The sequence below is a fragment of the Pseudomonas sp. P135 genome (assembly GCF_020312125.1).
Classification (GTDB): Bacteria; Pseudomonadota; Gammaproteobacteria; order Pseudomonadales; family Pseudomonadaceae; genus Aquipseudomonas; species Aquipseudomonas fragariae.
Genome location: NZ_JAGPYR010000004.1, coordinates 56,858 through 114,528 on the forward strand (window position 1 = coordinate 56,858; position 57,671 = coordinate 114,528).

42 protein-coding genes, 2 tRNA genes and 3 pseudogenes (2 of these 47 running past the window's edge) are annotated in these 57,671 nt (G+C 56.1%); 21 read left to right on the forward strand and 26 right to left on the reverse strand.

Going from position 1 to position 57,671, the window contains the following annotated elements; genetic code table 11:
- The 3 genes from KBY08_RS07210 to KBY08_RS07220 all read left to right on the forward strand — a co-directional run.
- Positions 1 to 244: the 3' end of a glycosyltransferase gene (locus KBY08_RS07210; protein ID WP_225651097.1), read on the forward strand. The gene continues 1,613 nt to the left of window position 1, outside the view; only the last 244 of its 1,857 coding nucleotides appear in the window; the start codon falls outside the window, past its left edge; it ends in the stop codon at positions 242 to 244.
- 337 nt (positions 245 to 581) lie between these two features.
- The gene (locus tag KBY08_RS07215; RefSeq protein ID WP_111522451.1) at positions 582 to 2,618 is read left to right on the forward strand and encodes a glycosyltransferase family 4 protein; all 2,037 of its coding nucleotides are present in this window, start codon (positions 582 to 584) and stop codon (positions 2,616 to 2,618) included.
- Positions 2,619 to 2,808: 190 nt separating this feature from the next.
- A complete protein-coding gene (locus KBY08_RS07220) occupies positions 2,809 to 3,588 on the forward strand; it encodes a sulfotransferase family 2 domain-containing protein (RefSeq protein ID WP_111522452.1) in 780 nt (259 codons plus the stop codon).
- Positions 3,589 to 3,814: 226 nt separating this feature from the next.
- Here KBY08_RS07220 and cysQ read toward each other — a convergent pair whose 3' ends face one another.
- Positions 3,815 to 5,254, reverse strand: a complete 1,440-nt coding sequence (cysQ, locus tag KBY08_RS07225) for a 3'(2'),5'-bisphosphate nucleotidase CysQ (RefSeq protein ID WP_111522453.1) — start codon at positions 5,252 to 5,254, stop codon at positions 3,815 to 3,817.
- A gap of 331 nt (positions 5,255 to 5,585) precedes the next feature.
- On the opposite strand from cysQ, the pseudogene KBY08_RS26695 reads away from it, so the two are divergent.
- Positions 5,586 to 5,713 (forward strand): annotated as a pseudogene (locus tag KBY08_RS26695) (IS91 family transposase); the annotation flags it as partial.
- Between the two features lie 123 nt (positions 5,714 to 5,836).
- On the opposite strand, the gene KBY08_RS26700 reads toward KBY08_RS26695, so the two are convergent.
- Both KBY08_RS26700 and KBY08_RS26705 read right to left on the reverse strand, forming a co-directional pair.
- Positions 5,837 to 6,700, reverse strand: coding sequence for a methyl-accepting chemotaxis protein (locus KBY08_RS26700; protein ID WP_374935936.1), 864 nt, complete (start codon positions 6,698 to 6,700; stop codon positions 5,837 to 5,839).
- A 39-nt stretch (positions 6,701 to 6,739) separates the two neighbouring features.
- Positions 6,740 to 7,921, reverse strand: a pseudogene (locus KBY08_RS26705) (methyl-accepting chemotaxis protein); the annotation flags it as partial.
- Positions 7,922 to 8,136: 215 nt separating this feature from the next.
- Here KBY08_RS26705 and KBY08_RS07235 point away from each other — a divergent pair.
- On the forward strand, positions 8,137 to 10,017 hold the full coding sequence (locus KBY08_RS07235; RefSeq protein WP_103359605.1) for a methyl-accepting chemotaxis protein: 1,881 nt from the start codon (positions 8,137 to 8,139) through the stop codon (positions 10,015 to 10,017).
- A gap of 157 nt (positions 10,018 to 10,174) precedes the next feature.
- Here KBY08_RS07235 and KBY08_RS07240 read toward each other — a convergent pair whose 3' ends face one another.
- Together KBY08_RS07240 and lldD are read right to left on the reverse strand one after the other, a co-directional pair.
- Positions 10,175 to 10,438, reverse strand: coding sequence for a hypothetical protein (locus KBY08_RS07240; protein WP_024640176.1), 264 nt, complete (start codon positions 10,436 to 10,438; stop codon positions 10,175 to 10,177).
- Between the two features lie 131 nt (positions 10,439 to 10,569).
- On the reverse strand, positions 10,570 to 11,712 hold the full coding sequence (gene lldD, locus KBY08_RS07245; protein WP_103359606.1) for an FMN-dependent L-lactate dehydrogenase LldD: 1,143 nt from the start codon (positions 11,710 to 11,712) through the stop codon (positions 10,570 to 10,572).
- A gap of 130 nt (positions 11,713 to 11,842) precedes the next feature.
- Between lldD and KBY08_RS07250 the strand changes: the two genes are divergently transcribed.
- Positions 11,843 to 12,739 carry a LysR family transcriptional regulator gene (locus KBY08_RS07250; protein WP_103359607.1) on the forward strand — a complete coding sequence of 299 codons (897 nt, stop codon included), beginning with the start codon at positions 11,843 to 11,845 and terminating at the stop codon, positions 12,737 to 12,739.
- 150 nt (positions 12,740 to 12,889) lie between these two features.
- Here the strand turns inward: KBY08_RS07250 and KBY08_RS07255 are convergent.
- A tRNA-Met gene (locus KBY08_RS07255) sits at positions 12,890 to 12,966 on the reverse strand.
- Positions 12,967 to 13,081: 115 nt separating this feature from the next.
- Complete coding sequence (locus tag KBY08_RS07260; protein WP_024641307.1) at positions 13,082 to 14,203, reverse strand: J domain-containing protein; 1,122 nt, start codon at positions 14,201 to 14,203, stop codon at positions 13,082 to 13,084.
- A 1,371-nt stretch (positions 14,204 to 15,574) separates the two neighbouring features.
- On the opposite strand from KBY08_RS07260, the gene KBY08_RS26710 reads away from it, so the two are divergent.
- On the forward strand, positions 15,575 to 16,600 hold the full coding sequence (locus KBY08_RS26710; RefSeq protein ID WP_373686960.1) for a methyl-accepting chemotaxis protein: 1,026 nt from the start codon (positions 15,575 to 15,577) through the stop codon (positions 16,598 to 16,600).
- 64 nt (positions 16,601 to 16,664) lie between these two features.
- On the opposite strand, the gene KBY08_RS07270 is transcribed toward KBY08_RS26710, so the two are convergent.
- The 3 genes from KBY08_RS07270 to gmd form a co-directional block, all read right to left on the reverse strand.
- Positions 16,665 to 17,777: a glycosyltransferase family 4 protein gene (locus tag KBY08_RS07270; RefSeq protein ID WP_011266713.1), complete on the reverse strand. Its 1,113-nt coding sequence runs from the start codon at positions 17,775 to 17,777 to the stop codon at positions 16,665 to 16,667.
- A 115-nt stretch (positions 17,778 to 17,892) separates the two neighbouring features.
- Positions 17,893 to 18,789 (reverse strand): GDP-mannose 4,6-dehydratase, encoded by an 897-nt coding sequence (locus KBY08_RS07275; protein WP_011266714.1) that lies wholly within the window; start codon positions 18,787 to 18,789, stop codon positions 17,893 to 17,895.
- Positions 18,789 to 19,820: a GDP-mannose 4,6-dehydratase gene (gene gmd / locus KBY08_RS07280; RefSeq protein WP_032613409.1), complete on the reverse strand. Its 1,032-nt coding sequence runs from the start codon at positions 19,818 to 19,820 to the stop codon at positions 18,789 to 18,791. The genes KBY08_RS07275 and gmd overlap by 1 nt, the downstream gene beginning before the upstream one ends.
- Before the next feature lie 511 nt (positions 19,821 to 20,331).
- Between gmd and KBY08_RS07285 the strand changes: the two genes are divergently transcribed.
- The 7 genes from KBY08_RS07285 (at position 20,332) to KBY08_RS07315 (ending at position 29,605) form a co-directional block, all read left to right on the forward strand.
- A complete protein-coding gene (locus KBY08_RS07285) occupies positions 20,332 to 21,126 on the forward strand; it encodes an ABC transporter permease (RefSeq protein ID WP_004419153.1) in 795 nt (264 codons plus the stop codon).
- Entirely contained in the window at positions 21,123 to 22,340 is a 1,218-nt protein-coding gene (locus KBY08_RS07290; protein ID WP_103359608.1) for an ABC transporter ATP-binding protein, read from the forward strand. The genes KBY08_RS07285 and KBY08_RS07290 overlap by 4 nt, the downstream gene beginning before the upstream one ends.
- Positions 22,337 to 24,007 carry a class I SAM-dependent methyltransferase gene (locus KBY08_RS07295; protein ID WP_103359609.1) on the forward strand — a complete coding sequence of 557 codons (1,671 nt, stop codon included), beginning with the start codon at positions 22,337 to 22,339 and terminating at the stop codon, positions 24,005 to 24,007. Before KBY08_RS07290 ends, KBY08_RS07295 begins: the two co-directional genes overlap by 4 nt.
- Positions 24,007 to 26,532 (forward strand): glycosyltransferase family 4 protein, encoded by a 2,526-nt coding sequence (locus tag KBY08_RS07300; RefSeq protein WP_111522454.1) that lies wholly within the window; start codon positions 24,007 to 24,009, stop codon positions 26,530 to 26,532. The genes KBY08_RS07295 and KBY08_RS07300 overlap by 1 nt, the downstream gene beginning before the upstream one ends.
- A gap of 272 nt (positions 26,533 to 26,804) precedes the next feature.
- Positions 26,805 to 27,278, forward strand: a complete 474-nt coding sequence (locus tag KBY08_RS07305; protein ID WP_225651098.1) for a GtrA family protein — start codon at positions 26,805 to 26,807, stop codon at positions 27,276 to 27,278.
- A gap of 9 nt (positions 27,279 to 27,287) precedes the next feature.
- Positions 27,288 to 28,142, forward strand: coding sequence for a polyprenol monophosphomannose synthase (locus KBY08_RS07310; protein WP_111522455.1), 855 nt, complete (start codon positions 27,288 to 27,290; stop codon positions 28,140 to 28,142).
- Positions 28,139 to 29,605: a hypothetical protein gene (locus tag KBY08_RS07315; protein ID WP_111522456.1), complete on the forward strand. Its 1,467-nt coding sequence runs from the start codon at positions 28,139 to 28,141 to the stop codon at positions 29,603 to 29,605. Before KBY08_RS07310 ends, KBY08_RS07315 begins: the two co-directional genes overlap by 4 nt.
- A gap of 110 nt (positions 29,606 to 29,715) precedes the next feature.
- Here KBY08_RS07315 and rfbA read toward each other — a convergent pair whose 3' ends face one another.
- The 7 genes and pseudogenes from rfbA to KBY08_RS07350 form a co-directional block, all read right to left on the reverse strand.
- The gene (gene rfbA / locus KBY08_RS07320) at positions 29,716 to 30,597 is read right to left on the reverse strand and encodes a glucose-1-phosphate thymidylyltransferase RfbA (protein WP_111522457.1); all 882 of its coding nucleotides are present in this window, start codon (positions 30,595 to 30,597) and stop codon (positions 29,716 to 29,718) included.
- An 8-nt stretch (positions 30,598 to 30,605) separates the two neighbouring features.
- On the reverse strand, positions 30,606 to 31,511 hold the full coding sequence (gene rfbD, locus KBY08_RS07325; protein ID WP_111522458.1) for a dTDP-4-dehydrorhamnose reductase: 906 nt from the start codon (positions 31,509 to 31,511) through the stop codon (positions 30,606 to 30,608).
- Positions 31,508 to 31,979: pseudogene (locus tag KBY08_RS07330) on the reverse strand (GDP-mannose 4,6-dehydratase); the annotation flags it as partial. The pseudogene KBY08_RS07330 and the gene rfbD, both read right to left, overlap by 4 nt.
- A 47-nt stretch (positions 31,980 to 32,026) precedes the next feature.
- Positions 32,027 to 34,417: a glycosyltransferase family 2 protein gene (locus tag KBY08_RS07335; protein WP_111522459.1), complete on the reverse strand. Its 2,391-nt coding sequence runs from the start codon at positions 34,415 to 34,417 to the stop codon at positions 32,027 to 32,029.
- The gene (locus tag KBY08_RS07340; RefSeq protein ID WP_225651099.1) at positions 34,414 to 36,861 is read right to left on the reverse strand and encodes a glycosyltransferase family 2 protein; all 2,448 of its coding nucleotides are present in this window, start codon (positions 36,859 to 36,861) and stop codon (positions 34,414 to 34,416) included. The genes KBY08_RS07335 and KBY08_RS07340 overlap by 4 nt, the downstream gene beginning before the upstream one ends.
- Positions 36,862 to 37,007: 146 nt before the next feature.
- Positions 37,008 to 38,468 carry a DUF4214 domain-containing protein gene (locus tag KBY08_RS07345; protein ID WP_103359616.1) on the reverse strand — a complete coding sequence of 487 codons (1,461 nt, stop codon included), beginning with the start codon at positions 38,466 to 38,468 and terminating at the stop codon, positions 37,008 to 37,010.
- Between the two features lie 17 nt (positions 38,469 to 38,485).
- The gene (locus KBY08_RS07350; protein ID WP_162885025.1) at positions 38,486 to 39,304 is read right to left on the reverse strand and encodes a hypothetical protein; all 819 of its coding nucleotides are present in this window, start codon (positions 39,302 to 39,304) and stop codon (positions 38,486 to 38,488) included.
- Positions 39,305 to 40,095: 791 nt separating this feature from the next.
- On the opposite strand from KBY08_RS07350, the gene KBY08_RS07355 reads away from it, so the two are divergent.
- From KBY08_RS07355 to KBY08_RS07365, 3 genes are read left to right on the forward strand one after another with little or no spacing between them, the layout of a single operon-like run.
- Entirely contained in the window at positions 40,096 to 41,850 is a 1,755-nt protein-coding gene (locus KBY08_RS07355) for a type I secretion system permease/ATPase (protein ID WP_111522462.1), read from the forward strand.
- 13 nt (positions 41,851 to 41,863) lie between these two features.
- Positions 41,864 to 43,186 (forward strand): HlyD family type I secretion periplasmic adaptor subunit, encoded by a 1,323-nt coding sequence (locus tag KBY08_RS07360; protein ID WP_011266724.1) that lies wholly within the window; start codon positions 41,864 to 41,866, stop codon positions 43,184 to 43,186.
- Positions 43,183 to 44,592, forward strand: coding sequence for a TolC family outer membrane protein (locus KBY08_RS07365; protein WP_011266725.1), 1,410 nt, complete (start codon positions 43,183 to 43,185; stop codon positions 44,590 to 44,592). Before KBY08_RS07360 ends, KBY08_RS07365 begins: the two co-directional genes overlap by 4 nt.
- Before the next feature lie 39 nt (positions 44,593 to 44,631).
- Here KBY08_RS07365 and KBY08_RS07370 read toward each other — a convergent pair whose 3' ends face one another.
- Complete coding sequence (locus KBY08_RS07370) at positions 44,632 to 45,780, reverse strand: glycosyltransferase family 4 protein (protein WP_111522463.1); 1,149 nt, start codon at positions 45,778 to 45,780, stop codon at positions 44,632 to 44,634.
- Positions 45,781 to 46,056: 276 nt separating this feature from the next.
- On the opposite strand from KBY08_RS07370, the gene KBY08_RS07375 reads away from it, so the two are divergent.
- Positions 46,057 to 47,475: a mannose-1-phosphate guanylyltransferase/mannose-6-phosphate isomerase gene (locus tag KBY08_RS07375; protein ID WP_225651100.1), complete on the forward strand. Its 1,419-nt coding sequence runs from the start codon at positions 46,057 to 46,059 to the stop codon at positions 47,473 to 47,475.
- A gap of 404 nt (positions 47,476 to 47,879) precedes the next feature.
- On the opposite strand, the gene ychF is transcribed toward KBY08_RS07375, so the two are convergent.
- The 8 genes from ychF to KBY08_RS07420 form a co-directional block, all read right to left on the reverse strand.
- On the reverse strand, positions 47,880 to 48,980 hold the full coding sequence (gene ychF / locus KBY08_RS07385; RefSeq protein WP_003404927.1) for a redox-regulated ATPase YchF: 1,101 nt from the start codon (positions 48,978 to 48,980) through the stop codon (positions 47,880 to 47,882).
- 21 nt (positions 48,981 to 49,001) lie between these two features.
- Positions 49,002 to 49,586: an aminoacyl-tRNA hydrolase gene (gene pth, locus KBY08_RS07390; RefSeq protein WP_003317127.1), complete on the reverse strand. Its 585-nt coding sequence runs from the start codon at positions 49,584 to 49,586 to the stop codon at positions 49,002 to 49,004.
- A 164-nt stretch (positions 49,587 to 49,750) separates the two neighbouring features.
- A complete protein-coding gene (locus KBY08_RS07395; RefSeq protein WP_003317126.1) occupies positions 49,751 to 50,365 on the reverse strand; it encodes a 50S ribosomal protein L25/general stress protein Ctc in 615 nt (204 codons plus the stop codon).
- A gap of 124 nt (positions 50,366 to 50,489) precedes the next feature.
- Positions 50,490 to 51,431 carry a ribose-phosphate pyrophosphokinase gene (locus KBY08_RS07400; RefSeq protein WP_003317125.1) on the reverse strand — a complete coding sequence of 314 codons (942 nt, stop codon included), beginning with the start codon at positions 51,429 to 51,431 and terminating at the stop codon, positions 50,490 to 50,492.
- A gap of 45 nt (positions 51,432 to 51,476) precedes the next feature.
- Positions 51,477 to 51,551, reverse strand: a tRNA-Gln gene (locus KBY08_RS07405).
- A 37-nt stretch (positions 51,552 to 51,588) separates the two neighbouring features.
- Complete coding sequence (gene ispE / locus KBY08_RS07410; protein WP_111522465.1) at positions 51,589 to 52,437, reverse strand: 4-(cytidine 5'-diphospho)-2-C-methyl-D-erythritol kinase; 849 nt, start codon at positions 52,435 to 52,437, stop codon at positions 51,589 to 51,591.
- Positions 52,438 to 52,439: 2 nt separating this feature from the next.
- The gene (gene lolB / locus KBY08_RS07415) at positions 52,440 to 53,057 is read right to left on the reverse strand and encodes a lipoprotein insertase outer membrane protein LolB (protein ID WP_003365627.1); all 618 of its coding nucleotides are present in this window, start codon (positions 53,055 to 53,057) and stop codon (positions 52,440 to 52,442) included.
- A 4-nt stretch (positions 53,058 to 53,061) separates the two neighbouring features.
- Positions 53,062 to 54,789 (reverse strand): tetratricopeptide repeat protein, encoded by a 1,728-nt coding sequence (locus KBY08_RS07420; RefSeq protein WP_111522466.1) that lies wholly within the window; start codon positions 54,787 to 54,789, stop codon positions 53,062 to 53,064.
- A 226-nt stretch (positions 54,790 to 55,015) separates the two neighbouring features.
- On the opposite strand from KBY08_RS07420, the gene hemA reads away from it, so the two are divergent.
- The 3 genes in view from hemA to prmC are tightly spaced (each overlapping or abutting the next) and all read left to right on the forward strand, a layout consistent with a single transcriptional unit that may run on beyond the window.
- Positions 55,016 to 56,293, forward strand: a complete 1,278-nt coding sequence (gene hemA / locus KBY08_RS07425; RefSeq protein WP_003404937.1) for a glutamyl-tRNA reductase — start codon at positions 55,016 to 55,018, stop codon at positions 56,291 to 56,293.
- Complete coding sequence (gene prfA, locus KBY08_RS07430; RefSeq protein ID WP_003404940.1) at positions 56,290 to 57,372, forward strand: peptide chain release factor 1; 1,083 nt, start codon at positions 56,290 to 56,292, stop codon at positions 57,370 to 57,372. Before hemA ends, prfA begins: the two co-directional genes overlap by 4 nt.
- Positions 57,373 to 57,671: the 5' end (the start) of a peptide chain release factor N(5)-glutamine methyltransferase gene (gene prmC, locus KBY08_RS07435; RefSeq protein WP_096134981.1), read on the forward strand. The gene runs 535 nt beyond the window's last position; only the first 299 of its 834 coding nucleotides appear in the window; the start codon lies at positions 57,373 to 57,375; its stop codon lies off the right edge, out of view.

Below are 57,671 nucleotides of genomic sequence, written 5' to 3' on the forward strand. Positions count from 1 at the left end.
TTTCCGCTTGCAAGCTCTAGAGCCGGATGAATATATCGAGGCGGTGGGTCAATTCTGGGCAGAGCCGGATATCGGCGCAGCAGCGCAGGCGATGATTGACGTCGCCAATCGGCTATTCAGTGAAATTGAATGTTCACCTTTGATACATGGGCAGCGCTTTAACGAAATTTTCTCTACTGCTTCCATTGGGGCGGTTTACCGCCGCCGAATAGCCGACTTGATCGAACTCAAGCGGCAACCATAGTGAACAAACATCATGATGCGTTTCATCCGGGAATGCTGTGCGTCGGCAATGGCATCCTTCTCTGGCCGATAGCACCCATCATGAGGGGCGAGCCTGCAAAGGCTGCACAGGTCATGCGAGGGGGCAAGCCACAAGACGTAACGATGATCGGTACTGCTAAGGTAACAGAGGGCGAAAAGCAACGCTGCTTACTTAAAGAAATTTAAAGGTCTCTGGAAAATATTCAGAGATGAGAAAACCCAAAATAATCAGGTTGCACATAAATTGAGGTCCAGTCCGGAACCTACCTGGATGAAGACGGAAGCGCTAGTGTTTGTAACACTTACGGAAGAAAAAAATGACGGAAAGTATTAAGTACTCGATAGATAAGTTTACGAAAAGAACTCTAGATGGCTGGATATTTTCGCCTGACACTCCAGGTAAACATAGGGAGATAGGAATAACGACCAGCAACAGAAAGATGAAAGTGACGGCGAACAAATATCGGGCCGACCTTGAGCAATCAAAAATAGGGAGTGGTGACCACTCGTTTAACATCGTTTTTCACCCTGAGCTCTCGGAGGACGAGTACCTGTCTGCAGAGATTATGGAAATCAGCACAGGAGCGAGTCTCCAAAGCGCTGATCAGATATCAGCACAGAGATTGGCCACAAAAAAAACGGTCTATTTAGAAGTTTCAGACCTGATTAACTTTCTGCGCCACGAAAAAAGAGTGACCGGGATACAGCGTCTTGTTTCTCAGTTGTGCCAGTCGATAATTGAAGAAGATCGCAAAAATAACTACAAATTCTGCACGCTTTTGTCAGAGGCAGATAATAACCTCTACGAAATAGAGCGAGATGCGTTTAAGGGGCTCATTGGCGCGGTATTAGGTGACATCAAAGGCGATGGATTAACGCCGTTAATAAATCTGGCTACAAGTAATACTACTCCGGTCAATATAGCCGATGGGGATATGTTGTTCGGTACAGGCGCGTCGTTCAGCTTTCAAAACTACACATTGGCCATAAAAAAGTTAAAGTTTGAAAAGCAAATAAAGTATGGCACTATTGTTTATGATCTTATACCGTACCACAGCAGAAATACATTGCCTCCCGAGCTCTCTGTACGGTTTTCACTTTGGCTGTCAGAAATAGTTTCGCTCTCGGATATACTGGTTTCTATATCTGAATACACAAAAAAAGAGCTTGATCGCTTCATACTCGATAAAGATATTGTTCCTAATGAATCACAGAGTACCTTCATACCATTAGGCTCGCACCCGTCAATAAAGTCCTCAGGCAGCAAAATACAGAGCAGGTATTTTATCGAGGATGATTTCTGCATATTTGTTTCCACTATCGAAACGCGAAAAAATCATTCCGCACTTATAAAGGCTTGGGAAAAGCTGCTTGGCAAAAATCCACCACAATTGATTGTTGTTGGAAAAAGCGGATGGGGCTTTCATGAAGTACAGGCTCTGGTTCAAGATAATAAAGAGCTTTTCAGAAAAGTAACATTTATTCATGACGCCTCTGACAGCGACTTGGAGTGGCTGTATGCAAACTGCTTGTTCACCGTATATCCCAGCCTATACGAAGGATGGGGGTTGCCGGTAACGGAAAGTCTCACAAGAGGAAAGTTCTGCATTTGCTCAAATACTACCTCGCTGCCTGAGGCAGGCGGTATCTACGCTGATTACTTTGACCCCAGAGACATTGACGATATAGCGAGTAAGGTACTTTACTATATTGAAAACAGGTCGGAAATAAAGGCAAGAGAAGCCCTGATAAATAGCTCTTACAGGCCTAGAACCTGGCAAGACTATGCATTGGACCTAGATAACTTGCTGGACGCTACTCACCAGAGTGATGACATAAAAGCGGTTGATACTTCCTTGAAAGGTGGGATGATTTACCGTTTTTCGAACGTGGTCAGTTCGAAGGAAAGCTTTTTTGACTACATTATTCACCGTTCAACAGCCTACTCCATCCTGAGTCAAGGAGACTGGTTTGTTCCAGAAAGCTGCGGTCGCTGGTTGCAGGGGAATTATGGGGCAATAAGGATACACACTTCCCAGCCACAGCAAAAAGTAGCGGTTTATATAAAATACTGGCTGCCCCCAAACCTTGATTCGATTAGCTTTGAGATAGCCCAAAATAAAGAATATAACGACCTCATGGTTCTCAGGGACAGCGAGATAGCAGGCCATAAGCTTATTAAGATAAATGCGGTTTCCGACCAGACCGGGTGTCTACAAATAGAGTTCATCAGAAGAAGCCACAAGAAAAATCAGCACCCAGAGCCACGAGATCTTTTTCTAAGCCTGATCTCTGTGGCCGTAGCACATGATCTTGGTGAAAGGATTGACATCCTTGAAGGCCTGCTTCTATAAGGCCTAAACGTAGAGTTCTGGGCACCGGGATGGCAAAATAACCAATGCTCAGTATGCGTCAGATATTTAGCTTTCGCTCCTCGAGTCGTAGGGGAGCTGCGGCGTTAAGGATGCTGTCGGAAGATAGGGAGTGTAAGCTCCGCCTCCCTGTCGTTGAAAACATACAAACTATAACGGGTACATAAAATAAATGAAGAAATCAATAGAAATTTCTGATGACGTGGTTTTTTTTATACACATACCGAAATGTGCCGGTACTTCGCTAGGATCTTTTTTTAATAAAATGCTTAGGCCTGACGGTCATTTTTTCTGGCATGGCCAAGACGGTGATATAAACAAACTGGCTGACGAAAATGCGTTTTTCTCCAGCGGCAGTAATGAGGCAATCAAATTTATCGGCGGGCACTTTACATTAGGTGCAGTCAATAAAATAATATCAGATTCTCAGGTGTCTAATCCAACAATATGTTCGGTAATACGAGATCCTCTTGAGCAGGTTGAATCATATTTTCACTGGATTACTTCAGAGTCTTCTATAAAGGGAGTAGAACATCCGCTCTATGAGCACTGCAAAGGGATGACGCCAGAGGAATTCTTCTGCGATCAAAAAAGCCTCGCTGAGGTTAGTAACATACAGTCAAAGTATCTACTGGGTGTGGATTGCGGTGCACGTCATAGTCACGACATCGAAAGTTTATCGCTAAGCCTTCTTCTTCAAAAGAATTCTTATATAACTGATGTGTCAGAATCCGACTGGCTTATTTCCAGGGTGGCCGAGCTTCTACTGATCAATGATTCTAATAGCCAACAGGTCATTAGTGCCCCGAGAGAGAATGTATCAGGGGCCAGAACGTGCAAATTCGATGAAGCCACTATAAGTATGATTAAAGAGCTATTTTGGGCTGATATCATTCTGTATGAAACATTAAATATATCCTACAAAAACGCCGTCAATAATATTTTTTTTTGAAGATAACCCCACCTAAGCATGTTCGATCCACGTTCCGCCAACGCGCGGTAGGTTGAAGATATCATCTTATTTTGCGCCGAACGTCTCGTCGACTACCCACTCGGTTTTCAGCCCCGTAGCGGCGAACCACTGAGCCACCCGCGTGCAACGCCGATTACCATCAGAAAACTGCCTGAGCAGCACGCGCCCTCGACGCAGAGGGCCATTACCAGGTCGGTAAGAGCGGTCAGGATCGGCTGCGGGTGGATGGCTCATCCAGCGCGCGTAGCAAGGTTTCTACGCAGACTTGCAGGCTGCTCTCGCCCGGGAACAGATGCACGTCGGGACTGACGGGTTCCTCGTAGCTGCTGTCGATGCCGGTAAAGTCCTTTAGCTCGCCTCGGCGTGCCTTGGCGTACAGCCCTTTGACGTCGCGCCGTTCGCATTCTTGCAGCGGAGTATCGACGAAGACCTCGATGAAACTGTCCTCCGAGAACAGTGCACGCACCCTATCTCTATCAGCGCGGAACGGTGAAATGAAGGCGGTCACTACAATCATTCCAGCGTCTACCATCAATTTGGCCACTTCACCTACGCGACGGATGTTCTCCGCACGATCTTCGGCACTCATGCCTAGATCCTTGTTTAGCCCTTGGCGCACATTGTCACCGTCAAGCAGAAAGGTATGCCGCCCAGCTTTGTACAGAGACAACTCAAGCGAATTGGCGATTGTCGACTTGCCCGAGCCGGACAGCCCAGTCAGCCAGATACACCGCGGACGCTGGTTGAGGCTGGCTGCGCGCATAGTTTGGTCAACTTGGGTACGGTGCCAGATCACCTCCGCTTTGCTAGTGTGCTCGCGGCGTTCGTAGACGATGCCATCTGTCCAGGCCCCAACTTCCGGAAGCCAGTCCGAACTCGGCACCGCGCATACGATAAAGAACGGATTTACAAGAGTATCGGTGCGCTGAATGTAGCTTAGGGGCTCCAGTGTGGGCCAAGCCAGCACCTGACCGCCTGCTGCACTGACCACCGCATGTGCCGCCGCCGTATCCCACTCGCTGGTTGGCCCGATACGTGGATATACGTCGGGAGCACCCTCTGCAACCAGACACAGTTTTAGCGAGCTGCTTATGCTGCTCAATTCAGAATGGCGCATGCCAGCCATGAATGCATCGAACTCCACCGAGACGTACGAATGACTGTCGATGACCCGACAGACACGCTCGTCCGCAGGGGGTACCACCACACGAATGGCTCGCACGTCGCCATCGGCTGCGGCTTTGAAAGCACCGACACCACGAGATCCCCAATAACTAACGCACAGCGCTGGCGCATGTACCACCCCTAGTACGGGCTCGCCGTGCTTAATCAGCGCAATGTTGACGGTGAATGCGTTATTTTTCTTGCTGAGCTCTTTCGTACCATCTAACGAAGTGACCAGCCAGTAGAGCGACCACTGGCGTCGGAGTTCACTATCCATCTGGGCCGAAGCCTCAGAGAGCACAGGGATTTCCGGGGTCAGCGTCCTCAGCTCCGTGAGGATATGCCTGTGAGCAAGCTGATCGGCCTCACTCAGCGAACTATTATCCTGCTCGCTCTGGACGACGCGACCATGCGGATAGACGCACATTATGATTTGGCCGGCGCCCTCGGCGATTCGGCGGATAGCTTGGATGTCGATCATGGTACTCGCTGTAATTCCCTTAATAAGCGGTTAACAAGCAGTCAGATTGCATTCCTTTCCAAATCCGCCCTGAATTCCATCGGCGTATCCAACCATTCCAAATGGCTGTGCTTGCGGAAACGCAGCCACTCGCACCTGATTTCGGTCAGAGGATTCAATGGGCTGCACTGTATATGAATTTTGAAATGCCTATGCATAAATCGCCCATCCTTACCGTTGCATAGCATCATGGACATTGATTTGAGCTGTGTCATGGTGCCCGTTAATGATCATCGTCGAGCCTATTTACTCACCGTTGTTGCTTCAGGTGAGTCCAGACTAAACACCTCGACTGCTCAAAGCCTCTTCACCGGTAATCAGTGCTGGGCACACCTCCTTGAGGAGGGCGGCTGACGCGACATCGAAGTCGGGTCCGTCAGCAAAATGCTTGCCTGTAGCTCTTCAATACTGGGCGTCAAACAGTCACGAAACATGTCAAAACGTCGCAATTGACTCGTTTTAGACGCCGATATGGTGTGATTGTCACGGGTGCAGAAACAATCAAGCCCGGTAAAGACCGGGCTTGATGTCAACGCCGGGTGATCAGATGCGGAAGCGGCTGACCATCGTCTGCAGTTGCCCGCCCAGGCGTGCCAGTTCGACGCTGGACGCAGCGGTTTCTTCGCTGGCCGAAGCAGTCTGCTCGGACACATCGCGGACATTGACGATGCTGCGGCTGATTTCCTCAGCGACCGCGCTTTGCTCTTCAGCGGCGGCGGCAATCTGCTGGTTCATCGCCTGAATGCTGGAGACCGTTTGCGTGATGCTGCCCAGCGACGTACCTGCCTGACGGCTGAGGGTCACGCTGCTGACGGTCAGTTCGCGGCTGTTGAGCATGATGCTGGACACCTGGCGCGTACCGCTTTGCAGCGCAGCGACCAGTGTTTCGATCTCCACGGTGGACTGCTGCGTACGTTGTGCCAGGCCGCGAACTTCGTCGGCAACCACGGCAAAACCACGTCCGGCTTCACCCGCACGAGCCGCTTCGATGGCGGCGTTGAGCGCCAGCAGGTTGGTCTGTTCGGCCACCGCCTTGATGACGTCCATGACCTTGCCGATCTTGTCGCTTTCCTGCTCCAGCTCAGTCATGGCATCAACCGAGCGGCCCACTTCATTGGCCAGACGCTCGATCTGGGCGATCGCTTCACCCACCACCTTGTCACCGTCACGCGCTTCGCGGTCGGCGTTGGACGCGGCCTGCGAGGCCTGTTCGGCGTTACGCGCAACTTCTGCAACCGTCGCCGACATCTCGTGCATGGCGGTGGCGACCTGATCGGTTTCGACTTTCTGGCTGTTGACGCCAGCGCTGGTCTGTTCGGTAACCGCCGACAGCTCTTCGGCGGCACTGGCGATCTGTACGACGCTGTCGCGAATACCGCCAATCAGTTCGCGCAGAGTGGTGCCCATGCGCTGGATGCCTTGCTGCAGAACGCCGAGCTCATCACTGCGTGTCACCGCCAGGGTCTGGGTCAGGTCACCGGACGCAATACGGTCGACCACTGCCAGGGTTTCCCGCAGGGGACGGGTAATCTGCCGAGTGATGATCACTGCGGCGATAATGCCCAGAATGATAGCCAACAGGGTGCAGGTGATCTGCGTGGTACGCGCCTGTGCGCTTTCCTGATCGCGGCGATCCAGTTGCAGTTTGTACATGTCCTCGCTGATCTTGACGATATCCTGCCCTTGCGTGGTCATTTCCTTGCGCGCCTGGACAATCGTGCCCGTGGCGGCCTTGAAGTTTTGCAAGGTCGTCCGGTAGGCCATCAACGAGGTTTCCAGCTGCCTGAGCTGATCGGCCTGAGTGCCGCTGAAGGTCGCCTTGAGCGCGTCCAGATCCTTGACGGCCGCATCCAGTTTCGAAACAGCTGCCTGCTCGGTCTCGGGCGTGGCATTGGTGGTGTAGCCGCGCACTTCATAGCGTGCGAGTCTCAAGTCATCCTTGGCATCGGTGACAAGTCGGTACTGCTCGAAACGGTTGGCGTCAGCCGGGTCCATGTTTCTGACTTCAGTCACAAGCTGCTCGAACACCGCGAGGCTTTTGACCGCGTGGGTCGTCAGCTCATCACGCGCAGCGGTGCTGGCCTTGTAGCCACTGCGCATATTGTTGAGGGACTTCTGGTAGTCAGCAATCACGATGCCCAACTGATCGAGCATTTTCAGGTTTTCGGGACTTTTGAACGAGGCCCGCAGTTTTTCCTGATACGCCTTGAAGCTATCCAGCGAGGTCTGCACGGTTTCGGCTACCTTCTCGTCGCCGTCGGCCACCATGTATTGCAGGCGCGTCACGCGCAGTTTGGTCAACTGCGCATTGAGTGAAGTAATGTCACTCATCCAGTTACTGCGGTTGATCAGCCCGCTCATGCTGGTCCAGCCAGTCAGTGCAAGAATGGCTGTAAAAACAAGTACCAGACCGAAGCCGAGGGCCAGTTTCATATTCACGCTGATGTTTGCAAACCAGCTACTCATTGAATTCTCCAACAACTGCCATTGAAACGGTCTTATCCCTGAAAGGTATGGCATACAGGTCAGGGCGGGGTGAGGTATACAGACACTATCGGCAGGAACTGGCCAAGCTGAAATAAAAAATAAAGAAAGTTCCACGACGCCTGGAATATTTTTTCCAGGCATATCATTTGCGCCAGCACACCGTTATAAAGCACCGTCGAAGTCATTAAAGTAGAGCGCCGAATTCCAGAGGGAACGGCACACCGTCGGCTGTGTTTGCGAGACCAAAACCCTATCCGTTGCAGGTTCATTGTGTGTGCAGGGCATGACATTTTTTGTGTCGCAACTTGCTCTGGCCTCCGAGCCTTCTTCCAGCAGTCCTGTTGAGATGCCTTGTCATGAATTTAAAGTTTCGTCATAAGATTCTGCTGGCCGCGGCCGGTGTAGTGGTGCTGGCGTTCGCCTTGTTCACGTTGTACAACGATTACCTGCAACGTAAGACGATCAACCAGAACCTCGAGTCCTCTGTGGGCCAAGCGGGTCAACTGACTGCCAGCAGCGTCCAGAACTGGCTGAGCGGGCGCATTCTGGTGCTGGAAAACCTCACCCAGAACGTAGCCTTTCAGGGGGTCAATTCCGACCTCAGCGGACTGGTATCGCAGTCTGCGCTGGTATCGACCTTTCAGTTCACCTATGTCGGTGACAGCAAAGGCACATTCACCCAGCGGCCCAATGTGGACATGCCCGCGGGCTACGACCCTCGCCAACGGCCCTGGTACAAGTCCACCGTCGACGCAGGCAAGACCATTCTCAGCGCGCCGTATCTGGCTTCTGTGGGTGGCCTGGTGGTAACGATCGCCAGCCCGGTCAAGGCGGCAGGCCAGGTCACGGGTGTCGTCGGCGGCGACCTGAGCCTTGACACGCTGGTCAAGATCATCAACTCGGTCGAATTCGGCGGGCTGGGTTACGCCTTTCTGGTCAGTGGCGACGGGCAGATCATCGTCAGTCCGGACAAGGAACAGGTGATGAAAAACCTCAAGGACATCTACCCCGGACAGACCATCAGCCTGGACGCGCGCCTGCGTGAGGTGAGCCTCAATGGCCAGCAACGGCTGCTGTCATTTACCCCGATCACCGGACTGCCTTCGGCTGACTGGTACATTGGCCTGTCGATCGACAAGGACAAGGCCTATGCGCCATTGAGCCAGTTTCGCAGCTCGGCGATGGTTGCCGTGCTGATTGCAGTGGCCGTGATTGCGTTGCTGTTGAGCCTGCTCATTCGTGCGCTGATGCGCCCGTTGACCGACATGGGGCGTGCGATGCAGGACATCGCCCAGGGCGAGGGTGATCTGACCCGGCGCCTGAGCATTCAGGGCAAGGACGAGTTCGCAGCGCTGGGTGGCTCGTTCAATCAGTTCGTGGAGCGCGTGCACGCGTCCATTGTCGAAGTGTCCTCCGCAACGCTTCAGGTGCATGACCTGTCGCAACGGGTGGTCAACTCCTCCAATTCGTCCATCGTCGGTTTCGATGAGCAGAGCGCCCGAACCAACAGCGTCGCTGCAGCGATCAACGAGCTGGGCGCTGCAACCCAGGAGATTGCCCGCAACGCATCGGACGCCTCGATCCAGGCCAGTGAGGCCCGCAACCAGGCAGAAGACGGCCAGGTAGTGGTCGAGAAAACCATCCACGCCATGAGCGCGCTGTCGGCCAAGATCAGTGATTCCTGCACGCAGATCGAGCAACTCAACGCCAGCACCGAAAATATCGGTCACATTCTTGATGTCATCAAAGGCATCTCGCAGCAGACCAATCTGCTGGCCCTTAACGCCGCCATCGAAGCCGCCCGCGCGGGGGAGGCCGGACGCGGTTTTGCGGTAGTTGCCGACGAGGTGCGCAACCTTGCGCATCGTACCCAGACGTCTGCCGACGAGATTCACAAGATGATTGGCGGCCTGCAGAGCGGCTCTCAGCATGCCGTACTCAACATGAATGAAAGCCAGACGTCGAGTCAGGAAAGTGTCGAAGTTGCCAATCAGGCGGGCAGTCGTCTGCGTGATGTGACACGGCGCATTGGCGATATCGATGGCATGAATCAATCCGTTGCTGCAGCGACAGAAGAGCAGACTGCCGTTGTAGAAACCCTCAATATCGATATCAATCAGATCAACACGCTTAATCAACAAGGCGTGGCCAACCTTAATGAAACGCTCAAGGACTGTGCTGCGCTTTCGCAACAAGCCGGGCGTTTGAAGCAACTGGTCGACAGTTTCAAGATCTGACCGTACATCCAGTGACAGAGGCCGGGCCACTTATACGTGGCCCGGTCTTCAAGAGTGAGGGCTTGCAAGTACCAGTGAGTGGGGGTGTCAGCAAGCCCGCTGGACCGCCCAGCGTCACTCGTCCATGAAAAAGCCTGCTGAATGGCAGGCTTTTTGGTCAGAGATCCTTTTTAACCTCTTTATCGATGTGCTTGTCAGCCTTGTGACGTTCCTTGTCGTCATGCTTCGCACCTTTGTCGACCTCGTCAGCGTCGTGCTTCACGCCCTTGTCCACTTCCTTGGCGTCATGATCGACGCCTTTATCCAGTTCACGGTTATCGTGTCGGACACCCTTTTCCAGCTCACTCTCTGCAAGGGCGACGGGCGCTACAGCACCCGTCAGGAAGAGGGCGGCAGTCATTGAGAGTACGAGTTTACGCATGCTTTGCTCCTTCATGAGAAATGCTGGCTCTTCTTGAGCCATCACTTTCGAGCATAGACCAGGCATTCAGAGTGAAAAATGCAGTTCGTCGAAAGGCCGACCCGGATAACGATTCAGTCCAGCCCCGGCCTTCAAGCAACTGCTTTAACCAGAATGCTTTCGTCGATCTGCTCAATCGATGTCACCCCGGTCAACGTCATCGCCACATGCATTTCCCTGGCAAAAATATCCAGCATATTCTCGACGCCACGCTGCCCATCGGCGCCCAGCGCATAGGCCATCGAGCGTCCGAGCAACACGCCTTTGGCACCGAGGGCGAGCATGCGCACCACATCAAGACCCGAGCGAATGCCGGAGTCGGCCAGCACTGTCAGGTCACTGCCGACCGCCTGAACAATCGGCGGCAAAGCCTTGGCGGTGGACAGCACGCCATCCAGCTGACGTCCGCCGTGGTTGGATACGACAATGCCGTCCGCGCCAAAACTCAGCGCATCTCTGGCATCCTGCGGATCGAGAATGCCCTTGATGATCATCGGGCCTTGCCAGAACTCACGAATCCACTCCAGATCCTTCCAGCTGATGGACGGGTCGAAGTTGTTCGCCAGCCAGCCCACATAATCTTCCAGGGTGGTGGCCTTGCCCAGGTATCTGGAGATATTGCCCAGATCATGGGGGCGACCGAGCAGGCCGACATTCAGTGCCCAGTCCGGCTTGGTCATGGCTTGCAGAATGCGTCGAGGCGCGGCATAAGGCCCTGACATGCCCGAGTGCGCATCACGATAACGCGCGCCGGGCGTTGGCATGTCGACGGTAAAGACCAGCGTCGTGACGCCCGCCGCCTTGGCACGCTCCAGAGCGTTTTTCATAAAGCCACGGTCTTTGAGCACGTAGAGCTGAAACCAGATCGCTTGATCGCTCTGCGACGCTACCTCTTCAATCGAACACACCGACACCGTCGACAGACAGAATGGAATCCGCTTGTTCGCCGCGGCCCTGGCTGCCTGCACTTCACCGCGGCGCGCATACATTCCGCTCAGGCCTACGGGGCTGAGGATAATCGGCATCGCCAGGGATTCGCCAAACAGTCTGGTTTCAAGACTCACGTTATCGACATTTTTCAGGACCCGCTGGCGCAAGCTGATATCGGCCAGGTCCGAACCGTTGGCACGCAGCGTGTGCTCTGCATACGCACCGCCGTCAATGTAATCAAACAGAAAACGCGGGAGTTTGCGTTTGGCCGCTGCACGGTAATCGGATGCCGAAGAAATAATCATGACGTTTTCCTGAGCGAATAAATCTACGAAGCGAGGCCGCCAAGGGGGAGCGGCAGGTTCAGATTACGGAAAAACCGACTATGATCAAAACAACTAATACAACTTGAATTCAGTCGGAAATCGAATACTCGTGAACCTTCGAACATTACGCACTTTTGTCGAAGTGGTACGTCAGGGTAGCTTCTCCCAGGCCGCTGACGTGGTATCGCTTACCCAGTCCACCGTCAGCAAAGCCGTCAAGACCCTTGAAGACGAATTGGGCACGCCGCTGTTGAGCCGCATTGGCCACCGCAGCGAACTGACCGCCGCCGGCGAAATCGTCTACCGCCGTGCTCTCATCCTGTTGGCAGAACGCAACGATCTGCTGACCGAGCTCAACGAGCTGCGCGGTTTGAAGGGTGGCGTGCTGCGCATCGGTCTGCCCCCCGTCGGCAGCGGTGCGCTTTTCGCCGCCATGTTCACTCAATACCGCGCCCGCTATCCGGATATCGATATTCAGCTCATCGAACACGGCGCGAGCAAACTGCATGAGTGCCTGGCTTCGGGAGAAGTAGAGCTGGCTGCACTGTTGAAGATGAACTCGTTCAGTGAAGAGTTCGATTACCAGGATGTGCGTATCGAGCCAGTGGTGGTGGTCATGGCAGAGAACCACCCGTTGGCAAAGCGCAAGCGGGTCGTTATTGAAGACCTGGCCGAAACGCCGTTTATCCTCTTCGAGGCCGGGTTTGCACTGAACACCATGATCAAACTGGCCTGCGACCGCAAGGGCGTGACGCCCAAAGTGACTGCACGCAGCGGTCAGGTCGACTTTATTGTGGATCTGGTCTCGGCAGGGCTGGGTGTCGCGTTCTTGCCGAGGATGCTGGCGCAGAAGCATTATCACGACGGGATTCGACTGGTTGCGCTGAACGAGCCGGATACCGATTGGCATATGGTGTTGGCGTGGCGCAAAAACGCGCACTTGTCACCTGCGGCCGAGGCCTGGTTGGCGCTTGCCAGGGAAACCCGTCTCCCGACGACGTCCTGAAATCCCGGAGGCGTGCTTTTAGCACACGCAGGGGGGGGCTGGGAGGCATAAGAGGTGTGACAAAACGGGAAGGCCAGAAACAAGAAAGCCCGCACGAGGCGGGCTTCTTGTTGATTCACAGTGATCAGAAGAAAACTGTGAATCGGTACTTGGTGGCTACACAGGGACTTGAACCCCGGACCCCAGCATTATGAATGCTATGCTCTAACCAACTGAGCTATGTAGCCAAGTGGCGCGCATTATTCTCGGAGAACGCATATGTGTCAAGCGTTGTTGTGAAAAATAATTGCGTGCGATCAACCGGTTAGGTGGCAGCCCTCGTCGGTACGTCGTTCCGGGCGCTTACCGGAACAGGGTGTCGAGCATCTCCAGGTCATCGAATTCTTCTGCCCTCTCCAGCATCTCGGCCATCTCCCTTCGCTCCCTGAGCCAGGCTTTAAGGCTTTTCGGGGTGGTCAGTGCCTGCAGTTCGTCCTGTTCCTCGTCGAGGTGCTCCCGTATGGCTTTGACCTGCCTGGCACACTTTGTGTTGGCGGTCTTGGGTTTGAGGTCCTCGTACGGGTCCATCAGGAAGCGTTCACGGATCAGCATCTTGCGGTCGTGGATCTCGTCCTCCAGCTCTCTGAGTTGTTCGCTCAGGATCCGGTTGAAATGCTTGAGGCGCTTGTCGGAGATGCTGTCGATGTGGCTCTGGTCGATTTGCTCGATCTCCATTTGCATCTTCAGTAGCGCCAGCAAGTCATCACCTTCGTACGCTTCGTTGACCCTTTGCATGAGCGCTGTCTTGCGATCGCGCTCATCGGCGTCCTGCTCGCGGTCCGGGTGCAGTGCGCTGGCCAGCTTGCGGTAGATTTCGCGCAAGGACTGGCTGCCTTCAGCCTCTTCCTGCTCACGACGCAGTTCGCTGGCCGTCGGCTTTTTCGGCTTCTGTGCGCCTTGCGCCTGCTCGGCCTGCTCTTTGAGCTTCTCTTCAATATGCCGAGTCACGTCCTCGAGGGAGTCCAGGTCGACATCGTCGTCCAGTTCCACGCCCAGATTTTCTTCCAGTGATGCTTTGAACTGCTGGTTTTGCAGGCGCTCCTCCTCGTCGTAGTCGTTGCCGGTGTATTTGAGGTAGAGCTGCTTCAGTTCTTCATCGTGTTCGCCGCCCATGAGTGACATGGTCAGGACGCAGATAATCTCGAGCACCGTATGTCTGTCTTTTTTGGCCAGGCGGAACTGATCGAAAGCCACGTCAAGCAAGCGCAGCTTGTTCATCTCGTTCGCTGCCTGCTCACGGAGCATCGGAACCAACTCTTCGATCCACAGCTTTTCGCAGGTTGCTGAAATCGCGAGCCACTGCTGCAAAAGCTTGCGCCTGGTTTCGAGCTTTTCCATCAGCGTGTTGAATTTCTTCTGACCGGCGCTCAAATGCGGCTTGGACGGTTGCGTGACGATGCGTGGCGAGGCGGGTGGGGTGGTCATGAAGACCTCCTTGATGGGGGAGCACTGCTGCGTAGTGATTGATTGTCGTTGGCCAGTTTACTTTTTCTGACCTTTTTGCGGGATGAATAAATGGCTGCCGTAAAGCACTTCTTCTTGTCTGCTGAGCGGTCCGCTTCTTGCTTGCATGTGCCTGATAGCTCGTTTGAGAAGCTTTTTGACGCCAAAAACAATGAATGGCGACACTTTGCGTACCAATCTGAGGCGATGTGTATCGCCATTGAAACAAGAACATGGCATTTTGCTGTTAGTGTTTTTCCAACAAAAGGCATCGCCTCTGTTTGTGCAGATCTGGCAGGTGTTCACCGGGAGTCGCAGGACATGAACAGTCTTTTGTCACCAGGCATGCGCCTGATGGGACATTTTGGTTTTGCTCGCAAGTTTCAGGTCTTGTTCCTGCTGTTCATGTTGCCGCTGGCGGGCAGCGCATGGGTCATCACCAAGGAATACAGCAACAAGCTCGATGTCATATCCGGGGAGCAATCCGGCGTGCGTCAACTGCTGGCCCTCGACGATCTGAACATCGAGTTGTCCGCCCAGCGCGATCATGCCGCACGCTGGAAAGCGGCCGACATTCTGCGCGAGCCAACCCCGGCGGCGAAGGCGGCGATGGCCAGCGTCGATGCAGGGATACCTCGAATTGCCAACGCGCTGCAGGGCGTTCAGGCCGTATTGGTTGAAGAGAAAGCTCCTGCCGACACCATGAACCGTTTCAAGGCGCTTCAAGCTGCGGTCACCGGTCTGGACACGGCATCATTGCGCACGGTGGGCTGGTGGCCTGATGGCTACGACCGCTTCACCACGGTGCTGAATCTGGTCCAGGCGCTGCGTGAGCAGATCGCGATGGACAGCGGTTTGATTCTCGACCCCTGGCTTGAAACCTACATGCTGATGCAGCTTTCCACCCAGCAAGTGCCGGACCTGATCGAGCGTATCGGTCGTCTGTCGAGTGTGGGGCAGACGTCGGTGGCATCGGGGCAGTTCAGCCTGCAGAGCCGCCTGCAAATGCGCGACCTGCGTGGCCGCATCGATGATTCCAAGGACCAGATGCAAAAGGCTGCCGGCCTGCTGCTATCCAAACTCCCTGAGCAGTTGCAGCCGTGGGCCGACAAGTACGCTGCGGTGATGCAAGTGCTGGAAGCACAGCTGAAGGTCATTGACGAAGGTGTTTTCGGCGGCAGCATCAAGCTCAAACCGGAAGAGTTCGAAAAGAGCATCGACACGCTGACCAGCAGCACGGCGGATTTGCGCAGGCAATCGCTTGACGCGCTCAATGGACGCCTCGATTACTACCACGAGAACTCCAACACGGAGTTCATCCCGATGGCGGTGGTCTTCTGTGTTCTGGTGATCATGGCGATCTATCTGTTCGCCTGTCTGCAATCCTCGATTCGCAACAGCGCCAGAGGCATCACCACGCTGGCTGAATCCCTGCGTGACGGCAATCTGTGTGTGGAAGTGGCTGTGCAGGGCCGTGACGAGCTGGCTGCCATCAGCCGCGCGCTGAACGTCGCGGTAGTGCAGCTGCGTACCAGCCTGCTGGGTGTCAATCAGGAAACCGTTCGCGTCGGCGACGCCGTGCTGACGCTGAGTGCTCAGTCCAGCGGGACGCTCACCGAAGTCGAGGACCAGCAACAACAGATCAGTCAGATCGCCGCCGCAGCCACCGAGCTGGCTGCCACTTCCCAAGGCGTGGCGAGAAGCTGTGAGCAAGCATCGGAAAGCGCCCGGCAGACGCGCCAGATTGCTCAGCAAAGCAGCCAGGACAGCCAGCGCACCACCGACAGCATTCAGCAGCTCAATCAGCGGCTGACCGAGACTGCTGCCGCGCTGGGCCGGGTCAGCGAGCAGGGCCAGCAGATTCAATCGGTGGTGGATGCCATTCGCGGCATCGCCGAACAGACCAACCTGCTGGCCCTCAACGCAGCCATCGAGGCGGCACGCGCCGGCGAGCAAGGGCGCGGGTTCGCCGTGGTTGCCGATGAAGTGCGCAGCCTGTCCCAGCGTACCCAGGCCTCGACCGCTCAGATCGCCGGCACGGTCGACAGCTTGCGCTCCACCGTGACGCAGGCGGTCAACCTGATGGAAGCGGCCTGCGGGCAAGCCGTCAACGATGCGCAGTCGGTAACCGGCCTGGGCATCCGCCTGGGCGAAATCGCCACGGCAGTGCAGGGTGTCACCGATACGCTGGCGCAGATATCGACCGCCGTGGAAGAACAGGCAACGACCGCTGATGAAGTGAGCAGCAACATCCAGCAGGTCGATCAGGCCGCAGGGCGTTTGCTGGAAGGCGCCCGTGCGGTCAATCAGGCGGCGGATACCTTGAGTCAGGGCAGTCGGGCGTTGAATGACAATACGGCGCGGTTTCGGTTGGGGTGATACGTCAAGTGGTCAGTAAAAAGCCCCAGTGATGGGGCTTTTTTTATTCATCGAGAGACGACATTCATTTCAGCAGGTCGTGATAGACCTGCACAGTCGACGCGCACATCCTTTCGGCGGTGAACAGCTTGTGGAAACGTGCCAGCGCGTTCTCGCCGAAGCGGGCCGCTTGCTCCGGGGCTTCCCACAAGCGGCGCATCGCTTCGCGCAAAGCCAGCGGATTTTCCGGTGGTACTGCCAGGCCGGTTTCTTCGTCGATATTCACGTAGGTCGTGCCGGTGCCGATCTCGCAGGAGATCATCGGCTTGCCGTACATCGAGGCTTCAAGCAGCGAGATGCCGAACGCTTCCGAGCGTAGATGGGAAGGGAAGACCAGGGCGTAACACATCTGCAGCAGGCACGCCTTGTCCTCATCATCCAGTCGACCGAGAAACAGCACGTTGCGCAGTTGCAGTTTTTCGGCCTGCTCCTTGAGTTCAGCCTCCTGAGGCCCGCCACCGAGGATCACCACCGGGTAATCAACGCCCTCCAGGGCGCTGAGCAGTGTGTGCAGACCTTTGTAATAGCGCAGCACGCCGACGAACAGAAAGAACTTGCCCGGCACGCGCTGCTGCCATTCTGATCGCTTCTGCGCCGGAACCACCGGATAGGCCGACTGATCCAGCCCGTAGGGCACGACCACGGTCTTGTCAGCGAAGGGCTTCAGGGTCTCGCTGGTCTGCAGGTAATTGGGCGAGGCCACCAGAATGCGGTCCATGCGTTGGAGAAACTGGTTCATCAACGGGCTGTACAGCTTCAGCAGCGTGCGCTGCTTGATGATGTCCGAGTGATAACTGAGCACCGTTGGCCGGCCATGACGGGTGGCGAAATGCACCAGATCCATCAGCGGCCAGGGGAAATGAAAATGAACCAGATCGGCTTCTGCGGCCATTTCCCTGAATTGACTGAAGACCTTGGCAGAAAAGCCCGTGGACGCCAGATTGAAGTTTTCCTTCACGCGCGTGACCTGATGGTCGGCGACCTGCAGGCGGGTGGGTGAGGGGGATGGGCTAAGCGTCAGCACCTGGCTTTCTACATCGAACGCACGGCAGCCCTGAGCGAGCTGGAAAATGACCTGCTCTATCCCGCCAGTGGTGTCCGGGTAGTAGGTTTTGAAGAAGTGAAGAACCTTGATCATCGTCTGCCTGATTCAGCCATGCGTGCTGAGTCGTTCACCACGGGCTTTAAGGGTGTTTAAAAAGGAAAGGCCTGTCTACCAGGTAGACAGGCCTTATTTTGTAACTGCCAACCAATCAAGCGGAGGGCAACATCCAGCTCAGGGTTTCCCGAAGCGGCGGGGTCTCCCAGTCGTGGACCAACGCGCGCAGGCGAGCGTTGTTGCCGCACAAGGTCTTGACCTCATTGGCCCGGACAAACGCAGGGTTCACCTGAACGTCGATATCCTGACCCGTGATGTCCCGGCACATGTCGATCACTTCGCGCAGCGAGTGGGTCACGCCGGAGCTGACGTTGATCGTCTGCCCGACCGGGCAGACTTCCAGCAGACCGCGATAGGCGCTGACAACGGCGCGTACGTCACTGAAATCACGCCACACGTCAAGGTTGCCCAGCTCGATGGTGCTGGCCTTGCGTGCGAAGTGCGAAACGATCTTGGGCAGCAGAAAGTTTTCTGCCTGCCCGACGCCGGTGTAGTTGAACGGCCTGGCGATGACGATGGGCAACCTGGCGTGCCAGAGGCTCGCCATGTATTCCATCGCCAGTTTGCTCACGGCATAGTCGTTGGCCGGTGCGGGCGGAGTCGTTTCATCCAGCATGCCGGAGGAAGCATTGCCGTAGACATTGGCGCTGCTTGCCAGCAACACACAGTCAGGCACCTTGCCGCAGGCATCGATCGCCTCGAGCAGGTTACGGGTGCCGATCAGGTTGACCTGATAGAAAGCATCCGCTGCCCCGTGCCCCACGAACGCCAATGCTGCGAGGTGCACGACGATATCCGGCTGAGTGTCTGCCAGCAGCTTGCGAAGACCTGCCACGTCTGCCAGATCCACCTGGTAATAGCCGGGACTGTCCGAAGGCTGACTGCCGACGCCAAGGACTTCACAGCCCTGGGCGGCAAGCTCGTTCGCCATGAAACGGCCTGTAAAGCCGTTGATTCCGGTGATCAGTGCGCGCTTGCCAGCAATACTCATCAGAACGAAAAGCCTTTTTCATTACGACGCAGATCCGCTTCGACCATCATGCGGCACAGCTCTTCCAGATTGGTCTTAGGCTCCCAGCCCAGGACTTCCTTGGCTTTTGCAGGGTTACCGATCAGCAGCTCGACTTCGGTTGGGCGGTAGAACTTCGGATTGACCGAAACCAGTACCTTGCCAGTGTCTGCGCAAATGCCTTTTTCCGACTCGGCTTCGCCTTCCCACTTGATGGTCACGCCAGTGGCCTTGAACGCCATGCTCACGAAGTCGCGTACGGTTTCGGTGCGGTTGGTGGCCAGGACAAAGGTGTCCGGCTCATCAGCCTGCAGCATGCGCCACATACCTTCGACGTATTCCTTGGCAAAACCCCAGTCGCGCTTGGCGTCCATGTTGCCCAGTTCGAACGACTCGATCAGGCCCAGTTTGATCTTGGCAACCGAATCGGTGATCTTGCGGGTTACGAACTCACGGCCACGCAGTGGCGACTCGTGGTTGAACAGGATGCCGCTGGTGGCGAAGATGTCGTACGACTCACGGTAGTTGATGGTCATCCAGTGAGCGTAGAGCTTGGCAACGCCGTACGGGCTGCGCGGGTAGAACGGAGTGCTCTCTACTTGCGGGATTTCCTGGACCTTGCCGAACATCTCGGAAGTCGAAGCCTGGTAGAAACGAATCTTCGTGTTGACGATGCGAATGGCTTCCAGCAGGTTGACTGCGCCGATGCCGGTGATTTCGGCAGTGGTCAACGGCTGTTCGAACGAAACGCCCACGAAGCTTTGTGCAGCGAGGTTGTAGACCTCGGTAGCGCCCGTGGTTTGCAGCAAGCGAATGCTGGCAGACAGGTCAGTCAGGTCATACTCGACGAGATGCAGATTAGGGTTGTTCTGGATCCCGAGCTCTTCTATACGCCAGAAATTGACGGAGCTGGTACGGCGATAGGTGCCGTAAACGGTATAGCCTTTTTCGAGCAGCAGCTCAGCCAGGTAAGCGCCGTCTTGACCAGTAATGCCGGTAATGATTGCTTTCATGCTATGTCTTTTAACTCCATCGAAGAACGGGGCCCCGGATTATTCTCGAGGCTTGTACTGTATGTCTGGTGTGCAATGATACAGGTTAGAAACCCTATATACGACTGTTTCACCCATAGATCCTTAGCTTTCAAGAGTGAGTGATCCGCGATCCCGAGTGTCTGGCGGTGCAATCGCTATGGCCATGAGGCATCATTGGGAGTCTTCAATCTCCGTCATTTTTCAAACGGGCGCTGGCTTGCCAGAAAATAGCTGATTTTTCGATGTTTTCCACCGTTAGACCCGGCTGGGCTTCATGAACAATTCAACTATAAAGCGGGGATTTGTAGACTAGACGGTGACTATTCCAGCGAAGGCGATATAGTGCGCCCCCAGAAACCTTTTCTGCTTTTTACGTATCGCGGCTTCGTAAGCCTCTCACGGGGCGAGCCTCGACCAAGACCTTGAGTGACGTTGCGCGAAACGGAAACACTCAGGGTAAGCACGACTTCACCCTTTTCAGGAGTCATCAATGTTGGAGCTGTTCAGAAGCCTTTGGGGTTACCGGGGATTCGTCTTTTCATCTATACGCAATGAGTTTTCCGCACGATTCTCCCGTAGCCGCCTGGGTGGCCTGTGGATGATCATCAACCCGCTGGCACAGGTTGCGATCTACGCGCTGGTTCTCTCCAACGTTCTGGCTGCCAAACTACCCGGCATCGACAACAAGTATGCCTACGCGGTCTACCTGATGGCCGGTATGCTGGCCTGGAGCTATTTTTCAGAGATCATCGGTCGTTGCCTGACACTGTTCATCGACCAGGGCAACCTGATGAAGAAGATGCGCTTTCCGCGCATCACACTGCCGGTGATTGTCGCGGGTTCATGCCTGCTCAATTACGTACTGTTGTTTGCAGCCATTCTGCTGGTCTTCGCTGCGTTGGGGCAATGGCCGCACTGGCAAATGTTGTGGCTGATCCCGCTGACTATCGTGATTACTGCGCTGGCCGTAGGGCTGGGGTTGATTCTGGGCGTCTTGAACGTATTCATACGCGACGTTGGCCAGGTCATTCCCATTCTGCTGCAGGTATGGTTCTGGTTTACCCCGATTGTCTACCCGCTCAACATCATCCCTGAACAATTCAAGAGTGTCATGGGCATCAATCCCATGTTCCCGATCGTCAGTGCCTATCACGATGTTCTGGTTTATGCGCGAGCGCCTGATCTGCAAAGTATGGCCGTCATCGCCGTTGTCGCTGCTGGGTTAATGCTGTTGGGTCTCTTCATGTTTCGCCGGGCGGCGCCGGAAATGGTGGATGTACTATGAGCCTGCTAAGTGTCAGTAATCTGGGAAAGGCCTATCGCGTCTATGCCTCTGAGTTTCAGCGCATCGCTCGCTGGTTTGGGCTGAGCACCAAGCCCAAAGAGGAACATTGGGTTCTCAAACATATAAGCTTTTCTATCCATCCGGGTGAGGCTATTGGCATTGTCGGTCAGAACGGCGCGGGCAAGTCAACACTGTTGAAAATGATAACTGGCACCCTGCAGCCGACTGAAGGCAGCGTGCAGGTAAATGGACGCATCGCTGCAATTCTTGAGTTGGGAATGGGTTTTACACCTGATCTGACCGGCCGCCAGAATGTGTATCATGCCGCGGGCCTGATGGGCTTCAATGCCGACCAGATAGATACAGTTATCAAGGAGATCGAAGCGTTTGCCGAGATAGGAAGTTATTTTGATGAGCCGGTGCGCACCTATTCGAGTGGTATGCAGATGCGTGTGGCATTTGCCGTAGCTACTGCCATTAGGCCTGAGATTCTTATTGTCGATGAGGCCTTATCGGTAGGCGACAGTTATTTTCAGCACAAGAGCTTTGACCGCATACGCGAGTTTCAAAAGCAAGGCACAACCCTGTTGATCGTGTCGCACGACCGTGGGTCCATTCAGGCATTGTGTGATCGAGCGATCCTTCTTGAAAAAGGCACCGTCATCAAAGATGGCAAGCCCGAAGAGGTCATGGACTTTTACAATGCCTTGATCGCTGAAAAGGAAAACGCCACCGTACAGACTCGAGAGCTGGAGGAGGGCGTTGTGCAGACGCGGTCAGGTAGCGGCGAGGCCACAATAGGCCCCGTTACTTTGCATAACGCTGCGGGCGAACGCATTGAATATGTGTCTGTTGGTGAGCCGGTTTCATTGCGTATTAACGCTCAAGTGAATAGCGCTATCCCCGAGTTGGTGGTGGGTTACCTGGTCAAGGACCGACTTGGGCAGCCGGTGTATGGCACCAACACTCACCACATGGGGTGCAAGGTTGTTGATCTACAGGCGGGCGAGTCGCTGGACTACGTGTTCAGCTTTACGGCCAACCTCGGTCCGGGCTCTTACTCGATTGCGGTAGCGCTCCATACAACAGACAGTCATTTATCACGCAACTATGAATGGGTGGACCTGACGCTTGTGTTTAACGTAGTCAATATCTCGCAAAGCGAGTTTGTAGGACTGGCTTGGCTGCCGCCTGTTGTGGAGTGCAATCGATGACCCTTCCTTTCTATCGCGCCTTTGAAGACCGCCATCGTGGTTCCCGTGAGTTGATTCGCGAGCGGCAACAGGCATTCTTTCCGTTCATTCAGCCTCTCGAAAGACTGTATCCAGCGTCCAAGGCTCTGGATCTTGGCTGTGGTCGCGGAGAATGGCTCGAAATCTTGATTCAGACAGGCTTCGCTCCGCTCGGTATAGATATGGATAATGGCATGCTCGACGCCTGTATCGAGCGCGGTTTGCCCGTTGAACTTGATGATGCACTCAGTGCGCTAAAAAAGATGCCTGACGAAAGCCAAGCTCTTGTTTCAGGTTTTCATATTGCAGAGCACATACCCTTCAAGGATCTGAAAGTCCTGGTTGCAGAAGCATTGCGAGTTTTGAAGCCGGCAGGACTATTGATTCTGGAGACGCCCAACGCAGAAAATCTGGTAGTGGGCACGCAACATTTCTATCTTGATCCGACCCATGAACGCCCGATTCCGCACTTGTTACTGGATTTTCTGATCGAGTTCTCTGGGTTTAGTCGTTCGAAGCTGATGCGCCTTCATGAACCTACGGTATTGGCAGAGGGCGGTCCCGTCGATCTGATGGACGTTCTGGGGGGGGCTAGCCCTGATTATGCGATTGTCGCTCAAAAAACGGCGTCAGATGAACAGCTCGAATGTTTTGATAGTGCGTTTTCAGCGGACTATGGCCTTCCGCTCAATACGCTTGCCAAGCGATATGATGAGCAGGCCTTGAGTCGACTGCAGGAGATTGAACAGCGCAATCAGAACCTGGAAGCTCTTTTAAAACAGCTAACGACTTATAGCGAGCAAGCCAAGCACGACACCGAACATGCCGTGCAGCACAGCAAGCAATTGGAAGTTGTCGTTCATGAGCTTGGAGGGCGTACTGATATAAATTACGCACGAATGGAAGCTCAACTGCAAGCGCTTCACGAACGTATGAATACCCAATTTCAAGAAAATCATACGTACATGGACGCGCAGTTACGAGAGACTGGCTTGCGCGCTGATCTTGCGGAGTCGCGCTACCACACTGTGCAGTTGTTGCAGGAAGACACGCTCCATCATGTAAAGCAGGCAGAGGATCGTATTGATGAAGCCTTGGCCACCATAGGGCAGCTCCAGACCAGGATTGAACTCCTGACTCGGGATTCTTTAACTGATGGACAGGCAGAGCAGGCTCAGGCTCAGGCGCAAGCGCAACTTGACGATTTGAATGCACGTTTGAATGCGTCGCTGGGCAATGCACATCACTGGTGGTTGCGCGCTACAGCCTATGAGCAGCAGTTGAATGCGGTGCACCGGAGCACGTCCTGGCGCCTCACTGCACCGCTGCGGTTCATCGCGCGCTGCATTTACTGGCCGTTCCGCCGCAGTCGTCCTACGCTCGGCCAGGCATTACGTCGCACCGTTCCACACGCGCGGCTGTGGCTGGCACGTAGACCAGCAATCGAACGTCCAGTCCTTGCGGTTTTGAAGTCGAGTCCTTGGCTTCACGCCAAGCTGAGCGGAATGCATCAGGCGACTGTGAACCCGGCACCTGAAACCATTATCAGCGATCCACCGCACGGCGTGATTGATCACGCACCACTGACCCAGCGAGGCCGCACCATCGAGAATGCCCTCAGGGAAGCTATGATTAGAGGGCAAGAATAATGCGCATCGTAATTGACATGCAGGGCGCACAAACAGAAAGCCGGTTCCGCGGTATTGGTCGTTATAGTCTTTCTCTGGCGATGGGCATTGTGCGCAATCGTGGTGATCACGAGGTTTATCTGGTCCTCAACGGCATGCTTAGCGAAAGTATTGAAAGCATCCGCGCAGCGTTTGTCGGCTTGCTGCCGCAGAGTCATATACGTGTATGGTATGCCCAAGGGCCGGTATCTGATATGGATCCGGCCAATGTTGTCAGGAGGGATGTGGCGCAGCGTATTCGGCAAGCCTGCATCAGCGACTTGAAGCCGGATGTAGTGCATGTCACTAGCGCGGTCGAAGGGTATGGCGACGATGCGGTCATTGGCAGCCCTCTCCTGGACACGACATCGTTGGTCAGCTCGACACTGTATGATCTGATCCCCTTTGTTAGTCCGGAGAAATACTTAGACAATAATCCCGTCTACAAAAAGCATTATCTGAACAAGGTTGAGGACTTCAAACACTACGGTCTTCTGCTTTCTATTTCGGAGTTTGCGAAGGAAGAGGCGCTGTCTCTGCTGCCGCTTGATAACTCTAAGATCGTCAATGTATCGACAGCCGCAGACGATGTTTTTCAACCGGTTACCTTGAGTATTGATGAACGCGCTGATCTTGAAAAAAAGTTCGGACTGCGAGAGAGGTTCGTGCTTTATTCCGGCGGAGCTGACGAGCGCAAGAACCTGCCACAATTGATCAGAGCGTTTTCAATGATCAAGACGGAGCAGAGCGACATTCAGTTAGTCTTTGCGGGAAAAATGCCGGATTTCCATGTAAACACTTATCTGGCACTCGCCGAAGAGCTTGGCCTGGGTCCAAATGATGTCGTGCTAACAGGCTATGTCACTGACGCTGAGCTGGTGGCATTATATAGTTCATGTCAGGTGTACGTATTTCCTTCTTGGCATGAAGGTTTTGGTTTGCCACCGCTCGAGGCGATGAAGTGTGGTGCGCCGGTAATAGGTGCCAATACCTCTAGCGTGCCAGAGGTCATCGGTTGGCATGACGCGACGTTTGATCCGTTCGACGTTAAGGCGATTGCCGAGAAAATCCGTACCGTACTCAACGATGACTCGTTCCGAAATACCCTTGTCAGCCATGGTCTGCAGCGTGCCGAGAAGTTCTCATGGGATCGCACTGGCATTGCCTCGGTCCAGGCATTCGAACAGGCTCTGGCCAATTTCAGACGTTCGGCGAACAGAATATCTCCGGAAAAAGATAGTGCATTGGCTCTGGTTGACGCATTGGCCGCAACAGGGCACTTGGGCTCTGGAGATCTGGATATCCCGCGCCTTGCCAAAGCCATTGATTTTTCTTTGCAGGGCCCTGCAGATAAACCAACGCTGTTCGTTGATATCTCGGAATTGTGCAAACATGACGGCAAGAGCGGAATACAGCGAGTTGTACGCAGCATCCTGGCCGAATGGCTGAACCACGCTCCTGAGGGCTATGTTGTCAAGCCGATTTATACGAAGGCAGGTGAGCCTTTTTACCGGTATGCAGCGCAGTTCACGACGTTGTTTCTGGGTAAGGAGGCCAGTGAAGCAGAAGAGGACGAAGTCATCAGCTACCGTGCGGGTGATACCTACCTTTGCCTCGATCTGTTGATGGATGTTCTGCCACATAAGCAGACTTATCTGGATACGATGCAGGCCCATGGGGTCAACATCTTCTTCGTTGTCTACGATCTTCTGATTCTTCAACTGCCGCACTGTTTTGTTGACAGTCTGCAGGCGCATTACGTGAAGTGGATTCACGCAGTTGCCCAGTACGATGGCGCGATGTGTATATCTCATGCGGTTGCAGACGAAATGCGCCAGTGGCTGGAGCACAATGCTCCCCCGCGTACTCGCCCTTTCCGCATAGGTGCTTTTCATCTAGGCGCAGATATCGACCACTCAATGCCGTCCACCGGCTTTCCGGAAAATCCTGCTCTTCGCATCGAGTCGCTTGAGCCGTTCCCGAACTTTCTCATGGTAGGCACACTTGAACCCCGTAAGGGGCATGCGCAGACGCTGGACGCGTTCGAGCTGCTGTGGGCGTCAGGTGTCAAGGCGAATCTGATCATCGTTGGCAAGCACGGCTGGCTGGTGGATGATCTGGCGGCGCGGCTGATGAGCCATGAGCAACTGGGCAAGCAATTGCTGTGGCTGGATGGGGTAAGTGACGAGTATCTCGAGCATCTCTATAACCATTCCGATTGCCTGATAGCAGCTTCCTACGGTGAAGGCTTTGGTCTGCCATTGATTGAAGCAGCGCAATACAAACTGCCGATCATTGCAAGAGACTTGCCTGTATTTCGCGAGGTGGCGGGTGAGTTTGCCTGGTATTTCAATGGCGCGATTGCGCAGGACGTCGCCGATAGCCTGACTGAGTGGCTGATTCTTTTCGAGCAGAAGCAACACCCACAGTCTGGCGAGATGCCTTGGCTTACCTGGAAAGGTAGCGCGCAACAGCTCATTGGCGAGATAGAAAAGTACGCTTTTTGACGCGCCCTTCTTGGCTCAAGCTCTGATCATGTGCTGCAGGAGCAGTCCTGTGGCCTGAAAGCGGTGTGAGATTTAGGTCGTGGTGCTTACTCGTAGGCGTTCATCGGGACCTTGTACGAGGTGGCGTGTGTTGTCGTTTGGTCTGGTTGTAACGCCGTGTTACTTGCTAGATAGGCCTAAAAACCCTATCATTCCGGCCTATTTTTTGGGCGATTTCTGCGCGTTAATCAGCGTTTGTCAGCGTCAAAACCTTCAATACGGTAGTGAACAGCGTGATACCTAATTTAATACGAAGAATCGCCAACCTCGCTTACAGACTTACCCGAGGGATATTTCCCTTATCACTCATCTCATTCCTGATCGTTGGATCACTTGGCGTTCTGGTACACATGAGTGTTCTCAAAACACTCATGCTGACCTCGACGGACAGCTTCCGGTACGCCAACGCGGGCGCGATGATCGTTGCTGCCAGCTTCAACTATCTGATGAACAACAAGTCGACCTATCGTGAGACAAGCCTGGCCGGCAAGCGAATCATTGCCGGGTATTTGATCTATCTGACGATCACTTCTCTTGGGCTGGGTTTGAGCTTGTTGATTTCTGGAGAGGTCTACGACCGGATACAGATGCCTATGATTTCCGCGCTGTGTGGCATCGTGGTGGGTTCGCTCTGGAATTATTTCATGTCCTATAACTTCGTTTGGAAAATGCTGTCTCCAAAACCCAAGCCAATTGAACAGAATTAAGCAAAAATAATGAAAAAATTGATTTTTTTTGCCACCTATAACGAGGCAGGCAACGTAACGTCCATGATTGAGCGGATCACCGCTGCCGCACCCGATGCGGACATCCTCGTGGTCGATGACAGCAGCAAGGACGGCACCCTCGATATTCTGGCCACCTTGGCCAGGCCAAGCCTGAGAGTGATCGTGCGTCCAGGAAAACTGGGGTTGGGTACTGCCCACCTTCTGGCATGGAAGTATGCGATTTTTCATTCATACGACATTCTGGTCACCATGGATGGCGACCACTCCCACGATCCCGCCGACATCCCGAAGCTGATTGGTGCTCTGGATGCCACGACAGATCTGGTCATCGGCTCTCGTTACGCTGAAGGCGGAAAGTGCGATTACACCGGATATCGTCTGCGTGTCAGTCAGGCAGCAAACAAAGCCGCCAGGCTGTTGCTTGGCATCAAGCTGACCGAGTTTACTACCTCTTTTCGCGCGTTTCGCGTCAGCCGGTTGAATGCAATCGACTTCGATACACTGGTCGTGGGCGGCTACTCATTCTTCCTCGCGGTGATTGTTCAGGCTTATCGACATGGCCTGAAACTATCCGAACGTCCGATCCACTTCCATGAGCGCAATGCTGGTGTATCGAAGATTCCTCCACTGGAAATCTTCCGCGGCATCGCTAATTTGCTCAGGCTGACGGCAATCAGTCATTTCACCAAGATTTCTCCTGCGGTGAACAACGTGATAATGAAATGCGAGAAATGCCAATGTGAATTCTCGCTGATCAAAGTAGATCAGCCGAGCGCAAAAGGCATCAAGGATGACGTTTGTTTGAGCTGTGGTAACCGTCAGCATGGTGCGAAAAGCGTATGACAGGCACTTCGACCAGTGATAGTGATGAGCGTCGCAAGCTGCTGCTAGGTGTCCTGCTTATAGTGATGTCTGGTGTAATTGCGGGTGCGATATTCCCGCTTACCCAGGCGTTAGCCGGCTTTCAGGATGGCGATGGGATCCTGACCTCGCTGATGTCGACCCAGAAGTTGACCTGGTATTTCTGGGGCCAGGACCGCCTGCTGAATTTCATACCCGCACTGGCCTCGCCATTTACAGATGTGGAGACCAATTTGAGGGTGCAGGTTTTTTTTCGAAGCCTGTTCGCGTATCTGTCCCCGTTGGGCATATTGATCTTCTTCAACAGAAGCCCGAAGTTTCTGTTGGTCGCAATTGCAATTACCAACGTCATATTGCTGGCTTGCCTGAGCCAATACGCTCATTTCAATTTCTATGTTCAGCACAATACGTTCGGTACATCGCTGGTCATGCTGGCCTTCGCTTACGCACTGACCTACTCAAAACTACCAAAGCCTGTGATTGCTGCCATTGCGTTGTTTGTGTGCAGTGTCGCTTACGCCACTAACTATGCGTTACTGACCTACGCGATCCCCGCGATCTTTCTGCTTGGCGTCTTGAGGTGGCCTTCCTGGAAACGATACCTTTCCTTTTTTGTCATCAATTGCCTGGCGGTTCTGATCGCGCGCTATCATAGCCAGACCTATGGCGTGGCACCTACCGAACTAGGTCTTTTGATATCGCTTCAGGCCGTCATTGATGCCCTGCACGTCATTTATCAGAATCTTAAACTTGGCGCATTTCTGCTGTTCCTCGCTATCACATTCGTTTGTTATCAGATATCGGCAGAGAAAAAGTTTCTTGAATTAAGCGGCGTGTTGTGCGTAGCGTTTGCCATCGTTGTACTGTTGGCCAACACACTATGGGTTCAAATGAACCTACATAACATACGTTATTTCCTGACCAGCGAACTCATCATCGCCAGTGTGTTCGGTTTTGTCATCACCCGTACACTCATGCTGGGTCGGTACAAGTACGCACTGCTCATCCCGGGGCTTGCACTGGTGTACTGTGTATTTTTTCCTCTGGGTGGTTTCACTGCGACTTATAAAGAGCTGGTTGGTGCACCATGGCGCTCCAATTCCAGTGCCGTGGCCAATGTGGCTGTGGAAGAAAAAGCCGAGGTCATTGCTGGTGCTTTCTGGGATGTCTGGCCCGCTGTATTCGAAACCAAGCATCTGCAGCCTGATTTGCCGGTCTATGGCGCTGCGTTTCGTGGCGGAGTCCTCAGAGATGACTTTCTGGCAACGACAAAGGGCAAAGGCGAATTTACGGCGCTTTGCTTCTTCGACACGACTGAGCTTTGCGTAAACGAGATCGTTGGTAACTTCGGTGTCACAGGTGATAACCAACTGGTTGTCAAGAAGGCCGAACCTATCGTTGTAGGTGAGAAAAAACTGCTCAAGATGGTGCTTGAAGTCAACTGACATCCAGATGTAACTCCTGTCAGCAGCGCTAAACAGCGAAAGGGCGCGATACCGTTAAAAACGGCATCGCGCCCTTTATCGATCTGGCATCTCGAACCGCCAGATTCAGGTCAGAAGACCTTTTCCTTCAGCACGTTCTTCAAATACTGGCCGTAGCCATTCTTGATCAACGGCTGTGCAAGCTTTTCAAGCTGCGCACCATCAATCCAGCCCGCGCGATAGCAGATCTCTTCCGGGCAGGCGACCTTCAAGCCCTGGCGCCTTTCCAGCGTGGCGATGTACTGGCCGGCTTCGAGCAGGCTGTCATGCGTCCCGGTGTCCAGCCAGGCATAGCCACGGCCCATGATCTCTACGTGCAGCTGTTTCTGCTCCAGGTACAGCGTGTTGAGATCGGTGATCTCCAGCTCGCCGCGTGGGGAGGGCTTCAACTGGCGGGCCAGATCGACCACCTGATTGTCGTAGAAGTACAAGCCGGTGACGGCGTAATTCGACTTGGCAACCTTGGGCTTCTCTTCCAGCGACAGCACTCGGCCGCAGTCATCAAATTCGGCTACGCCATAACGCTCGGGGTCCTGCACGTGATATGCGAAGACCGAGGCGCCCGACTCACGGTTGCTGGCATTGAGCAGCAGCGACTGGAAGTCGTGGCCGTAGAAAATGTTGTCGCCCAGTACCAGTGCCGATGCATCGTTGCCGATGAAGTCTGAGCCGATGGTGAACGCCTGAGCCAGGCCATCCGGGCTAGGCTGAACTGCATAGCTGAGGTTCAGGCCCCACTGGCTGCCGTCACCCAGCAACTGCGAGAAACGCGGCGTGTCCTGCGGTGTGGAGATGATCAGAATGTCGCGGATCCCGGCCAGCAAGAGCGTGCACAGCGGGTAGTAGATCATCGGCTTGTCGTACACCGGCAACAGCTGTTTGGAGACAGAGAGCGTGGCCGGGTGCAAACGGGTACCCGATCCACCAGCCAGAATGATTCCTTTACGAGCCATGAGAGTCCTTAGCGCTGGATTTCGTCCAGCATGCGTTGTGCGCCTTGTTGCCAAGACGGCATCTTCAATTGAAAAACAGTTTCGAGTTTAGCCAAAGCCAGCCGCGAATTGCGCGGGCGCGGTGCCGGCACTGGATACGCTTCAGTGGGGATGGCGCCGATCTGGTCGGGCGCTACCTTCAATGCCACGCCATTACGTGCGGCGTGTTCCAGAACGAACTGTGCAAAGCCGTGCCATGACGTCTCACCGGCAGCAGCCAGGTGATAGATACCTGCCAATGCTGCCGGGTTTTGATCAGCGCGTACTCGATGCAGAATCTGCGCAGTGACGTCGGCGATCAGTTCGGCACCGGTGGGGGCGCCGTACTGGTCCGCTACCACGTTCAACGAGTCGCGTTCGGTGGCCAGGCGCAGCATGGTCTTGGCAAAATTGTGACCACGCGCCGCGTACACCCAACTGGTGCGCAATACCAATGCCTTGGCGCCGCTGGCCTGAATGGCCTGCTCGCCCATCAGCTTGCTGCGGCCGTAGACCGACAATGGGCCGGTAGCCGCGTCTTCGTGCCACTGCTGTTCGCCGCTTCCATCAAACACATAATCAGTCGAGTAGTGAATCAGCCATGCGCCCAGCGTCGCCGCTTCTCTGGCCAGGACGCCGGGAGCTTCGCCGTTGATCAACATCGCCAGGTCCGGCTCGCTCTCGGCCTTGTCCACGGCCGTATAGGCAGCTGCGTTGACGATCACATCAGGCGCCAGCGCACGAACTGTGGCGGCCAGGCGTTCCAGATCGGCCAGATCACCGCACAGGCCATCGGCACCCTGACGATCCAGCGCGATCACCTCGCCCAGCGGCGCCAGAGCGCGCTGCAGTTCCCAACCAACCTGCCCATTCTTGCCCAGCAGCAGAATCTTCATGCGTCGCTGACCTCATACTGTTGCACGATCCAGTCACGGTAACTTGCATCCATGACGCCACTTACTCATTTCTGATTGGCCAGATACCATTCCACCGTCCTACGAATCACGGTCTCAAAGGTTTTCGCAGGCTTACAGCCCAGCTCTCGTTCAATCTTGCGCGCATGGCCGCATAGCGACGGTCATGGCCATGGCGATGGGTCACATAGGTGATCAGCTCTGCGTAAGCGCTGACCGGCTGGCCGTTCTTCTGATTGATGACCTCAAACCCGGCGGCTGGAGCCAGTTCATCGAGCAGGGCATACAGGTTCTGGACAATATCGATATTGGCCTTCTCGTTCCAGCCGCCATATTGTAAGTCTAGCCTAGCGCATCGACTTCCAGAGCACGGCGAATACCGCAGTAGTGATCTTCGACGTACAACCAGTCTCGGAACTGTTGGCCATCACCTTAGACCGGTAGCGCTTTGCACAACCTGAAGGCTAGGCTTGCAAATACTCATAAGATCTCTTGAGTTAAGTGCCTACGCGTCGCAACTGCCTATGTCTTGGCGGAATCGCCAATCCCCCATAAGGCCCACTCAAATAATCCAGACTCAGCGCCGGATGATAGTACGGATCGCTTTGACCTGATTGGGACCAGCGTTCGATAAAGCCTTGTTGTTCGCGTTGACCACGGGCTCGCTTTTCCGGAGTCAGGTCTTTGCCGCGACTGGCCGATTCAGCGTGAATGAGTTCGGCAACTGGCGTCCATATGATGTTCAAGCCTTGTTGTCGAATACGCAGGCACAGATCCACGTCATTGAAGGCCACCGGGAAAGCCTGTTCATCCAGGCCGTGCAAAACATTGAAGACTGATTTGCGCAACAGCAGGCATGCCGCCGTAACTGCGCTTTGGCGTCTGGTGATCTGATTCATGCCCAGGTAGCCGGGGTCGCGTTGTTCCAGGTGGTTGCCAGTGTGCGCGGCCAGTCCATTGACTCCTACCACCACGCCGCCGTGCTGCACCATGCGGTTGGGCCAAAGCAGTTTGGCTCCCACTGCGCCGACGTTCGGGCGCAGCAGCTGGCTGACCATTTCCTTTAACCAGTCGGCCGCTATGATTTCGATGTCGTTGTTGACCAGCCCGATCAGTTCACCGGAGGCGTGGGTGGCGGCGTAATTGTTGATGGCCGAGTAATTGAAAGGGTGAGGGTAGGGCAGAACCTTCACGCCGCGCTCAGACAGCTGTTGCAGATAAACCAGGGTTTGCGGGTCACTGGACTGGTTGTCGACAACGATGATTTCCAGGTCAGGATAATCAGTCGCGGTCAGCAGGCCTTCGATACAGGTGCGCAGCAACCCGAGTTGGTCGCGGGTTGGAACGATCAGGCTGACGCGCGGCAGGGTGGCCGGCAAGGGCCACTGCGTACGCAACAGCGCCGGGAATTCCGGTAACTGCGTGACGATGGCACCTGATGCAAGTCTCTCGCTCAGCCAGGCAATCGATTGCAGGCGTTGCGCAGAAGGTTCGGCTTGCTCCGGGCTGGCGGCTGCTAGATGGCTGCGGTGATAAAGCACGTGCGGCAAATGCGCGACGACGGCCTGGCTGGTCTCGGTGACCAAGGCGATGGCCGCGCTCAACTGGTGCCAATCAAGAGTTCGCTGGCCATCAGTGGCGGGTATCAGGGCCAGGGCCTTATCGATGATTGCAGTACTGAAGATCGCCCCTGGGGTGAAGATATCGGCCCCCATAAACAGGTCGATGTCCCATACCGGTTTCAACCACGGCAGGCTGCGCTCGCCTTGCGGACCATCGCGATCACAATCGGCATAACCCCACGCACAGCCATTGTCGAGCAGGGTACTCAAGTGTTCAAGTGCGTGCATTCCCAGATGATCGCCGGCCATCAGCGGGACCACTGCGTCGCAGCCTGCTTCAAGTAACTGCTTGAGTGCGGGCAGCAGGTCAGCGGCGTCTGCTTTGACCAACTGATGAGGCGCTGTTCGCTGGCTGTTCATGCTCGCGAGGCTGATGGCTTCGAGCGTGCTGTCGCCGTCACTGATCAACAGCAAACCGATCCTGCATTGCTGCAGTTGATCGTCTTTTGGCGCAGCAGGACGGAAGCGTTCAAACCACTCGGAGTAATGATGAAAGCCTGCGCTTTTCGGCAGGCGCATTGCCTGGTCCGCTGCAATCCGGGTCAGCAATGCCAGATTTTGCTCGGTGGGCGCGCGCTCATGCTGCTTGAGCAGACCTTCCAGCCCGTCGTGCCAGCAGCACAGGTTTATCGGGCTGCCGGATAGCGTATGGCCGAGATCATTTTCGATGTCCAGCGTATGTGGCTTGCCATCGGCCAGTTCCCAGGGCAGATCAAAACTGAAACCGTGATCGCTGGTGGCGCGATAGACCAGCGCCTGTTGATGAACATTGCACGTAGTTTGACCCAGTACCCGACTGCCTTCACGCACGGTGATGTGCACATGCCGCTGCGGTGCATCCGGGTCCCAAGACCAGCCGCCGAGCCGCAGGCCACCGCTGTGCCAGACCTGAGACGCGATGGGCGCCGGCTCTGCGCTGGGCGTGGTCGGTAATTGCAGGTCGCCCGCAAGCCAGCAGTCACTGTTGGCCACCCGGGCGCTGATGTGCTTTGCATTATCCAGCCAGCCTTGGCGTAGCTGTACACCAAAGCCATGGAATGGATCATCCGCACCGGCGCGGGGATGAAACTGGTCGGCCCGCACCAGTGAAACGCAGGCGCCGTCGACGTAGACCTCGACAACCAGGCGTTCATCCACGTGCAGGGTATCGAGCGCCCAGCCTTGCAGCACATCGCCATACAGGCCGGTGATGGCACCATTGAAGCGGGTATTGCCGGGGGGCTGAGCGGTCGGGTCGGAGTTAACCTGTGGGTGTTCTGAGATCATGTCCGACTCAATGAAGTAAGCAGTGTGTTGATCGGTAATGCTCCGGCTTCCTGGGCGAGCGGCCCTGGCATGGCGTACAGCGGCAGACCTAGTTCGACGGCCAGGTCCGCAGCGCGCCAGGATGCACCCGGGCTGCGCTCCAGGCTCAATGCGGCGGTGCATCCGGCAAGCAGAATGCAGTCGGCCTGGCTCAAGCCTTGCGCAATGGGCAATGCATGAATTGCGCCAGTGGCGAGCAAGGGTTTGACCCACGGGCCGTCCTCTGCAACGAGCAATACCAGAGATTGGTTTTCGTGTGTGATGCGTCTGCCCAGTTCCAGCCACTGTTTGGCAATGTCAGGGTCTGAAAGGCCGTCGGCAATCAGCAGGGTGGTTGGAACGGAATCGTTGTTCGACAGCGCCTGAGGGGCTGAGCGGATCAGAATATCGGCCTGGGGCAGAGCGGCGGCGTAACGCTCGCGCAGGGCATGCCACGGCAACTCGATGCTCTGCGCCTTTTGAGCGAAATGCGGCCAGTCGAATCGGCTGTCTGGCGTGAGCAACGCGTCATCGCGGCATACGATTCGGTAAGGTTTATCAAGTTGCTCGGCCAATGCGCAGAGCGCTGCAGGGCAATTGGCGAGGTTCTGATAGATCAGTTCGTCCAGTGGCAGGCTGCGCAGGTCGTGCAACAGTTGCTCAGTGTCGGCAGGCAGTTCGTAATCAAGGCTGAACGCCAGCGGCAGCACGTTGGCCTGCAGCGTTGCCTGCGCATGCTGGCCCTTGTTGCGCCAGGTGAGGCTTAAAGGCGCTTGCGACGCTGCGATGTTGGCGATATGCAGCTGCCGTAATGCCGGTGTCGACAACTGCTCGGCCAATTGCGCAAGGCGCGCGCGTTGCAGGGCCTGACGAGCGGGCCTGATGGGGTCGCGCAGGCAGAAGTTTTCATAGCGCGATGAAGCGTCAGGGTAGCGACGCTTGAGGATGGCGTTATTGTGCGCCACCCGCAGCGCCTTTTCGGCGCCGAACGAAATGCCGCCCTGATGCGCAACGAACACATTGGGCGCGCCCACATGACGCCAACCCAGGCCGCGCGCTCTCAGGCACCAGTCAGTTTCCTCACCATAGCCACGCAGCAGTTCGACTTCATCCAGATAACCCACACTGTCCAGAGCGCTGCGTTTGATGTACAGGCAAAAGCCGCAGCCGGTTTCAAGCTCCATGGCCGGACTGTCAGTCAGTCGCGCCAGATCGTCCAGGCGGGCCTGTTCTGCTGCGCTGGGCATCGGATGGCTGAAACGGCTTTCAGGAAAACTCATCAGCTCACCGTTATTGGTGAACGGGGTAACCGAGGCGATGGTTTCGTCGGCATAGGCAGTCGTACGCAGCCGGTCCAGCCAATCACCCTGCACACGGGTGTCGGCATTCAACCAGACCACATCCTGCTTCGGGCTCAAAGCCATCGCCCGGTTCATGCTGCGGATGAAGCCCAGGTTGATAGGGTTTTGTACCAGGGTAATCTTGCCTTTGCCTGCGAGAACCTTGAGGGCTTTACGCAGCGCGGGGACCGGCGTTGCGTCTTCGATCACCACCAGGCGATGAGGTGTGCGATTGCGTTTGCGCGCTTCCAGCGCACTGTTGATGCACTCGAGGGTTTCTTCCAGCCCGTCGTAAACAGGGATGAGTACATCCACCGGCTGCTTGTCGCCAACCTTCGACGCCGCGGGCGGAGCAATGAAAGTCGGCATTGCTGACAGCGGGCTGCCCAGCAGCGCAGTGCCGTTATCGAAGCGCACATGCACGGAAGGGGTGGCGTTGGGCACCTTGATGCGAATACCGCCGTGAGTCGCAGGCAATCCTGCCGCAGTCAGTAACGGGTGCGCGGCGCTGGCAACCATGCTGATCAAGTGACCGTTGGCTTCCAGTTGCAACGAAACAGGCGTCTGCACGTTGTGCACGTCGATTGCCCAGCCGTGGATCTCCTGCACATCAGGCAGGTAACGGACCACGCCGAGCGTGCCTGGCAATCCAGTCTGCGCAGCCAGCAGTTTGAGTACCAGGACAAGCTCGTTGGCAGCGGTAATATCAGGGAGGTGCGCCAGAACGATACGGCGCAAGTCTTCAGGTGTTTCCGACAGGCTGCGTGCCTGCCAGAGCATCATGCGTAGCGAAGCGTCGGCAGGCAGCTTTTGCCAGGCATTGCTCATGTAACGGTTGGCCAGTAACGGCTGACCCTGGGCAATGATGCTGCGCCCGAGCAGGGCGTGAATGTCCGCACGTAAAGGAAACGCGTGCGCGGCGTTGAGCAAATAAATAAAGGCAAGCTTTGGGTCTTGCGACAGGGCCTCGATACCTTTCCAGACCAGTGCTTCCGGACGGTATTCAGGGGTCTGCAGCGCACACTCGAGTGCCACAGCGGCAAGGTCGTGCTCATCGGCCTGGCGGAGGCGATGAAACATATCCATGAGCGTTTCTCGCCCACGGTCGAGGTGTATGGACATAAGCTGGCGTGTTCACTTTAAAAATAAAAGAGGGGCGACCCGAAAGTCGCCCCTTTTTGCATACGACCCGGCCTTGCGGCCGGGCGTATTTGTTACAACGACAGGGCTAGTTACACCGCGCCGTGCAGCACGATAACGTTGTCGTTATGTGCTACTGCTTCTGGAGAACCTACGATACCGATAGCAACATCAGCGTGGGTGCCGCCGTTGGCCAGTAAGTCGCTCCATGCAGCCTTACCGCCTGCATCAGCGGCGCGACCGGTAGCGGTCAGGTACAGATTGTTAATGAAATCGCTATCTGCCTTGGTTGCAGCTTCCTGCGAACCAGCGATGCCCTGAGCCACTTCAGCACGGCTGGTGCCGTTGAACAGTTGGGATACCCAATTGCTCAGACCACCCTGATCCTGATTGGCATCGCGACCCAGTGCTGCGGTGTACAGGTCACGGACGAAGTCGCCGTTCGACTGGTCGAGAGCTTGCGCTTCGGTGGAAACGGCGAGGCCTGCTGCAACGTCAGCCAGAGTGCCGCCGTTAGCTACCACTGCTTGCCAGTTGGCAAGTCCACCAGCGTCTGCCGCACGGCCCAGCAGTTCGGTGTACAAGCTACTGATAGGAGCCGCCGAGGAAGTATCTGCGAACTCGGAGGAGTTCAGGAAGCTATTGGCGATGTCGGTCAACGATGCACCGGAATTCGCCAGGCCAGCGAACGCTTGAGCGCCACCCAGATCTGCGTCACGACCCAGAATGCCTTCGAACATGCGCAGAGCTGTAGCTTCTGTATCGTTCTGTGCCAGAACAACAGTTTCAACAGCGCTGGTAGTAGTGTTGACGAAGGTCAGGAACTCAGCACCAGTAATCGATGCAGTTTGTGCGCCGGTCAGGTTGACGTTGAAGTTGTTGCCAGCGGTGAAGGTATAGTTAGAAACCGAACCGTCCAGCTGAACAACGTCGTAGCCTGCGCCTGCATTGACGACGTCTGCGTGGTTAACACCACTCAGAACGATGGTGTCGTTGCCGCTACCGGTGATGATGTTGTTGTTGCCCACGCCAGCGATAACAGTGTTGTTACCGTTGCCAGTGATGATGGTGTCGTTGCCGGCGCCAGCGTCGATGTAGTTATTCTGATTGCCATTGACGATGATTACGTCATCGCCCGTACCAGTGGTCAGCAGGAACTGAGTGGTAGCGGAGGCATCAGCCGAAACGGCAACACGAGCCTGCGACGAAACGTCGGCAGCAGCATCAGTAGCGATGGTCGGAGTGATGTTTACGTTCAGGTTAGCCTGGCTGTCCAGAATGATTGCCTTGGCAGCAGCTACTTCAGCAGTAACATTCAGGGTGACCAGATCGCCACGTACACCAGCGACAGTGCCGGTGATCACGTCAGTAGTGCCGGTTTGGCCGGTAGGAATCTGAAGAGCGCTTACGCCATCCCAGCTAGCCAGGTCTACGGTGGTTGCAGTGTTGAGAGCCAGAAGACTACTGATGGCAGCAGTGGTGCTGTCAGTCAGCGTGGTAGCCGACAGAAATGTGTTGAACTGAGTTGTAGTTACCGGGGAATCGTATTGCATGGGAAATTCCTGTTACTTCAGGCCATCTGGCCTGTGCTGCTAATTTTCTGCGTCAATGCAGAGTTTTCCCACGGAGACTTATAGCGGGCAGCGTTCATCTTCGTAGCGGGTGCGATGCAAATGTGTAACGCCACCAGGGGCTCTGTGCCTGTGGGGCCGTACATCATCTGGTTGGCGACAATGACCTGCGGTGCAGCGCCGCGAAAGACAAGGTGGCCAGACAATTCGTAAAAATGCTGATTGGGTCCGACCAGGCTGAAACCTGCTGAAACCAGAGACAAGGACTTGCCACGGGTACCGGTGAAGGCCCCCGTAGCGACATTTGGGCTTGGGCCGGAGCCTGCAACGGTCGAGGTATAAACCAGGTCCACGCCTGCCGGCCTGTCGCCCCACAGTATGGAGAACCCTTCAAGGCGCCGTGTGCCGTCAGGTTCGCCGGCCCAGCCTTCCGTAGACACCACATCACCTTCGCCTTGCAGATGCGCGACCAGTTTCAGCGCGACCGGCGTTAGAGTCGACGAGATCGCCGCGCTCGGTTCGGCAGTCGCAGCGATCGTGAAATTGCGCATGATGGCGGTGGAGGTGTCGATTCGGTCGATGCGCAAGTCGATAGGGTCGATGACTGCGTCGAACATATGGTATTCGGTGATCAGAACCGTGGTGATCCCGCCCTTGACGCGAGCAACGATGGTATCGCCAAGCCGGGTCAGCATGTTCTTGCTGACACCTTCGGCTGGAAAGAAATCGATGGAGCCTTTACCAAGGGGGGCTTGCTGCAGTGCGATGCACACAGGCTTGTCCGCGGGTGGCTGCGAGGCATAACGGAATATGTACATTCCTGGCTCGAGCAGCGTCACGCGAGAGCTGATCTTTAATCCATCAAGTTCTGGAGACTGCACCCAACAAGCTTCCTTCTTATCCTGAGCGGCTACACCTTCAATCCTGATAGAGGCCTGACAGTAAGCTGCTCGGGTACCGCTACATAGGGTTAATGGCCGTGTGCTAGCCAGACTGCGAGAGTAGTCCTTTGGTAGGAAAAGTCAATTTGAATAAGGTGAATTTTCGGCAGCTAATGTGGGGAATTTCTTACACTCATATTTCGCTCAAGAACGGCCCTGCTGGGGCGGTGGGTGGCCGAAAGCCATAGGCTTTTTATGGTTTGCCCACGTCCGGCCGGATTGATTCGGGATGTTTCTGTGCTGACGTGCAGGCTCACGTTCGTCCATGGGTAAAAAGTTGAAGTCAACAGGTGTTATCGTCCTACAATCCGCTGTAGTGGAAGTGTTTAATCGGTCAGATTTTAGCGGGACACGCCTAGCGGCCTCAGCCTTTTGCCCATGAAACTCTATCTAGACCATATCCCTAGCTTCTTACTGCACTCATGCGTATATGACAGTTTTTGCATTGCACACTTTTATTTGCACTGTAAGATCAAAAAATAAACGTTCAAAGTTTGTGCAAGTATCTGGCGCCGTGTGGGTGATGCGGACGAACCTTGACGTCCAGGAAACCTTCACTTGTATCTGGCTGCCTTTTGCGTATTTTGATGGCGCCTTAATGCTGCGTTGCTTCAAAAGCAGGTGCTACACTGCCGCGCGTTCACCGATCTCTCATCAGTACGGATTCTATGAGTCGTTCACACGAAAATAATTTGCAGTTGGCCCTCAAAGCTTGCAAAGGCAGCTTTATCTCAGTCGGTTTCTTCAGCCTGTTTGTAAACGCCTTGATGCTGGTCCCCACCCTATACATGATTCAGATATCCGGACGCGTGGTGCCCAGTAGCAGCGTCCCGACCTTGCTCATGCTGACCTTGATCCTGACCGTACTGATGATCACTATGGGGGCGCTGGAGTGGGTTCGTTCCCGAATCATGGTTCGTATCAGTAACAGGCTGGATGTCCTTCTAAGTCGTGACGTCTATCGAGCCAGTTTCAGGAAAGCGCTGAGAAGTGGCGGTATGGATGCGTCGGCACAATCGCTAAACGATCTTACTTCGTTGCGCCAATTCCTTACCGGCAATGGCCTTTTCGCATTTTTTGATGCTCCCTGGCTGCCCATTTATACCGCCGTGATGTTCCTGTTTCATCCATGGTTCGGATGGATGACGGTCGGTTCTGCAATCGTGCTGATAATACTTGCCTATCTGAACCACCGGTTCACTGGTAAGGCGTTGACCGAAGCCAATCAGCAGAGCATGGTTGCGAATCTGGTGACTACCAAAAACCTCCGTAACGCTGAAGTCATCGAGTCCATGGGGATGCTCGATACTCTAATGGCTCGTTGGGGTGTTCGTCAGCGCAGAGTCCTGGTGTTGCAGTCGGATGCCAGCGACAAGGGCGGTATTGTTACCTCCATCTCAAAGACCTTCAGAAACTGGGCGCAGTCAATCATGCTGGCGCTGGGGGCGTATTTGGTCATAACTCACCAAATGAATCCTGGCTTGATGATGGCAGGCTCATTGCTATTGGGACGCGCGCTTTCTCCGGTCGATCAGATTATCGGCACTTGGAAAGGTTTTGTGGCTGCGCGCGTTCAGTACACTCGCCTGAGTGAAACGCTTGAAAAGCTGCATAACGAACCGGATCGCATGGCTTTGCCTGATCCCGAAGGGCATATTCAGGTCGAAAACCTGGTAGTCACACCGCCGGGTGGCAAGAACCCGGTTATTCGCAACATCAGTTTCGTAACGCCGGCTGGCACCATTGTGGGTATTGTCGGGCCGAGCGCAGCAGGCAAATCGACCCTGGTGAGAGCCCTGTTGGGCATCTGGCCGGCACAACACGGTACGGTGCGTCTGGACGGTGCCGACATCAGTGCTTGGGATAAACAGAAGCTTGGTCCGCACTTGGGCTATCTGCCACAGGACATCGAACTGTTCGAGGGCAGCATCAGCGATAACATCGCTCGATTTGCCAAGGTTGACCCCGAGAAAGTCGTTCTGGCGGCGCGCACCGCAGGTGTGCATGAAATGATCCTGCAACTGCCCGACGGCTACGACACCGTGATCGGCAGTGATGGCGTCAACCTGTCTGGCGGACAGCGGCAACGCATCGGTCTGGCCAGAGCTATCTATGGCAGCCCGCGGTTGATTGTGCTGGATGAGCCCAACTCCAATCTCGATGAAGTCGGCGAGCGCGCTCTTAGCGTCGCCCTGCAACTGATTAAGGAGTCAGGGGCCACGGTGTTTATCGTTTCTCACCGTCCCAATATTCTGTCGCGGCTTGACCGGGTAATGGTCATGAGCGCCGGCACCATCACCCTGTACGGCGCGCGTGATCAGGTCATTGCCGAGCTGGCACAGCAACAGGCCAAAGCGCAGCAGGCTCAGCAACGGGTGGCTCCTGCAGTCACCGGTGTCGGCCCTGCGCAACCTGGCGCGTGAAAGGAATTCATGAATGAGCATTAAGACAATATCCACGCTCGACACGCACGCGGATGACATGCCCACCTCTGATCGCGGGATTCGCCGGATCGGTGTGACGATCGTACTGGTCACCTTCGGCCTGTTCGGTACCTGGGCAGCGCTGGCCCCATTGGATAATGCGGTGTACGGCTCGGGTCTGGTAATGGTGCAGAGTTATCGCAAGACGGTTCAACATCTTGAAGGCGGGATCGTCAAGGAACTGCTTGTCCGTGACGGGGACACCGTGCATAAGGGTGATCCGCTGATCGTATTGGACGACTCGCAGTTGCGCTCCCAATACGAGTCGACCCGTAATCAGCTGATTTCGACCCAGGCCAGGGAGGCACGACTGCGCGCCGAGCGCGACGAGCTGCCGTCGATTCCGCCACTGACCATCACTGGTACGGACAGTGTGCGGGCTAAAGAGGCCATAGCAGGTGAGCAACAGGTATTCAGCACCCGTAAAAACTCGCGCCTGACCGAGATATCGGTGCAACGTGAACGCATCGGGCAATTGAAGCAGCAGATCAGTGGTCTGCGAGACATGATCCGCACCAAGGTCAGCCTCGAAAAATCCTACAGCAGCGAAATCACTGAACTGAAGGATCTGCTGTCTCAGGGCTTTGTCGACAAGCAACGCTTGCTGGAGCAGGAGCGCAAGCTGGACATGCTCAAGTCCGAAGTGGCCGATCACGAGTCCACGATCACCAAGACTCAGCTACAGATCAGCGAGACTGAACTGCAGATCATTCAGTTGAACAAAAACTTCAGCTCTGACGTCGCGAAAGAACTAAGCGATGTACAGGCCAAGGTATTCGATTTGCAGGAGACCGCTAACGCGCTGCAGGACCGTCTGTCTCGCGTGGTCATTCGGGCTCCTGAGGACGGCATGGTACTGGACATGAAAGTTCATACCGTTGGCGGCGTAGTCAGCGCCGGTACGCCTTTGCTGGATATCGTGCCGGAATCTTCCGAGCTGGTCGTTGAGGCTCATGTGGCTATCACGGACATTGACCGGATTTCCATCGGCAAGCTGACAGACGTTCACTTCAGCGCCTTCAACAGTGCTACCACCCCTGTCATCGAGGGTGAGGTGACGCGTATCTCCGCTGACCGTTTGAAAGACGATGCCGGTGAGCCGTATTACCTGGTTCGGGTAAAACTGACCGAGAAAGGCATGAAGCGTCTTGGCGACCGCAAGTTGCAGCCGGGCATGCCCGCTGAAGTGCTGATCAATGCTGGTGAACGGACCATGCTTCAATACCTGTTGAAGCCGGCGTCCAATGTATTTATCAAATCGATGATCGAGGAATGACCGTGCTGCGCTTCGTTCCTGTGTTTCTTTCCCTCGGGTTGGCCAGCATTCAGGTCCATGCAGACCCCACGCAGCCCGCTGCACCCCAGGTGACCAGCGCTTCGGCATACTCCGTGGATCTGATGAAGCTGTATCGCGAGGCTCGTCTGGAAGACCCGCGCATGCTGTCTGCCTACCTGCGTGCACAGTCGGCAGTCGACAGCGAGCGCGATGCGTTCGGCGGGCTGTTGCCGCAAGTAACTGCGAACGGCAGTTACAACCGGATCCTGCGCAAGGACGACACGCAACGCGAGATCTATAACAACTCCAGCTATTCGCTCAACCTGACTCAGTACCTGTACAACAAGCAGGCTTGGGAAGCCTACCAGAAGGCCAAGAGCACGACGGAGCAGAAGGGGCATCAGGCCGAAGATGCCCAGGCTGAGGCCACGGTTGATCTGGCCAAACGGTACTTCCAGGCGCTGTCTGCCGACGATGAACTCGAGCTGATCATGGCCGAGCGCCGGGCGACGCAAAAGAGCCTGGATCGGGTCAGTGCGATGTACGACAAAAAGATGGCCGTGGTCACTGATCTGCTGGATCTGAAAGCGCGTGTCGATTTGCTGGCCGCGCAGGAGGTTGATGCCCGTAACCAGATCAGGCTCAGCCGTGCTGCACTCTCTGAAATTGTCGGTCGGCCGATCACCGAGCCTTTGAGCCGCATCAGAAACGACATTGCGCTGCAGGCGCCGTCCAAATCAATGGACACCTGGGTGGCCCAGGCCATCGATAGCAACCCGTTGCTCAAGGCGCGTGAAAGCAGCCTCGACGTTGCCAACGCAGCGGTACGTGAAGGCAAGGGCGGGCATTATCCGACCCTGACCTTCACCCTGGGTGCCCAGCAAAGTGACGTGGGCTACGACAACACCCTGTCACCGCGCAGCGACAGCTATGTGGCGACAATCGGGGTGCGCGTGCCGATTTACAGCGGTGGCTCGACCTCTGCGCGAGTGCGTGGGCTGTACAACGAGCAACTGGCTACCGAACAGGACGTGGAAAGCGTGCGCCGTCAGGTGGTCAAGGAAACCACCAACGCCTACCTGACGGCGTTTTCCAGTGTCGAGAAGATCCGCGCCAACAAGAACGCGCTGGCATCGGCAGAGCAATCGAGTATTGCGGCGCAGAAAGCCTTCTCCTATGGCGTTGTGAACGCGGTCGATGTGCTGACCAGCGTGCAGAACGAGTTCAAGGCGCGACGTGACCTGCTCAGGGCGCAGTACGACTTCATCACCAACCTGTTCATCCTCAATCGATGGGCAGGCCGTCCGCCACAGGAAAGTGTCGACAGCGTCAATGTCTGGCTGGGTGGTACCAATCCGGCAGTCGAGAAGGCTGCGGACTCGGCCTTGAAAAAGACGCCCCGATAGCACCTGCGGCGCGCTTCAGGCTTGTGCCCGGCGTCTCTTCTAGCGATGAGTCGCCAGCACCTTGCGGTAGATATCCAGCGTGCTCTGCGCACAGGCATCCCAACTGAAATGACGCGCACGCCCCAGCCCTGACTGAACCTTGCGCTCACGTTCTTCAGGCTGTTCCAGGACGGCGAGCATTGCAGTGCTGATGCTTTCTGCACTGTGCGGGTCGACAGCCCAGGCGGCATTGCCTGTCACTTCCGGCAGTGAAGAATTGTTGGACGCGATCAGCGGGCACTGGGCCGCGAACGCCTCGATGGCTGGCAGGCCGAACCCCTCGTACAGCGAAGCAAACACCAGCGCTCCGGCACTTTGCAGCAGCGCTAGCACCTTATTTTGTGGCAGATAACTCAGCCAGCGACCTTCGCCACGTTGCTGCAATGCCTCAAGCTGCGGGAGCAGTTCGTCGTTACTCCAGCCGTTGCGGCCGACAATCACCAGCGGATGCTCTTTGCGTACCAGTGCTGGCAGTTGCTGGAAGGCTTCAAGCACACGTTGCAGGTTCTTGCGGGGTTGCAGGGTGCCTACTACCAGAAAGAAGCCCGGTTTGAGGCCATACGTGTCCAGCACCCTGTTGCGCTCGGCGGCGCCGACGCGCTCGAAATACACAGGGTCCACGCCCAGGGGCGTGACGCTGATGCGCTCTGGCGCAATGCCCAGGTGGCTAATCATGTCCTGCTTGCTGTATTCGGAGATGGTGATGATGTGATCGGCACGTTTAATGCTGGTTGTGAACAGCCAGCTTTTCAGGCGCTTGAGGTCTTGCTTGATCCATTCCGGGTGTAATATCGGAATCATGTCCATGATCGTGGCCACGACAGGTACGCCTTTGATTCGTGGGACATGGTGATCCGTGGCATGGAACAGCTGAACGTCTTTGGCGATGCTTGCTGAGCTACCCAATGGCAGTTTTAGGACGCCACTGAGCACGGCATGAATACGGTAGTCGCTGGACAACTGTTGCGGTTGACCACAGGCCAGGACTGGTAGTTGCTTGCCGAAAGCGTAAGGTTTGACGTGGATATCGTCAGCCTGACTCAGCTTGGTCAGGCTGTGCCAAAGCGCTCTGGAATATATGCCGATACCGTCCAGATGCCCGGCACGTTCGCCTTTCGCCCAGACCGTACAACTCAAGCCTATATCCATGTTCTGTCGTTCTCAATGTCGATCAATTACATCACTTCTCAATGGTGTACCAAGGCAGCGTATTACGCTTGCGTGTGGCGGATATGCGGAATCGGGCGCGGAATCGGGCGCGAAGACTAACATGGGGCGGCTTGGCCCGCACGGGGTGGAGAGCAGTTGCGGCGACGGAGTTACTGAATGGTAGGCATATTGTAGTGGCCTTCATGTTGCATAGCAGCCAGAGCACCCGGATAATGGGCCTTTGCCACGCCTTCGTGGCCCAAGAATGGAGCGTCTATGTTCACCCCTGTAATCCTGGCTGGCGGTAGTGGTTCGCGGTTATGGCCTTTGTCGCGGCAGAGTTTCCCGAAGCAGTTTCTTGCCCTTGATGGCCAGGATCAGGGAACCATGTTTCAACGCACACTGGCTCGCCTGAAAGGCCTTGAGCACGCGCCTGCGGTTGTTGTGAGCAACGAAAATCACCGCTTTATCGTCGCCGAGCAGCTGCGTGTAGCGAAGATGGGTAGCCGTCGTGTCATCCTCGAGCCGCTCGCCCGCAACACTGCGCCGGCCATCGCTCTGGCTGCGCTTGAAGCAACGGCTGATGGAACTGACCCGATCCTGCTGGTACTGGCTGCCGACCATCATATTCATGATGAAGACGCTTTCCGACAAGCGGTAACGGTTGCTCAGGTGCACGCTGAGGCGGGTCGTCTGGTGACGTTCGGTATCACCCCGACTCACGCTGAAACCGGTTTTGGCTACATCCACTGTGGTGAATCCATTGCTCAGGGTGGCTTCGCGATCGAGGCGTTCAAGGAGAAGCCTTCGCCGGAAATGGCTGCCGAATACCTGTCCTCGGGTGCTTACCTGTGGAACAGCGGTATGTTCATGTTCCGTGCCTCGGTGTTCCTGGCTGAGCTGAAAAAGCATCGCTCCGACATCTTGTCTGCATGCCGCGTAGCCTTGGCTGACTCCGATGCCGACAGCTACTTCCTGCACGTCTCGTCCGAGAAGTTTGCCTTGTGCGCTGATGAGTCAGTGGACTACGCGGTCATGGAGCACACCGATCTCGGTCTGGTCGTACCTTTGGACGCAGGCTGGAACGATCTGGGCAGTTGGGCAGCGATCTGGGACGTGGGCCCGCACGACGAGAATGTCAATCGCCTGGAAGGCGACGTGATGGCCATCGACACGCGCAACTGCCTGGTGCAGTCGCACCATCGACTGGTGGCCACCGTCGGCGTCGAGGACCTGATCGTCATCGAAACCAAGGACGCCGTTCTGGTTGCCAACAAGCACAACAGCCAGCAGGTCAAGGACGTGGTCAAGCGTCTGCAGGCAGAAGAGCGCCCTGAGTTCGTCACTCATCCACTGGTCAATCGCCCGTGGGGCCACTACGACACGATCGACCTCGGCGAGCGTTATCAGGTCAAGCGCATCAGCGTACTGCCCGGCGAGTGCCTGTCGCTGCAGATGCACTACCACCGCGCCGAACACTGGATCGTTGTATCCGGTACCGCCAAAGTTATCTGCGACGATCAGGAACTGATCCTTTCCGAGAATCAGTCCACTTACATCCCGCTGGGCGTCAAGCACTCGCTGGCCAACCCCGGCAAGGTGCCGCTGGAGCTGATCGAAGTGCAGTCCGGCTCGTACCTGGGCGAAGACGACATCGTGCGCTTTGAAGACCGTTACGGGCGTCTGAAGAAGTAATCCGGCATCCGCTGCATGCTGGTCCGAACGCCCCGCAAACCTGTTTGCGGGGCGTTTTTCGTTAGGGAGGGCCGATTGTTCTGTTTGTGTGTTTGCCGCCTGAATTAGAGGCATCCTCGATACCAATCAATTCGATGAAGTTACCCGGAAACAGCATCAGGGATGTGACACCTCCCCAAGTGAGGTGCTGACCGGGGAGGGCGTGAACCTCATCTTGCGAGAGAGCAGCAATGACCTGGAGTGATGACGTACCCTGACCGAGGGATGATCGATAACCTAAGGAAGCTACGCGGTGGCTGTCATAGGAGCGCAGTTCCAAAACGACAAAACCGCGCCAGGGCGCGGTTTTATCGAGGTGTGCCGTTCGAAGTGTTTCAGGAAGCCCCTGAAACCGGATACTCAAATCAGACGTTAAACCGGAAATGCATCACATCACCGTCCTTGACGATGTATTCCTTGCCTTCCAGACGCCACTTGCCGGCTTCCTTGGCACCTGACTCACCCTTGAACTGGATGAAGTCGTCATACGCCACCACTTCGGCGCGGATGAAGCCTTTTTCGAAGTCGGTGTGGATCACGCCTGCGGCTTGTGGTGCGGTGGCACCGACGCGGACGGTCCAGGCGCGGACTTCTTCGACGCCAGCGGTGAAGTAGGTCTGCAGGTGGAGCATTTCGTAGCCAGCGCGGATCACGCGGTTCAGGCCGGGCTCTTCGAGGCCCAGGGCTTCGAGGAACATGTCCTTCTCTTCGCCGTCATCAAGCTCGGCGATTTCGGCTTCGATCTTGTTGCAGACCGGCACCAGCATTGCGCCTTCTTCTTCGGCGATGGCGCGGACCACGTCCAGCAGCGGGTTGTTCTCGAAGCCGTCTTCGGCGACGTTGGCGATGTACATGACCGGCTTGGTGGTCAGCAGGTGGAAGCCACGGATGGTGGCTTTCTCGTCGTTGCTCATGCTCTTCATCAGGCTGCGTGCAGGCTTGCCTTCGCTGAAGTGTGCAATCAACTGTTCCAGCAGGCCTTTCTGGACCACTGCGTCCTTGTCGCCGCCCTTGGCGTTGCGGGTGACCTTTTGCAGTTGCTTCTCGCAGCTGTCGAGGTCGGCGAAGATCAGTTCCAGATCGATGATCTCGATGTCGCGCTTGGGGTCGACGCTGTTGGAAACGTGAATCACGTTCTCGTCTTCAAAGCAGCGCACCACGTGAGCAATGGCATCGGTCTCGCGGATGTTGGCGAGAAACTTGTTGCCCAGGCCTTCGCCCTTCGAAGCGCCTGCCACGAGGCCGGCGATGTCGACGAACTCCATGGTGGTCGGCAGGATGCGTTTCGGGTTGACGATGGCAGCCAGGGCCGCCAGACGCGGGTCGGGCATCGGCACGATACCGCTGTTCGGCTCGATGGTGCAGAAGGGGAAGTTCTCGGCCGCGATACCAGATTTGGTCAGGGCGTTGAACAGGGTGGACTTGCCGACGTTAGGCAGGCCGACGATGCCGCAATTGAATCCCATGGTGTTTCCCCTCGAGTGATGTCAGGCCTTCTGGCTGTGCAGGTTTTTCATCGCCCGGTTCCATTCACCGGCGAAGATATCCGGCAGCACGCCGAGGGCAAAGTCGATACTGGCGTCCAGTTTTTCCTGTTCGGCGCGTGGCGCTCGACCCAGGACAAAGCCGGATACCTTGCTGGCATCGCCCGGGTGGCCAATGCCAAGCCGCAAGCGATGGAATGTGTTCTGGTTGCCGAGCTGCGCAATGATGTCGCGCAGCCCGTTATGACCGCCATGGCCGCCACCCACTTTGAGTTTGGCAACGCCCGGAGGCAGGTCCAGTTCGTCATGCGCCACCAGAATCGACTCGACCGGGATGCGATAAAAGCCCGCGAGTGCCGCGACAGCCTGGCCGCTGCGGTTCATGTAAGTGGTGGGAATCAGCAGACGAACATCCTGACCCTGGTGCGTGAAGCGCCCGGTCAGGCCAAAGAATTTGCGCTCGGGAACGAGGTTAACTCGTTGCGCCGCAGCAATACGCTCAACAAAAAAAGCCCCTGCGTTATGCCGGGTCTGTTCGTATTCGGCGCCTGGATTTCCCAAGCCCACGATCAGTTGTATGGCGGTCACGACAGGGGCTCTTCCTTTGGAGTTGAGGGTTGAACCGCTGACGACAGCGGCAATGTGGACGAAAACTGCTCATTTACCATGATGTAAACTCAGCGATCTCGCCCGCTTTGCCTGCTATCGCTCGCGATGTCTCCTGAGCAACTCCGACGTTACCAAGTAATGAATTACTCGGCAGCGCCTTCTTCAGCTTCACCTTCTTCTTCGTCTTTGACGATACGCGGTGCGTGGACGTTGGCGATTGCCAGGTCAGTACCGTGTGCCAAAGCGACGAACTCAACGCCTTTAGGGGCTTTCAGTTCGGACAGGTGAACGTTGTCACCTACTTCCAGCGCGCCCAGATCGACTTCGATGAACTCAGGCAGGTCTTTCGGCAGGCAGGTCACTTCCAGTTCAGTGGTAGTGTGCGAGATCTCGCCGCCTTTCTTGACCGGAGCTTCTTCGTTCAGGAAGTGGATCGGCACGATTGCGGTCAGCTTCTGGCCGGCAATAACGCGCACGAAGTCAGCGTGCATCACGTGGCCTTTGGCCGGGTGACGTTGCAGCGCCTTGATGATGACGTTTTGCTTCTTGCCACCAACGTTCAGCTCGATGATGTGGCTGTAGGCCGCATCGTTTTCCAGCAGTTTGGCAACTTCCTTGGCCAGCATGCTGATGGACTCGGGGGCTTTGTCGCCACCGTAGACGACAGCTGGAACCAGGCTAGCGAGACGACGCAGGCGGCGGCTCGCACCTTTCCCCAGGTCGGAACGCTGTTCTGCATTCAGGGTAAATTCGTTCATGTTGTATCTCCAAATTAACCACATCCACCGTTGCGTTTGCGACCAGCGCTCGGATGGTATGGGCAAAAAAGCCCCGCCCTGACCGGATGTCAGGGCGGGGCGCTTTTCGTCTGCGTGATGTCAGTTAACGGAACATCGCGCTGATCGATTCTTCGTTGCTGATGCGGCGAACCGCTTCGGCGACTACCGGGGCAATATCCAGTTGACGGATACGGCCACAGGCTTGAGCGGCGGCGGACAACGGGATGGTGTTGGTCACCACCAGTTCGTCCAGCACGGAATTTTCAATGTTTTCGATCGCCCGACCCGACAGCACAGGGTGTGTGCAGTAGGCGAAGACCTTGGCAGCACCATGCTCTTTCAGGGCCTTGGCCGCGTGGCACAGCGTGCCGGCGGTATCGACCATGTCATCGACCAGAATGCAGGTACGCCCTTCGACATCACCAATGATATGCATCACTTCGGAGTGATTGGCTTTCTCACGGCGTTTGTCGATGATACCGAGATCGACACCCAGGGATTTGGCGACAGCACGTGCACGCACGACACCGCCGATATCCGGGGAAACGATCATCAGGTTTTCAAAGCGCTGATCTTCGATGTCATCCACCAGAACGGGGGAGCCGTAGATGTTATCTACCGGAATGTCGAAGAAGCCCTGAATCTGGTCAGCATGCAGATCAACCGTGAGCACACGGTCGATTCCCACTACGGTCAGCATATCAGCGACAACTTTTGCGCTGATGGCAACACGTGCGGAGCGCGGACGGCGATCCTGGCGGGCATAACCAAAGTAGGGAATCACAGCAGTGATTCGGGACGCTGAGGAGCGACGGAAGGCATCAGCCATCACGACGAGTTCCATCAGGTTGTCGTTCGTGGGTGCGCAGGTCGGCTGAATGATAAAGACGTCTTTACCGCGGACGTTTTCATTAATCTCAGTGCTGATTTCGCCGTCGGAGAATTTTCCAACAGAAACATCACCCAGTGGGATATGCAGCTGACGTACTACACGCCGAGCGAGATCGGGGTTGGCATTCCCCGTAAAGACCATCATCTTGGACACGCGCAGTACCTAGAGGCTGAGGGTAACCTGGATGAGTATAGAAAATGGCAGGGGCGGCTGGATTCGAACCAACGCATGGCAGGATCAAAACCTGCTGCCTTACCGCTTGGCGACGCCCCTGTATTGAATCAATCGAGTGCCTGACACTCAATTCCTGCTACAGAATTTGCAGCTTGCGATGCAACATCGAGATGTTGCTTCCTTTCGCTACGAACCCCGTAAGGGTCTCTGTAAGAAGGGCCGAGACTTTATCAGCTTCAGCTTTGTTTGGGAAGGCCCCAAACACACAACTTCCAGTTCCGGTTAATTTTGCTTCGGTAAATTTACCTAACAAATTCAAAGCGTTACGTACTTCTGGGTAACGCCTCTCTACAACCGCCTTACAGTCATTTCGACTGTTTCCCTTGGGAACGGGGCGCACTTTAATGGGCGGCGTGTCGCGTGTCAACAACGGATCTGAAAAAATTTCTGCTGTACTTACAGATACTTGCGGGACGAGCACCAAATACCAGGGTTCTTCCGGGTCCACCGGGGTGAGAATTTCGCCGACGCCCTCAGCAAAAGCAGCATGTCCACGTACGAAAACCGGTACATCGGCGCCCAGTGTCAGCCCCAGTTGCGCCAGACGATCCTCATCCCAGCCGAGCTGCCATAAATGATTCAGGGCCAGCAGGGTGGTCGCTGCATCCGAGCTGCCGCCGCCGATACCGCCACCCATGGGCAGGCGTTTTTCCAGCCAGATGTCCATGCCCAGTGTGCAACCGGACTGTTGTTGCAGGGCACGGGCGGCTTTGACGATCAGGTTACTGTCATGCGGGACACCGGGAACGTCGGTCTGCAGGTGAATCTCGCCGTCCTCGCGAACGGCAAAACCCAGTTCGTCGCCGTAATCGAGAAACTGAAACAGCGTCTGCAGTTCGTGATAACCGTCAGGACGACGTCCGAGAATGTGCAGCATGAGATTGAGTTTTGCCGGGGCAGGCAAAACCAGTTGTGGCGTGCTCATGGTCATTGCCCCAGTTTGCGAGGCTGCCAGTCCTTGATGACCAGCGTGACATCCAGGTCCTGCCCGTGCAGCTTGACGCGTTCCGGCAGCCAATAGCCGTTCTGCTCGACGTAGCTGAGGTATTCCACCTGCCAGCCATCCTGTTCAAGGCTGGCCAGCCGGCTGTCGCCATCGAGTGTCACGTTGCTTTTGCTGTCCGGTGCCGGCAGACCGCGTACCCACCATACAAGGTGCGACACGGGCAGTTTCCAGCCCAGTTGATCCTGCAGCAGTGATTCTGGCGAGGTGGCTTCGTAGCGGCCCTGATTGGCAACTTCGAGCACCACGGCGCCGGGCCTGCCGGTCAGCCGCGCTGCACCACGACCGAGCGGGCCGGACAGGCGGATGTCGTAGTAATCCTGGCGCTGCAGCCAGAACAGGGTACCGCTGCCGGAGTCTTTCGGCGCGCGGATACCGACCTTGCCATTGATCTGCCAGCCATCGAGGCTGCTCAGTTGCTGTTTGTGCTCGCGCCATTGCGCGGGGTCACCCTTGCCCTGAACGGCTTCGCGGGAGGTGAGGCCGGCGCAGCCGGTGAGCAGGGCGATGAGGCTGAATACGATTACGTGGCGCAAAAACATAACGTCAAAGGGTCTCTGATCCGGTCAAGCGTCGCAATGTGCTGCGCAGGACGGTGCTGTCGGGTTGTTGTTCAAGGGCCTTGGCCCAGACTTTTTTGGCTTCGCGCTGCTCGCCCTTGGCCCAGAGTACTTCGCCCAGGTGGGCGGCCACTTCGTGGTCGGGGAAGCGTTCGAGTGCCTGACGCAGGTAGCGCTCGGCATCGTCCAGATTGCCCAGGCGGTAGTTCACCCAGCCAAGGCTGTCGAGCACTGCCGGATCGTCGGGACTGATCTTGTGGGCTTTTTCGATCAGGTCGCGTGCCTCGCTATAACGCGTCGTGCGATCGGAAAGGGTGTAGCCCAGCGCATTCAGCGCCATGGCGTTTTCCGGTTCGCGCTTGATGATGGTGCGCAGGTCTTTTTCCATCTGCGCCAGATCATTGCGTTTTTCAGCCAGCATGGCGCGGGTGTACAGCAGGTTGGCGTCGTCCGGGTATTGCTTGAGCGCCTGATTCAGCACCTGCCAGCCACGGTCCAGTTGATCATTGCTGGTCAGGGTTTCGGCTTCGATCAGGTACAGCTGGATTGCATAATCGGGCTCTTCGGCGCGCGCTTCGGACAGCCGTTTGGCGGCTTCGGCACCGTTACCGTTGCTGATCAGAATATCGGCCTGGCGCAATTGCGCCGCCAGGAAGTCCGGGCCGGGACCGACCTGAGCGTATTCGTTGAGCGCGCTTTGCGGGTCATCACGCTCTTCGTGGATGCGGCCCAGATTCAAATGCGCCGAATCGACATGCGCGCCACGGGCGATCAGCTCTTCCAGATAACCCGCGGCTTCGTCCCAGGCCTTGGCTTCAAGGCACACCAGGGCCAGCGAAAAGCGCAGCTCGTCGTCATCCGGATACTGCTGCAAGAGTGCGGAAAACTGCACTTTGGCGTCTTCCATGCGGTTCTGCTCGACGAGCATGCGCGCATAGGTCAGGCGCAGGCGCTTGTCGTCGGGGTATTTCTTGATGCTTTTTTCCAGCAGGGGCACCGCTTCCTTGCCTCGATTCATGCTTTGCAGCAGGCGGGCGTGCAGCAGGATCGGCGCGATTTCACCTTCTTTCGGCGGGTTGTCTTCAAGCAGTTTCAGCGATTGTTCGGAATCGCCGTTCTGCTGCAGCAACAGCGCCTTGCCGAAAATCAGCTGGCCGTTGTTCGGGTATTTGCCCAGCAGTCGGTCAAAGCTCTTGAGCAGACCATTGCGGGTGTCCGGATCTGTTTCGGCCGCCGACAGGGCCAGAAAATCGAAGTGCGTGTCGCCCTGGCCTTGCAGGACTCTCTCCATGTACACAAGGGAATCGTCGTAACGCCCGGCGCGCGCCAGTTGAATGGCGGCAGCTCGTTGCGCTTCAAGATTTCCCGGCGCGTTCCTCGCCCAGATCAGTGCGGTATCCAGCGCCGATTGATCGGCACCCATGTACTCAGCGATCTGATAAGCGCGCTCCGAGACCCCCGGATCCTGAGTCTTGATCGCCTGGGTCACATAGTTGTCCAGGGCGATGTCGAAGCGGTTGCGCTGGCCAGCCAGCTCCGCACTCAACAGGCTGACCAGGGTGTCCTGAGTGAACGAACCATAGACCTGCGGCTTGGCTTCAGGCGCGGGCGGGGCGTCCTTTTGAGCGGGCACAGGCTGTGACGAGGCGGGAGTCATGGACTGACAGCCACCCAGAAAGGCGAGAGCAAGGAACAACGCGGAGGATCTATTCATATATAAGAAGGGCGGCTTACCTGCGGTGGGAGCATCATGACACAAGGCTGTTGGCAAAACCCACAGCCGTCGGAAAAACTGATGCAATGCGTGTGTTTGCAGTGTCGCGGAGCCGAAAGCACGGTCTGCGACGAGCGATTGTAGTGGGACAATAATATGTGGTGGTTGTTCTGAGCTTATCGAAGTAGGACAATTACCGGCTTCACGTCACCACCTGCGACCCTGAATGGCCTTCCTTGCACTCGGTATCAACCATAAGACCGCCTCGGTCGACGTTCGCGAGCGTGTGGCATTTACCCCGGAACAGCTGGTCGAGGCATTGCAGCAGCTCTGCCAACTGACGGAAAGCCGCGAGGCTGCGATCCTTTCGACCTGCAACCGCAGCGAGTTGTACATCGAACACGAGCACCTTGGCGCGGACAGTATTCTTGCCTGGCTGGCCAATTATCATCACCTCAGTCTTGAAGAATTGCGTGCCAGTGCTTACGTGCACGAAGATGACGCTGCCGTGCGGCACATGATGCGTGTCGCCTCGGGGCTCGATTCGCTGGTGCTTGGCGAGCCGCAGATTCTCGGCCAGATGAAGTCCGCCTACGCGGTTGCCCGCGAAGCCGGCACGGTCGGGCCGTTGCTCGGTCGTCTGTTTCAGGCGACGTTCAGCGCTGCCAAACAGGTACGTACCGACACTGCCATTGGCGAAAACCCGGTCTCTGTGGCCTTTGCTGCAGTCAGCCTGGCGAAACAGATTTTCAGTGACCTGCAACGCAGCCAGGCCTTGTTGATCGGTGCAGGCGAGACCATTACGCTGGTCGCCCGGCATCTGCATGATCTGGGCGTCAAGCGTATCGTGGTCGCCAACCGCACGCTGGAACGCGCCAGCATGCTTGCCGCCGAGTTCGGTGCGCACGCGGTGCTGCTGTCGGACATCCCGGCGGAACTGGTCAACAGCGATATCGTGATCAGCTCCACCGCCAGCCAGTTGCCGATTCTGGGCAAGGGCGCCGTGGAAAGCGCGTTGAAGCTGCGCAAGCACAAACCGATTTTCATGGTCGATATCGCCGTACCGCGGGATATCGAGCCTGAAGTCGGCGAGCTGGACGATGTTTACCTGTACAGCGTTGATGACCTGCATGAAGTGGTGGCAGAAAATCTCAAGAGCCGCCAGGGCGCGGCGCTGGCCGCCGAGCAGCTGGTCAGCGTGGGTGCCGAGGACTTCATGTCGCGCCTGCGCGAACTGGCCGCAGTCGACGTGCTGCGTGCCTATCGTCAGCAAAGCGAACGGCTGCGTGACGAAGAACTGAGCAAGGCGCAACGTATGCTGGCCAACGGCAGCAATGCCGAGGACGTACTGATCCAGCTGGCGCGTGGCCTGACCAACAAATTGCTGCATGCACCCAGCGTGCAGCTCAAGAAGCTGTCTGCCGAAGGTCGCGTCGATGCGCTGGCCATGGCCCAGGAACTTTTTGCCCTCGGTGAGGGCTCGACGGATAAACCCCCGCAATGAAAGCTTCACTGCTCAATAAGCTGGATGTGCTCAGCGACCGTTTCGAGGAACTGACCGCGCTGCTCGGCGACGCGGAAGTCATCAGCGATCAGACACGCTTTCGCGCCTATTCCCGTGAATACGCTGAAGTGGAGCCAGTCGTTGCGCTCTACGCGCAGTTGCTCAGGGTGCAGGGCGACCTGGAGGGCGCACAGGCGCTGCTCAAGGACAGCGATCCGGACATGCGCGAAATGGCCGTCGAGGAAGTTCGCGAAACCAAACAGCAACTGGTCGAGCTGGAAGCGCAATTGCAGCGCATGCTGTTGCCCAAGGACCCGAACGACGGTCGTAACGTGTTTCTGGAAATCCGCGCAGGCACCGGCGGCGACGAAGCGGCGATCTTCTCCGGCGACCTGTTCCGCATGTATTCGCGTTACGCCGAGCGGCGTGGCTGGCGGGTCGAGATTCTTTCCGAAAACGAAGGCGAGCATGGCGGCTACAAGGAAGTCATTGCACGTGTCGAGGGTGACAGCGTCTACGGCAAGCTGAAATTCGAGTCTGGTGCGCACCGTGTGCAGCGTGTTCCGGAGACCGAATCCCAGGGCCGCATCCATACCTCAGCCTGTACGGTTGCGGTATTGCCGGAGCCTGACGAGCAGCAGGCGATCGAGATCAACCCAGCCGACCTGCGGGTCGACACCTATCGTTCTTCGGGCGCTGGTGGACAGCACGTCAACAAAACCGACTCGGCGATCCGCATTACCCACTTGCCGTCGGGTATTGTCGTCGAGTGCCAGGAAGAGCGTTCGCAGCACAAGAACAGAGCCCGGGCAATGTCCTGGCTATCTGCCAAACTGAATGATCAGCAGACCAGCGCGGCGGCCAATGCCATTGCCAGCGAGCGCAAGCTGCTGGTCGGCTCGGGCGATCGGTCCGAGCGCATACGTACGTATAATTTCCCTCAGGGGCGAGTGACGGATCACCGCGTGAACCTGACTCTGTATTCGCTGGATGAAGTTCTGGCGGGCGGAGTCGATGCAGTGATAGAGCCGCTACTCGCTGAATATCAGGCTGATCAACTTGCGGCACTGGGTGAGTAAATGACCATCATCGCAAGTGTACTCAGAAGCGCCGAGCTTCCCGATTCACCGACTGCACGGCTTGATGCCGAGCTGCTGCTGGCGGCGGCGCTGGGCAAACCACGCAGTTTTCTGCACACCTGGCCCGAGCGCATCGTCAGCACCGAAGCCGCCGTGGCATTCGCCGGCTACATGGAGCGCCGCCGCAAGGGCGAGCCGGTCGCTTACATTCTCGGCCAGCAGGGCTTCTGGAAGCTTGATCTCGAAGTCGCCCCGCACACGTTGATCCCGCGCCCCGAAACCGAAATGCTGGTCGAGGC

What these genes read in the sequence shown, in the direction of transcription:
- KBY08_RS07215 (WP_111522451.1), top strand. Translation starts at nt 582, where the DNA reads ATGACGGAAAGTATTAAGTACTCGATAGATAAGTTTACGAAAAGAACT.
- KBY08_RS07220 (WP_111522452.1), top strand. Translation starts at nt 2,809, where the DNA reads ATGAAGAAATCAATAGAAATTTCTGATGACGTGGTTTTTTTTATACAC.
- cysQ (WP_111522453.1), bottom strand. Translation starts at nt 5,254, where the DNA reads ATGATCGACATCCAAGCTATCCGCCGAATCGCCGAGGGCGCCGGCCAA.
- KBY08_RS26700 (WP_374935936.1), bottom strand. Translation starts at nt 6,700, where the DNA reads ATGGGCACCACTCTGCGCGAACTGATTGGCGGTATTCGCGACAGCGTC.
- KBY08_RS07235 (WP_103359605.1), top strand. Translation starts at nt 8,137, where the DNA reads ATGAATTTAAAGTTTCGTCATAAGATTCTGCTGGCCGCGGCCGGTGTA.
- KBY08_RS07240 (WP_024640176.1), bottom strand. Translation starts at nt 10,438, where the DNA reads ATGCGTAAACTCGTACTCTCAATGACTGCCGCCCTCTTCCTGACGGGT.
- lldD (WP_103359606.1), bottom strand. Translation starts at nt 11,712, where the DNA reads ATGATTATTTCTTCGGCATCCGATTACCGTGCAGCGGCCAAACGCAAA.
- KBY08_RS07260 (WP_024641307.1), bottom strand. Translation starts at nt 14,203, where the DNA reads ATGACCACCCCACCCGCCTCGCCACGCATCGTCACGCAACCGTCCAAG.
- KBY08_RS26710 (WP_373686960.1), top strand. Translation starts at nt 15,575, where the DNA reads ATGGCGATCTATCTGTTCGCCTGTCTGCAATCCTCGATTCGCAACAGC.
- KBY08_RS07270 (WP_011266713.1), bottom strand. Translation starts at nt 17,777, where the DNA reads ATGATCAAGGTTCTTCACTTCTTCAAAACCTACTACCCGGACACCACT.
- KBY08_RS07275 (WP_011266714.1), bottom strand. Translation starts at nt 18,789, where the DNA reads ATGAGTATTGCTGGCAAGCGCGCACTGATCACCGGAATCAACGGCTTT.
- gmd (WP_032613409.1), bottom strand. Translation starts at nt 19,820, where the DNA reads ATGAAAGCAATCATTACCGGCATTACTGGTCAAGACGGCGCTTACCTG.
- KBY08_RS07285 (WP_004419153.1), top strand. Translation starts at nt 20,332, where the DNA reads ATGTTGGAGCTGTTCAGAAGCCTTTGGGGTTACCGGGGATTCGTCTTT.
- KBY08_RS07290 (WP_103359608.1), top strand. Translation starts at nt 21,123, where the DNA reads ATGAGCCTGCTAAGTGTCAGTAATCTGGGAAAGGCCTATCGCGTCTAT.
- KBY08_RS07295 (WP_103359609.1), top strand. Translation starts at nt 22,337, where the DNA reads ATGACCCTTCCTTTCTATCGCGCCTTTGAAGACCGCCATCGTGGTTCC.
- KBY08_RS07300 (WP_111522454.1), top strand. Translation starts at nt 24,007, where the DNA reads ATGCGCATCGTAATTGACATGCAGGGCGCACAAACAGAAAGCCGGTTC.
- KBY08_RS07310 (WP_111522455.1), top strand. Translation starts at nt 27,288, where the DNA reads ATGAAAAAATTGATTTTTTTTGCCACCTATAACGAGGCAGGCAACGTA.
- KBY08_RS07315 (WP_111522456.1), top strand. Translation starts at nt 28,139, where the DNA reads ATGACAGGCACTTCGACCAGTGATAGTGATGAGCGTCGCAAGCTGCTG.
- rfbA (WP_111522457.1), bottom strand. Translation starts at nt 30,597, where the DNA reads ATGGCTCGTAAAGGAATCATTCTGGCTGGTGGATCGGGTACCCGTTTG.
- rfbD (WP_111522458.1), bottom strand. Translation starts at nt 31,511, where the DNA reads ATGAAGATTCTGCTGCTGGGCAAGAATGGGCAGGTTGGTTGGGAACTG.
- KBY08_RS07335 (WP_111522459.1), bottom strand. Translation starts at nt 34,417, where the DNA reads ATGATCTCAGAACACCCACAGGTTAACTCCGACCCGACCGCTCAGCCC.
- KBY08_RS07340 (WP_225651099.1), bottom strand. Translation starts at nt 36,861, where the DNA reads ATGGATATGTTTCATCGCCTCCGCCAGGCCGATGAGCACGACCTTGCC.
- KBY08_RS07345 (WP_103359616.1), bottom strand. Translation starts at nt 38,468, where the DNA reads ATGCAATACGATTCCCCGGTAACTACAACTCAGTTCAACACATTTCTG.
- KBY08_RS07350 (WP_162885025.1), bottom strand. Translation starts at nt 39,304, where the DNA reads ATGTACATATTCCGTTATGCCTCGCAGCCACCCGCGGACAAGCCTGTG.
- KBY08_RS07355 (WP_111522462.1), top strand. Translation starts at nt 40,096, where the DNA reads ATGAGTCGTTCACACGAAAATAATTTGCAGTTGGCCCTCAAAGCTTGC.
- KBY08_RS07360 (WP_011266724.1), top strand. Translation starts at nt 41,864, where the DNA reads ATGAGCATTAAGACAATATCCACGCTCGACACGCACGCGGATGACATG.
- KBY08_RS07365 (WP_011266725.1), top strand. Translation starts at nt 43,183, where the DNA reads ATGACCGTGCTGCGCTTCGTTCCTGTGTTTCTTTCCCTCGGGTTGGCC.
- KBY08_RS07370 (WP_111522463.1), bottom strand. Translation starts at nt 45,780, where the DNA reads ATGGATATAGGCTTGAGTTGTACGGTCTGGGCGAAAGGCGAACGTGCC.
- KBY08_RS07375 (WP_225651100.1), top strand. Translation starts at nt 46,057, where the DNA reads ATGTTCACCCCTGTAATCCTGGCTGGCGGTAGTGGTTCGCGGTTATGG.
- ychF (WP_003404927.1), bottom strand. Translation starts at nt 48,980, where the DNA reads ATGGGATTCAATTGCGGCATCGTCGGCCTGCCTAACGTCGGCAAGTCC.
- KBY08_RS07395 (WP_003317126.1), bottom strand. Translation starts at nt 50,365, where the DNA reads ATGAACGAATTTACCCTGAATGCAGAACAGCGTTCCGACCTGGGGAAA.
- ispE (WP_111522465.1), bottom strand. Translation starts at nt 52,437, where the DNA reads ATGAGCACGCCACAACTGGTTTTGCCTGCCCCGGCAAAACTCAATCTC.
- lolB (WP_003365627.1), bottom strand. Translation starts at nt 53,057, where the DNA reads ATGTTTTTGCGCCACGTAATCGTATTCAGCCTCATCGCCCTGCTCACC.
- KBY08_RS07420 (WP_111522466.1), bottom strand. Translation starts at nt 54,789, where the DNA reads ATGAATAGATCCTCCGCGTTGTTCCTTGCTCTCGCCTTTCTGGGTGGC.
- hemA (WP_003404937.1), top strand. Translation starts at nt 55,016, where the DNA reads ATGGCCTTCCTTGCACTCGGTATCAACCATAAGACCGCCTCGGTCGAC.
- prfA (WP_003404940.1), top strand. Translation starts at nt 56,290, where the DNA reads ATGAAAGCTTCACTGCTCAATAAGCTGGATGTGCTCAGCGACCGTTTC.